Annotated in this window: 50 protein-coding genes, 1 tRNA gene and 1 pseudogene (2 of these 52 running past the window's edge); 47 read left to right on the top strand and 5 right to left on the bottom strand. The window is 71.6% G+C overall.

Going from position 1 to position 57,671, the window contains the following annotated elements:
* From rpsD to MSA03_RS06545, 15 genes and pseudogenes are all read left to right on the top strand, one after another.
* Nucleotides 1-246, top strand: partial view of a 30S ribosomal protein S4 gene (gene rpsD / locus MSA03_RS06475; RefSeq protein ID WP_028495705.1) — the end only. Its footprint begins 384 nt before the window's first position; only the last 246 of its 630 coding nucleotides appear in the window; its start codon lies beyond the left edge, outside the window; the stop codon is at nucleotides 244-246.
* Nucleotides 247-371: 125 nt separating this feature from the next.
* Nucleotides 372-689, top strand: a complete 318-nt coding sequence (locus MSA03_RS06480) for a hypothetical protein (protein ID WP_036272293.1) — start codon at nucleotides 372-374, stop codon at nucleotides 687-689.
* Between the two features lie 66 nt (nucleotides 690-755).
* Nucleotides 756-3,422, top strand: coding sequence for an alanine--tRNA ligase (gene alaS, locus MSA03_RS06485; RefSeq protein ID WP_147050070.1), 2,667 nt, complete (start codon nucleotides 756-758; stop codon nucleotides 3,420-3,422).
* On the top strand, nucleotides 3,419-3,892 hold the full coding sequence (gene ruvX / locus MSA03_RS06490; RefSeq protein ID WP_028495707.1) for a Holliday junction resolvase RuvX: 474 nt from the start codon (nucleotides 3,419-3,421) through the stop codon (nucleotides 3,890-3,892). The genes alaS and ruvX overlap by 4 nt, the downstream gene beginning before the upstream one ends.
* Nucleotides 3,892-5,373: an endolytic transglycosylase MltG gene (mltG, locus tag MSA03_RS06495; protein ID WP_147050071.1), complete on the top strand. Its 1,482-nt coding sequence runs from the start codon at nucleotides 3,892-3,894 to the stop codon at nucleotides 5,371-5,373. The genes ruvX and mltG overlap by 1 nt, the downstream gene beginning before the upstream one ends.
* 3 nt (nucleotides 5,374-5,376) lie before the next feature.
* Entirely contained in the window at nucleotides 5,377-6,210 is an 834-nt protein-coding gene (locus MSA03_RS06500) for a shikimate dehydrogenase family protein (protein WP_147050072.1), read from the top strand.
* Nucleotides 6,211-6,214: 4 nt separating this feature from the next.
* Nucleotides 6,215-7,426 carry a chorismate synthase gene (gene aroC / locus MSA03_RS06505; RefSeq protein WP_147050073.1) on the top strand — a complete coding sequence of 404 codons (1,212 nt, stop codon included), beginning with the start codon at nucleotides 6,215-6,217 and terminating at the stop codon, nucleotides 7,424-7,426.
* Nucleotides 7,423-7,929, top strand: coding sequence for a shikimate kinase (locus MSA03_RS06510; RefSeq protein WP_147050074.1), 507 nt, complete (start codon nucleotides 7,423-7,425; stop codon nucleotides 7,927-7,929). The genes aroC and MSA03_RS06510 overlap by 4 nt, the downstream gene beginning before the upstream one ends.
* The gene (aroB, locus tag MSA03_RS06515; RefSeq protein WP_147050075.1) at nucleotides 7,926-9,002 is read left to right on the top strand and encodes a 3-dehydroquinate synthase; all 1,077 of its coding nucleotides are present in this window, start codon (nucleotides 7,926-7,928) and stop codon (nucleotides 9,000-9,002) included. Before MSA03_RS06510 ends, aroB begins: the two co-directional genes overlap by 4 nt.
* 94 nt (nucleotides 9,003-9,096) lie before the next feature.
* A pseudogene (locus tag MSA03_RS06520) lies at nucleotides 9,097-10,080 on the top strand (IS481 family transposase).
* A gap of 188 nt (nucleotides 10,081-10,268) precedes the next feature.
* A complete protein-coding gene (locus tag MSA03_RS06525) occupies nucleotides 10,269-10,727 on the top strand; it encodes a type II 3-dehydroquinate dehydratase (protein ID WP_147050076.1) in 459 nt (152 codons plus the stop codon).
* Between the two features lie 91 nt (nucleotides 10,728-10,818).
* On the top strand, nucleotides 10,819-11,379 hold the full coding sequence (efp, locus tag MSA03_RS06530) for an elongation factor P (RefSeq protein WP_028495714.1): 561 nt from the start codon (nucleotides 10,819-10,821) through the stop codon (nucleotides 11,377-11,379).
* Between the two features lie 3 nt (nucleotides 11,380-11,382).
* The gene (gene nusB / locus MSA03_RS06535; protein WP_147050077.1) at nucleotides 11,383-11,793 is read left to right on the top strand and encodes a transcription antitermination factor NusB; all 411 of its coding nucleotides are present in this window, start codon (nucleotides 11,383-11,385) and stop codon (nucleotides 11,791-11,793) included.
* A gap of 23 nt (nucleotides 11,794-11,816) precedes the next feature.
* The gene (locus MSA03_RS06540; RefSeq protein WP_147050078.1) at nucleotides 11,817-14,756 is read left to right on the top strand and encodes a DEAD/DEAH box helicase; all 2,940 of its coding nucleotides are present in this window, start codon (nucleotides 11,817-11,819) and stop codon (nucleotides 14,754-14,756) included.
* 81 nt (nucleotides 14,757-14,837) lie between these two features.
* Complete coding sequence (locus MSA03_RS06545; RefSeq protein WP_147050079.1) at nucleotides 14,838-16,418, top strand: Rieske 2Fe-2S domain-containing protein; 1,581 nt, start codon at nucleotides 14,838-14,840, stop codon at nucleotides 16,416-16,418.
* Nucleotides 16,419-16,472: 54 nt separating this feature from the next.
* On the opposite strand, the gene MSA03_RS06550 is transcribed toward MSA03_RS06545, so the two are convergent.
* Both MSA03_RS06550 and MSA03_RS06555 read right to left on the bottom strand, forming a co-directional pair.
* Nucleotides 16,473-17,288: a permease prefix domain 1-containing protein gene (locus MSA03_RS06550; RefSeq protein ID WP_147050080.1), complete on the bottom strand. Its 816-nt coding sequence runs from the start codon at nucleotides 17,286-17,288 to the stop codon at nucleotides 16,473-16,475.
* A complete protein-coding gene (locus MSA03_RS06555; RefSeq protein ID WP_147050081.1) occupies nucleotides 17,270-17,608 on the bottom strand; it encodes a PadR family transcriptional regulator in 339 nt (112 codons plus the stop codon). The genes MSA03_RS06550 and MSA03_RS06555 overlap by 19 nt, the downstream gene beginning before the upstream one ends.
* A gap of 106 nt (nucleotides 17,609-17,714) precedes the next feature.
* Here MSA03_RS06555 and pyrR point away from each other — a divergent pair, with 106 nt between their 5' ends.
* The 27 genes from pyrR to pyk all read left to right on the top strand — a co-directional run bounded on the left by pyrR (nucleotide 17,715) and on the right by pyk (nucleotide 48,931).
* Complete coding sequence (pyrR, locus tag MSA03_RS06560; RefSeq protein WP_028495719.1) at nucleotides 17,715-18,260, top strand: bifunctional pyr operon transcriptional regulator/uracil phosphoribosyltransferase PyrR; 546 nt, start codon at nucleotides 17,715-17,717, stop codon at nucleotides 18,258-18,260.
* Nucleotides 18,257-19,228: an aspartate carbamoyltransferase catalytic subunit gene (locus MSA03_RS06565; RefSeq protein WP_147050082.1), complete on the top strand. Its 972-nt coding sequence runs from the start codon at nucleotides 18,257-18,259 to the stop codon at nucleotides 19,226-19,228. Before pyrR ends, MSA03_RS06565 begins: the two co-directional genes overlap by 4 nt.
* Nucleotides 19,225-20,526 (top strand): dihydroorotase, encoded by a 1,302-nt coding sequence (locus MSA03_RS06570; protein WP_147050083.1) that lies wholly within the window; start codon nucleotides 19,225-19,227, stop codon nucleotides 20,524-20,526. The genes MSA03_RS06565 and MSA03_RS06570 overlap by 4 nt, the downstream gene beginning before the upstream one ends.
* A complete protein-coding gene (locus tag MSA03_RS06575) occupies nucleotides 20,523-21,056 on the top strand; it encodes a PH-like domain-containing protein (protein WP_147050084.1) in 534 nt (177 codons plus the stop codon). Before MSA03_RS06570 ends, MSA03_RS06575 begins: the two co-directional genes overlap by 4 nt.
* Complete coding sequence (gene carA, locus MSA03_RS06580; RefSeq protein WP_147050085.1) at nucleotides 21,053-22,198, top strand: glutamine-hydrolyzing carbamoyl-phosphate synthase small subunit; 1,146 nt, start codon at nucleotides 21,053-21,055, stop codon at nucleotides 22,196-22,198. The genes MSA03_RS06575 and carA overlap by 4 nt, the downstream gene beginning before the upstream one ends.
* Nucleotides 22,198-25,485, top strand: a complete 3,288-nt coding sequence (gene carB / locus MSA03_RS06585; RefSeq protein WP_147050086.1) for a carbamoyl-phosphate synthase large subunit — start codon at nucleotides 22,198-22,200, stop codon at nucleotides 25,483-25,485. The genes carA and carB overlap by 1 nt, the downstream gene beginning before the upstream one ends.
* Nucleotides 25,482-26,345 carry an orotidine-5'-phosphate decarboxylase gene (gene pyrF, locus MSA03_RS06590; protein WP_147050087.1) on the top strand — a complete coding sequence of 288 codons (864 nt, stop codon included), beginning with the start codon at nucleotides 25,482-25,484 and terminating at the stop codon, nucleotides 26,343-26,345. Before carB ends, pyrF begins: the two co-directional genes overlap by 4 nt.
* Nucleotides 26,338-27,234: a guanylate kinase gene (gene gmk / locus MSA03_RS06595; RefSeq protein ID WP_147050088.1), complete on the top strand. Its 897-nt coding sequence runs from the start codon at nucleotides 26,338-26,340 to the stop codon at nucleotides 27,232-27,234. The genes pyrF and gmk overlap by 8 nt, the downstream gene beginning before the upstream one ends.
* Nucleotides 27,235-27,321: 87 nt before the next feature.
* Nucleotides 27,322-27,576 carry a DNA-directed RNA polymerase subunit omega gene (rpoZ, locus tag MSA03_RS06600; RefSeq protein WP_028495727.1) on the top strand — a complete coding sequence of 85 codons (255 nt, stop codon included), beginning with the start codon at nucleotides 27,322-27,324 and terminating at the stop codon, nucleotides 27,574-27,576.
* A 105-nt stretch (nucleotides 27,577-27,681) separates the two neighbouring features.
* Complete coding sequence (gene metK, locus MSA03_RS06605; RefSeq protein WP_028495728.1) at nucleotides 27,682-28,875, top strand: methionine adenosyltransferase; 1,194 nt, start codon at nucleotides 27,682-27,684, stop codon at nucleotides 28,873-28,875.
* A 10-nt stretch (nucleotides 28,876-28,885) separates the two neighbouring features.
* A complete protein-coding gene (locus MSA03_RS06610) occupies nucleotides 28,886-30,838 on the top strand; it encodes a primosomal protein N' family DNA-binding protein (RefSeq protein WP_147050089.1) in 1,953 nt (650 codons plus the stop codon).
* Nucleotides 30,839-30,846: 8 nt separating this feature from the next.
* Nucleotides 30,847-31,776 (top strand): methionyl-tRNA formyltransferase, encoded by a 930-nt coding sequence (gene fmt / locus MSA03_RS06615; protein WP_147050090.1) that lies wholly within the window; start codon nucleotides 30,847-30,849, stop codon nucleotides 31,774-31,776.
* The gene (locus tag MSA03_RS06620) at nucleotides 31,773-33,128 is read left to right on the top strand and encodes an RsmB/NOP family class I SAM-dependent RNA methyltransferase (protein WP_147050091.1); all 1,356 of its coding nucleotides are present in this window, start codon (nucleotides 31,773-31,775) and stop codon (nucleotides 33,126-33,128) included. Before fmt ends, MSA03_RS06620 begins: the two co-directional genes overlap by 4 nt.
* Nucleotides 33,129-33,480: 352 nt before the next feature.
* Complete coding sequence (gene rpe / locus MSA03_RS06625) at nucleotides 33,481-34,218, top strand: ribulose-phosphate 3-epimerase (protein ID WP_276523620.1); 738 nt, start codon at nucleotides 33,481-33,483, stop codon at nucleotides 34,216-34,218.
* Between the two features lie 49 nt (nucleotides 34,219-34,267).
* Nucleotides 34,268-34,531 carry a phosphoribosyl-ATP diphosphatase gene (locus tag MSA03_RS06630; RefSeq protein ID WP_028495733.1) on the top strand — a complete coding sequence of 88 codons (264 nt, stop codon included), beginning with the start codon at nucleotides 34,268-34,270 and terminating at the stop codon, nucleotides 34,529-34,531.
* Between the two features lie 44 nt (nucleotides 34,532-34,575).
* Nucleotides 34,576-35,418 carry an ATP phosphoribosyltransferase gene (gene hisG / locus MSA03_RS06635; RefSeq protein WP_147050093.1) on the top strand — a complete coding sequence of 281 codons (843 nt, stop codon included), beginning with the start codon at nucleotides 34,576-34,578 and terminating at the stop codon, nucleotides 35,416-35,418.
* Nucleotide 35,419: 1 nt separating this feature from the next.
* Nucleotides 35,420-36,181: an imidazole glycerol phosphate synthase subunit HisF gene (gene hisF, locus MSA03_RS06640; RefSeq protein ID WP_028495735.1), complete on the top strand. Its 762-nt coding sequence runs from the start codon at nucleotides 35,420-35,422 to the stop codon at nucleotides 36,179-36,181.
* Nucleotides 36,181-36,537 carry a phosphoribosyl-AMP cyclohydrolase gene (gene hisI / locus MSA03_RS06645; protein ID WP_147050094.1) on the top strand — a complete coding sequence of 119 codons (357 nt, stop codon included), beginning with the start codon at nucleotides 36,181-36,183 and terminating at the stop codon, nucleotides 36,535-36,537. The genes hisF and hisI overlap by 1 nt, the downstream gene beginning before the upstream one ends.
* Nucleotides 36,534-37,154 carry a Trp biosynthesis-associated membrane protein gene (locus MSA03_RS06650; RefSeq protein ID WP_147050095.1) on the top strand — a complete coding sequence of 207 codons (621 nt, stop codon included), beginning with the start codon at nucleotides 36,534-36,536 and terminating at the stop codon, nucleotides 37,152-37,154. The genes hisI and MSA03_RS06650 overlap by 4 nt, the downstream gene beginning before the upstream one ends.
* Before the next feature lie 72 nt (nucleotides 37,155-37,226).
* Nucleotides 37,227-37,457 carry a DUF6704 family protein gene (locus MSA03_RS06655; protein ID WP_028495738.1) on the top strand — a complete coding sequence of 77 codons (231 nt, stop codon included), beginning with the start codon at nucleotides 37,227-37,229 and terminating at the stop codon, nucleotides 37,455-37,457.
* A 1-nt stretch (nucleotide 37,458) separates the two neighbouring features.
* Nucleotides 37,459-38,235 (top strand): indole-3-glycerol phosphate synthase TrpC, encoded by a 777-nt coding sequence (trpC, locus tag MSA03_RS06660; RefSeq protein WP_147050096.1) that lies wholly within the window; start codon nucleotides 37,459-37,461, stop codon nucleotides 38,233-38,235.
* The gene (gene trpB / locus MSA03_RS06665) at nucleotides 38,232-39,488 is read left to right on the top strand and encodes a tryptophan synthase subunit beta (RefSeq protein ID WP_147050097.1); all 1,257 of its coding nucleotides are present in this window, start codon (nucleotides 38,232-38,234) and stop codon (nucleotides 39,486-39,488) included. The genes trpC and trpB overlap by 4 nt, the downstream gene beginning before the upstream one ends.
* On the top strand, nucleotides 39,485-40,270 hold the full coding sequence (gene trpA / locus MSA03_RS06670; protein ID WP_147050098.1) for a tryptophan synthase subunit alpha: 786 nt from the start codon (nucleotides 39,485-39,487) through the stop codon (nucleotides 40,268-40,270). Before trpB ends, trpA begins: the two co-directional genes overlap by 4 nt.
* Nucleotides 40,271-40,359: 89 nt before the next feature.
* Nucleotides 40,360-41,328 (top strand): prolipoprotein diacylglyceryl transferase, encoded by a 969-nt coding sequence (lgt, locus tag MSA03_RS06675; RefSeq protein ID WP_147050099.1) that lies wholly within the window; start codon nucleotides 40,360-40,362, stop codon nucleotides 41,326-41,328.
* 55 nt (nucleotides 41,329-41,383) lie between these two features.
* Entirely contained in the window at nucleotides 41,384-45,973 is a 4,590-nt protein-coding gene (gene gltB, locus MSA03_RS06680; protein WP_147050100.1) for a glutamate synthase large subunit, read from the top strand.
* Nucleotides 45,966-47,432, top strand: coding sequence for a glutamate synthase subunit beta (locus tag MSA03_RS06685; RefSeq protein ID WP_147050101.1), 1,467 nt, complete (start codon nucleotides 45,966-45,968; stop codon nucleotides 47,430-47,432). Before gltB ends, MSA03_RS06685 begins: the two co-directional genes overlap by 8 nt.
* A 50-nt stretch (nucleotides 47,433-47,482) precedes the next feature.
* The gene (gene pyk, locus MSA03_RS06690; protein ID WP_028495745.1) at nucleotides 47,483-48,931 is read left to right on the top strand and encodes a pyruvate kinase; all 1,449 of its coding nucleotides are present in this window, start codon (nucleotides 47,483-47,485) and stop codon (nucleotides 48,929-48,931) included.
* Nucleotides 48,932-48,991: 60 nt separating this feature from the next.
* Here the strand turns inward: pyk and MSA03_RS06695 are convergent.
* Nucleotides 48,992-49,072 (bottom strand) — tRNA-Leu (locus tag MSA03_RS06695).
* A 59-nt stretch (nucleotides 49,073-49,131) separates the two neighbouring features.
* Between MSA03_RS06695 and MSA03_RS06700 the strand changes: the two genes are divergently transcribed.
* Nucleotides 49,132-49,752 (top strand): ANTAR domain-containing response regulator, encoded by a 621-nt coding sequence (locus MSA03_RS06700; RefSeq protein ID WP_028495747.1) that lies wholly within the window; start codon nucleotides 49,132-49,134, stop codon nucleotides 49,750-49,752.
* A 19-nt stretch (nucleotides 49,753-49,771) separates the two neighbouring features.
* On the opposite strand, the gene MSA03_RS06705 is transcribed toward MSA03_RS06700, so the two are convergent.
* Nucleotides 49,772-50,206: a hotdog fold thioesterase gene (locus MSA03_RS06705; RefSeq protein ID WP_147050102.1), complete on the bottom strand. Its 435-nt coding sequence runs from the start codon at nucleotides 50,204-50,206 to the stop codon at nucleotides 49,772-49,774.
* Nucleotides 50,207-50,263: 57 nt separating this feature from the next.
* On the opposite strand from MSA03_RS06705, the gene polA reads away from it, so the two are divergent.
* Complete coding sequence (gene polA, locus MSA03_RS06710) at nucleotides 50,264-52,897, top strand: DNA polymerase I (RefSeq protein WP_147050103.1); 2,634 nt, start codon at nucleotides 50,264-50,266, stop codon at nucleotides 52,895-52,897.
* 32 nt (nucleotides 52,898-52,929) lie between these two features.
* Nucleotides 52,930-54,606: a DUF885 domain-containing protein gene (locus MSA03_RS06715; RefSeq protein ID WP_147050104.1), complete on the top strand. Its 1,677-nt coding sequence runs from the start codon at nucleotides 52,930-52,932 to the stop codon at nucleotides 54,604-54,606.
* Between the two features lie 13 nt (nucleotides 54,607-54,619).
* Here the strand turns inward: MSA03_RS06715 and MSA03_RS06720 are convergent, their stop codons facing one another.
* On the bottom strand, nucleotides 54,620-55,246 hold the full coding sequence (locus MSA03_RS06720; protein WP_147050105.1) for a phosphoribosyltransferase: 627 nt from the start codon (nucleotides 55,244-55,246) through the stop codon (nucleotides 54,620-54,622).
* Between the two features lie 108 nt (nucleotides 55,247-55,354).
* Between MSA03_RS06720 and MSA03_RS06725 the strand changes: the two genes are divergently transcribed.
* Together MSA03_RS06725 and MSA03_RS06730 are read left to right on the top strand one after the other, a co-directional pair.
* On the top strand, nucleotides 55,355-56,386 hold the full coding sequence (locus MSA03_RS06725) for an LLM class flavin-dependent oxidoreductase (protein ID WP_028495752.1): 1,032 nt from the start codon (nucleotides 55,355-55,357) through the stop codon (nucleotides 56,384-56,386).
* A 32-nt stretch (nucleotides 56,387-56,418) separates the two neighbouring features.
* Nucleotides 56,419-57,671: the 5' portion of an MFS transporter gene (locus tag MSA03_RS06730; protein ID WP_147050106.1), read on the top strand. It continues 109 nt past the right edge of the window; 1,253 of the gene's 1,362 nt are visible here — the first part of the coding sequence; its start codon is at nucleotides 56,419-56,421; its stop codon lies beyond the right edge, outside the window.

Here is a 57,671-nt window from a genome sequence, read left to right on the forward strand (position 1 = left end):
GTCGACCGCCCGTCCTTCCGCGTGAAGCCGGGCCAGCTCGTCCACGTCAAGGAGAAGAGCGAGTCGCTCGAGCCCTTCCAGGTCGCAGCCGCCGGCGGTCACGCCGACGTCCTGCCCCCGGTTCCGGCCTACCTCGAGGTCGAGCTCGACAAGCTGCAGGCGCGCCTCGTGCGTCGCCCCAAGCGCGCCGAGGTGCCCGTCACGTGTGACGTGCAGCTCGTCGTCGAGTACTACGCCGCGCGCTGAGCGGGGCGTAGTACAGCCGCGCAGCGGCCGACAGCACAACTACGCCGCGCGCTGATCCATCAGCGAGCATCGAAGGGCGTCGGGGTCACCCGGCGCCCTTCGTCGTTTGCGCCTAACATGGACGCATGAAGAACGCGCTGTGGTTCCTGCTGGGCATCGCCGGCGGCTTCGTCGCCGCCCACCTGGTCAACAAGGACCCGCGTGGTCACGAGGTCCTCGCCGAGGTCGACGCCCGCATCTCCGAGTTCACGGACCGCATCGGCGACGCCTACCGCGCGCAGGAGGCCAAGATCGAAGGTCTCGTCGCCGACGCGAAGGGCGCTGCCTCGCACGTCGTCGACGCCGCCCAGAACGCCGCGTCCGCGACCGCCGACGACCTCGCGGATGCTGCGGCCGAGGCCGTCGAGGCGTCCAAGGACGCCGCCGCCAAGCTCACCGACTGACCCGCGTCACCGCGGCGCACCGTACCGGTGCGTCGCATCCGCATGCTCGCCCGAGGGACCCATTCCATGAAGACCGCTGAGATCGCCCAGCGCTACCTGTCGTACTTCGAGAAGAACGACCACGTCATCGTGCCGTCGGCATCCCTCGTGAGCCCCGACCCGTCCGTCCTCTTCACGATCGCGGGCATGGTCCCGTTCATCCCCTACCTCAACGGGACCGTCCCGCCGCCATACCCCCGCGCCGCGGACAACCAGAAGTGCATCCGCACGAACGACATCGAGGAGGTCGGCAAGACCGCCCGTCACGGCACGTTCTTCCAGATGCTCGGCAACTGGTCGTTCGGCGACTACTTCAAGGAGCAGGCGATCGGCTACGCCTGGGAGCTGCTGACCTCCTCGCGCGCCGACGGCGGTCTCGGCTTCGCCGAGCGCGACCTGTGGGTCACCGTGTACCAGGATGACGACGAGGCCGCCGCGCTGTGGCAGAAGGTCGCGGGGCTGCCCGAGCACCGCATCCAGCGCCTCGGCCGTGAGGACAACTACTGGTCCACCGGCCAGCCCGGCCCCGCCGGCCCCTGCTCGGAGATCTACTTCGACCGGGGTCCCGCCTACGGGCAGGACGGCGGCCCCGCCGTGGACGACAACCGGTTCACCGAGATCTGGAACCTCGTCTTCATGCAGGACGCGATCGCGAACGTCCGCTCCAAGGTCGACTTCGACATCGTGGGGGAGCTCCCCAACAAGAACATCGACACCGGCATGGGCCTGGAGCGCGTCGCGTTCATCACGCAGGGCGTGGACAACATGTACGAGACCGACCAGGTCCGTCCCGTGCTCGACCGCGCCGTCGAGCTGTCCGGCCGCCGCTACGGCGCCGACCACGGCGACGACGTGCGCTTCCGCGTCATCGCGGACCACATCCGCTCGTCGCTCATGCTCCTGTCCGACGGCGTCACACCGTCCAACGAGGGCCGCGGCTACATCCTCCGCCGCCTCATGCGCCGCTCGGTGCGCGCCATGCGCCTGCTCGGGGTCGACGGCCCCACCTTCCCGGAGCTGTTCGCCGCCTCGCGCGACGCGATGAAGGCGGCCTACCCGGAGGTCGAGACGGACTGGCAGCGCATCTCGCAGTACGCCGTCGCCGAGGAGGAGACGTTCCTGCGGACCCTCGCGGCCGGCTCGACGATCCTCGACCTCGCCGTCGAGGACACCAAGCGCTCCGGCGGCGCGTCGCTGGCGGGCTCCGAGGCGTTCCTCCTGCACGACACCTACGGCTTCCCCATCGACCTCACCCTCGAGGTCGCCGAGGAGGCCGGCCTCTCCGTCGACCGTGCGGCGTTCGACGCGCTCATGCTCGAGCAGCGCACGCGGGCGAAGGCGGATGCCAAGTCGCGCCGCCGCGCCCTCGCCGACCTCAGCGTCTACAGCAGCCTCCGCGCCCAGGGCGAGACCGTCTTCACCGGCTACAGCGATCTGGAGACCGAGTCCACCGTGCTCGGTCTGCTCGTCGACGGCCAGCCGGTCGACCGCGCGACGCAGGGGCAGATCGCCGAGGTCATCCTCGCGGAGACCGCGCTGTACGCCGAGTCCGGCGGCCAGGTCGCCGACAAGGGCGTCATCGTCGGCCCCGGGTACGAGCTCGACGTCATCGACGTGCAGAAGCCGGTGCCGGGCCTCGTGAGCCACACCGTCGAGGTCACGACGGGCGAGGTCGGCGTCGGCCAGCCGGCGACGACCGTCGTGGATGCCGTGAACCGCCGCGCCGCCCGTCAGGCGCACTCCGCGACCCACCTCGTGCACGCGGCGCTGCGCGACACCCTCGGCAAGACCGCGACGCAGGCGGGGTCGCTCAACCGCGCCGGCTACATGCGCTTCGACTTCACGTGGGGTCAGGCGCTCTCCGAGGCGACCCGGACGGAGATCGAGGAGATCGCCAACAACGCCGTCCGCGACAACCTCGAGGTCACGACGCGTGTCCTCCCGCTCGCGGAGGCCAAGGAGCTCGGCGCGATGGCGCTGTTCGGCGAGAAGTACGGCCAGACCGTGCGCATGGTCGACATCGGCGGCCCCTGGTCGCGCGAGCTGTGCGCCGGCACGCACGTGTCCACGAGCGCCGAGGTCGGTCTCATCAACCTCGTGGGGGAGTCGTCGGTCGGCGCCTCCAACCGCCGCGTCGAAGCCCTCGTCGGGCTCGACGCGTTCCGCGAGCTCGCGGCCGAGCGTGCCATCGTGTCGCAGCTTACCTCTGCGCTGAAGACGCCGCGCGACCAGATCCCCGCGCGCATCGCGGAGCTGACCGCGAACCTCAAGGCGGCGGAGAAGAAGATCGCGCAGTTCGAGGCGAAGGCCCTCGGCGAACGGCTGCCCGCCCTGCTGGAGACGGCGCAGCGCGCGGGCGCGCACCGCGTCGTCGCGCAGTCCCTGGGCGCCGTGGCGTCCGCGGACGACGTGCGCGGACTCGCGCTGCAGCTGCGGGAGCGGCTCGGCTCGGACGCGGCCGTCGTCGCGCTCGGCGCGGATGTCGGCGGACGCCCCGTCGTGATCGTCGCGACCAACGACGCGGCTCGCACCGCCGGGGCCAAGGCGGGTGCCCTCGCGAAGGCGGCGTCCGCGACGCTCGGCGGAGGCGGGGGCGGGCGCGACGACCTCGCGCAGGGCGGCGGCACCGACGCATCGGCGCTGCCTGCGGCCCTCGCGGCGATCGTCACGGCGCTGGAGTCGGCGACCGCGTGAGCGGGTTCCGGCGCGGAGTCCGGCTCGGCGTCGACGTCGGGACGGCCCGCGTCGGCGTGGCCCGCTGCGACCGCGACGGCCTCCTCGCCGTCCCGGTCGAGACGGTGCCGCGCACCGACGCCGCCGCGGCGCGCGTCGCGGAGCTCGCCGCGGAGCACGAGGCGTTCGAGATCCTCGTGGGCCTGCCCATCAGCCTCAGCGGCAACGAGACGTCGTCCACCGCCGATGCGCGCACCTTCGCGGTCGCCGTGGCGGCGGCATCCGGCCTGCCCATCCGGCTCGTCGACGAACGACTCAGCACCGTCTCGGCGCACGCGGCACTGCGGAACTCTGGGCGAACACAGAAGTCGTCTCGTAGGATTGTCGACCAAGTCGCCGCCGTCGTCCTGCTCCAGCAGGCGATCGACGTCGAGAAGAGCACCGGCAACCCGGCCGGCACGCCTCTGCCCGATCCGCAGGAGATCGTCTGATGCCCGACACCCCGTCGAACGACGATCAGTTCGCGGACCTCTTCAGCAAGCTGCCGACGCCGAGCGCGGGTAGCGGCGTGCATCCCGAATCCGACCAGCCCGCTCCCGCCGCCGCGCCGCTCAGCCGTCGCGCGGCGCGTCTGGCCGCCACCGGGACGACCCCCACCGTGACCGATGTCCCGGCTCCGGACGCCCCGGCTTCGGACGCCCCGGCTCCGGACGCCCCGGCACCCGAGGAGCAGACCGCGCCGCCGGCGATGAGCACGCCCGCCGACGAGCACGAACCCGCCCCCACGACCGACGTGCCGCGATCCACGACACCCATCGACGCCCTCTTCGCCGAGGAGCACCCCGCGGACAAGCGCCTCGTCGAAGAGCGCCACGAGCGCGACCGGCGCAAGGGCCGCATCGCGGGCTGGGTGATCCTCCTCGTCGTGCTCGCGATCATCGGCGGCATCGTCGCCGGCGGCCTGTGGGTCTGGAACACCTATGAAGAGCCCATCCGCGATCTGTTCGGGTGGAGCGAGCCGAAGGATTACGAGTCGGGCATGGCCGAGGGGGAGGCGCTCGTCACGATCGTCTCCGGCGACACCGGCGCGACGATCTCCGAGCGCCTGTACGACGCCGGGGTCACGAAGACCTCCGGCGCGTTCTACGACTACCTCATCTCCTCCGGCCAGAACCCGACGTTCGTGCCGGGCGTCTTCACGCTGCAGCAGAAGATGACCTCCGCGGCCGCCCTCGAAGCCCTCCTGGACCCGGCGAACAAGCAGGAGAACACCGCGCAGCTGCGCGAGGGGCTCACGGTCGAGGCCACGCTTCCGCTCCTCGCCGACGGCATCGGCCTGCCGATCGAGGACTTCCAGGCCGCCGTCGCCGACCCGTCCGTCTACGGCGTGGATGCCGGCAGCCTGGAGGGCTGGCTCTTCCCGGCGACCTACACCTTCGACCCGGGCGTCACGGCGCAGCAGGTCATCCAGACGCTCGTCGACAAGACCGTCAGCGTCCTGGACACGGTGGGCGTCCCGGCGGAGCGGCGCGGCGAGATCCTCACGATCGCATCGATCATCGAGCGGGAAGCACGATTCGAGGACGACTTCTACAAGGTCTCGCGCGTCATCCAGAACCGCCTCGATGCCGGCAACGAGGAGACCTTCGGCAAGCTGCAGATGGACTCCACGGCCCAGTACGGCTACGGCGAGATGCACGACGGCACCGTGAGCTCCTCCAAGGAGGCTCTCGAGGACGACAACCCGTGGAACACGTACGTGCACCCGGGTCTCCCGGTCGGCCCCATCGCCAACCCCGGCCAGCTCGCGATCGATGCGGCCATGAACCCCGTCGAGGGCCCGTGGCTGTACTTCGTGACCGTGAACCTCGACACCGGCGAGACAGAGTTCACCGAGACCTACGCGCAGCACCAGCAGGCCATCGAGAAGTGGACCGCCTGGTGCGAGGCCAACCCGGACTCGGGCTGCTGAGCGGTGCCGGACGCCGCACTGGAGGTCTGGGGCGACCCGATCGAGCACAGCCTGTCGCCGGCGCTGCATTCCGCGGCGTACCGGCAGCTCGGCTGGGACTGGACGTACGGCCGGCGCCGCGTCACGGAGGCCGGCTTCGCGGGCGAGCTCGCCGCGGCCGCGCCGACGCTCCGCGGCCTGTCGCTCACGATGCCGCTGAAGACCGCCGCGTTCGCGGCCGCCGCGACGCGTGACGACCGCGCGGAGCTGACCGGCGCCGTCAACACGCTGCTTCTCAGGGACTCCGCGCCCCGCGGGTTCAACACCGACGTCGGGGGCATCGTGCGCTCCCTCGCCGAGGAGGGCATCGCCGGCTTCGAGGAGGTCCGCATCGTCGGGGCCGGCGCCACCGCGACCTCCGCGCTCGTCGCCCTCGCCGAACTCGGCGCCCGCTACGTCGAGGTGGCCGCGCGCCGCCCCCTCGCCATCGCACCGCTGCAGGACCTGGGGGACCGGCTCGGGATGACGGTGCGGCCCGTTCCGCTGACCGCCGACGCCTTCGCCCCGGTGCCGCTCACGATCGCGACGCTCCCCGGCGGCGCCCGGCTCGACCCCCTCGCCGCCGACGCCCTCGCCGGTGCCGGCGGCCTCCTGCTGGACGTCGTCTACGGCCACTGGCCCACCGCGCTCTCCGCCGCGTGGGACCGGGCCGGCGGCCGCGCCGTCAGCGGGGCGGGGATGCTGCTGCACCAGGCGGTGCTGCAGATCCGGATCTTCCGCACCGGCGACCCCGCCGAGCCGCTGCCGGACGAGGCCGCCGTCGTGGCCGTCATGCGCCGCGCGCTCATGGGAGGATAGAACAATGCTCCGCGTGCTCACGGCCGGCGAATCGCACGGCCCCGAACTCGTCGCCGTCATGGAGGGCCTGCCCGCGGGCGTCCCCGTCTCGCGCGCCGCCATCCAGGCCGACCTCGCTCGCCGCAAGCTCGGCTACGGCCGCGGCTCCCGGATGAAGTTCGAGGAGGACGAGCTCACGATCTCCTCCGGCGTCGTGCACGGCACGAGCATCGGCAGCCCCATCGCGCTGCGCATCGGCAACACCGAATGGCCCAAGTGGGTCGAGGTCATGAGCCCCGAGCCCGTCGAGCTGACGGAGAAGTCCCGCGGCCGCGGCGCCGCCCTGACGCGCCCCCGCCCCGGCCATGCCGACCTCGTCGGCATGCAGAAGTACGGCTTCGACGAGGCCCGGCCCATCCTCGAGCGCGCCAGCGCCCGCGAGACCGCCGCGCGCGTCGCGCTCGGCGCGATCGCCCGCGGCTTCCTCGGCGAACTCGGCATCCGTCTCGTCAGCCACACGCTCTCCATCGGCCCCGTCCGCGTACCGGAGGGCACGGCGCTCCCGGCGCCGGACGACGTCGCGGCCCTCGACGCCGATCCGCTGCGCTGCTTCGACGCCGCCACGAGCGCGGCCATGGTCGAGGAGGTCGACGCCGCCCGCAAGGACGGCGACACCCTCGGCGGCATCGTCGAGGTGCTCGCGTACGGCCTGCCGCCGGGGCTCGGCTCGCACGTGCAGTGGGACCGCCGCCTCGACGCGAAGCTCGCGCAGGCGCTCATGAGCATCCAGGCGATCAAGGGCGTCGAGGTCGGCGACGGCTTCGAGACCACGCGGCGCCGAGGCTCCGCGGCGCACGACGAGCTCTTCGCCACGGACGGCGGCATCACGCGCGCCACCGACAAGGCCGGCGGCACGGAGGGCGGCATGTCCACCGGCACCGTCCTGCGGGTCCGCGCCGGCATGAAGCCCATCGCCACGGTCCCGCACGCGCTCCGCACGATCGACGTCACGACGGGCGAGGCGGCGACGGCGCACCACCAGCGCTCCGACGTGTGCGCCGTCCCGGCCGCGGGCGTCGTCGCCGAGGCCATGGTCGCGATCGTGCTCGCCGAGGTCGTCCTGGAGAAGTTCGGGGGCGACAGCGTCGCCGAGACCCGCCGGAACCTCGACGGCTACCTCGCCGCCATCCCGGAGAGCCTGCACACGGCACCGGGCAGCGACGACACGCTCGGATGACGAACCCCGCGGTCGTCCTCATCGGTCCGATGGGCGCGGGCAAGACCAGCATCGGCAAGCGCGTCGCGAAGCGGCTCGGCGTGACGTTCTACGACAGCGACGTCGCCGTGTCCCGCGCGCACGGCCCCATCGAGAAGATCTTCGCCGACCACGGCGAGGAGCACTTCCGCGCCCTCGAGCGGGATGCCGTGCACGCCGGCCTCGACCAGGGCGGCATCGTCGCACTCGGCGGCGGGGCGGTGCTGCACCCCGACACGCAGGCCGAGCTCGCCGGCCACCGTGTCGTGCTGCTCACCGTGTCGCCGCACACCGTCGGCTCCCGCATCCGCGGCTCGAAGCGCCCCCTGCTGCAGGGCGAGGACCCCGTCGCCCGCTGGCGCGAGGTGTACGAGACGCGGCGCGGCCTGTACGAGCAGCTCGCCGACGTCACCTTCGACACGTCCACCGGCCCCCTCCAGGACATCGTCGACGCCATCACCGAGTGGGTTCAGGAGAACACATGAGCGAGACCACCGTCATCACCGTCGCAGGCGACCAGCCCTACGACATCACGATCGGTCGCGGCATCCTGCCCATGATCGGCGACGTCCTGCCCGCCGCCGCGCGCCGCGTGCTCATCGTGCACCCGCCGACCCTGTCCGCGCAGGCGGAGCAGCTCCGGGCGCTCCTGGGGGAGGAGCGGCAGGTGCTCCTCGCCGAGATCCCGGATGCCGAGCAGGGCAAGCGGGTCGAGGTCGCCGCGTTCTGCTGGCAGGTCATGGGGCAGGCCGACTTCACCCGCACCGACGTCGTGATCGGCTTCGGCGGCGGGGCCGTGACCGACCTCGCCGGGTTCGTCGCGGCCACCTGGCTGCGCGGCGTCACGCTCGTGCAGGTGCCGACCACGGTCCTCGGCATGGTGGATGCCGCCGTGGGCGGCAAGACCGGTATCAACACCGCGGAGGGGAAGAACCTCGTCGGCGCCTTCTGGCCGCCCCGCGCCGTCGTGTGCGATCTGGAGATGCTCGACTCGCTGAGCGACAACGAGCGGGTCGCCGGGTTCGCCGAGGTCGTCAAGGCCGGTTTCATCTGGTACCCGGAGATCCTCGACCTCATCGAGGCCGACCCGAAAGCCGCCGTCGACCCGCACAGCCCGGCCTTCCGGCGCTGCGTCGAGCTCGCGATCGACATGAAGGCGCGCGTCGTGGGGGAGGACCTCCGCGAGGCGGGCCTCCGCGAAGTCCTCAACTACGGCCACACCCTCGGTCACGCCATCGAGCACTCCGAGCGGTACCGCTGGCGCCACGGCGCCGCGATCTCGGTCGGCATGGTCTTCGCCGCCGAGCTCTCCCGCCTCGCGGGACGCCTGCCGGATGCCGCCGCGCAGCGGCACCGCGACATCCTCGAACTCCTCGGGCTGCCGACGACGTACCGCGCGGGCGCGTGGCCGTCGCTGCTGGCGACGATGCAGCGCGACAAGAAGTCCCGCGGCTCGATGCTCCGCTTCATCGTCCTCGACGACATCGCCAAGCCCACCGTGCTGCAGGCGCCGGATGAGTCCCTGCTCTTCGCCGCGTACCAGGAGGTCGCGGGCTAGCTGTACTGACCCGGATCGTTGTTGACGTAGGAGAGGCCTCCGGGGTCGAGTTGGAGCTGTCTAGTTCTTCAGCTCGAACCCACGGAGGTCTCTCTTGTCTCACGCTAATGCCCGGCTGACTCCGGCCGGCAGGCTGATTATGGTCCAGCGCATCGAGTCGGGGCGCGCTGTCGCGCATGTCGCGGCAGAGATGGGGATCTCGCGTACGACCGCGTGGCGGTGGTGGCGGCGGTTTCAGGAACACGGACGGGCGGGGCTGGTCGATCGGTCCAGCGTTGCTCGCTCGCACCCGCGCCGCACGACGGCGTGCGTGGAGACGCGAGTGCAGATCATGCGGCACTTCGCTCGCCGCGGACCCGTGTTCATCGCCGACAAGCTCGACATGCACGCCTCGACAGTGGGGCGAGTGCTACGGCGACGACGGATGCCGTTGCTGCGCGAGATGGACCCGATCACGGGGAAGATGATTCGCGCGACACGAGCAACCGCAGCCCGGTACGAGCACGACCACCCGGGCTCCCTGATCCACATCGATGTGAAGAAACTCGGCCGTATCCCAGACGGCGGCGGGTGGAGAGCAGATCCCAGGCAAACCGTCGCCGTCCATCGAACATCGCATCTCAAAGTCGGCTAGGACTACGTCCATACAGCGATCGATGACCGCTCTCGGGTCGCTTACGTGGAGATCCACGATGACGAGAAGGGCACGACGGCGGCAGGCTTCCTCGAGCGAGCCATCGGGTTCTACGCGACCCTGGGCGTCAAGGTCGAACGCGTCATCAGCGACAACGCGTTCGCCTACCGCCACTCCACCGCGTTCCGCGGCGTGATCGACGCGCGCGGCATCAAGCAGAAGTTCATCAAACCGCATTGTCCCTGGACCAACGGGAAGGTGGAGCGCCTGAACCGCACCCTCGCGACCGAGTGGGCATACGCCCGAGCCTGGACATCGAACACCGATCGCGCAACAGCCTTGCCCGCCTGGCTCGACTACTACAACCTAGACAGAGCCCACCTCGGCATCGGAGGCAAAACTCCCATCGACCGAATCAACAACGGTCGAGGTCAGTACAGCTAGCGTCCGCGGCCGCCGCGCGCGGCATCCGCGCCGCCGGCATCCGCACCGCCGGCATCCGTACCCCTCCGGAGGAGATGACGCGCCGGGAGGTCATATCCGCGGAATCCGCCCTCCCGAGGCGCCCTCTCCTCCCGCGGCGTACGGCCGAGCAGACCGGGCCGCCGGCCCACGGCCGCTAGGGTGCTGACGTGACCACCTCGCGCCGCCTCCTGCTCGTCAACGGGCCGAACCTCAACCTCCTCGGCACCCGCGAGCCGGAGATCTACGGGCGGGAGACCCTCGCCGACGTCGAGCGGCTCGTCACCGAGACCGCGACCGCGCGCGGCTTCGAGGTCCGCGCCGTGCAGAGCAACCACGAGGGCGTCCTGATCGACGCGATCCACGCCGCCCGCGCGGACTGCGCCGGCATCGTCATCAACCCCGGCGGGCTCACGCACACCTCCGTCGTCCTCCGCGACGCGCTCTCCGGCGTCGCGCTGCCGGTCGCGGAGGTGCACATCTCCAACGTCTACGAGCGCGAAGCGTTCCGCCACCACTCGTTCGTGGCCGACGTCGCCGCCGTCCACGTCATCGGCGAGGGAGTCCCCGGCTACGCTCGCGCCACCGCCCTGCTCCTCGACGTGATCACGGGCCAGTCGGACCTCTGAGCCGTCTTCCCGTAGAATCGACTGTCGGCCCGCGCTTCGACCTCTTCAGCGCCGCGGCCCCGGACCCCACACGAACGGAAACTTCACACTCATGGCATCCACCGCAGACATCAGGAACGGCGTCGTCCTCAAGATCGACGGACAGCTCTGGAGCGTCGTGGAGTTCCAGCATGTCAAGCCCGGCAAGGGCGGCGCGTTCGTCCGCACGAAGCTGAAGAACGTCGTCTCGGGCAAGACCGTGGACCGCACGTACAACGCGGGCACGAAGATCGAGATCGAGAACGTCGACCGCCGCGACTACACGTACCTGTACAACGACGGCGACAGCTTCGTGTTCATGGATGTCGCCGACTACGACCAGCTGACCGTCCCGGCGGCGACCGTGGGCGACGCGAAGAACTTCCTGCTGGAGAACCAGCAGGTCCAGATCGCGCTCAACAACGACAACCCCCTGTACGTCGAACTCCCGGCATCCGTCGTGCTCGAGATCACGTACACCGAGCCCGGCCTGCAGGGCGACCGCTCCTCGGCGGGCACGAAGCCCGCGACCGTCGAGACGGGCTACGAGATCCAGGTGCCGCTGTTCCTGGAGACCGGCACGAAGGTCAAGGTCGACACGCGCACGGGTGACTACCTCGGTCGCGTGAACTGAGCGTTGAGCGCCCGCAGCAAGGCGCGCAAGCGCGCCCTGGACATCCTGTACCAGTCCGACGTCCGCGGTGACGACCTCGCCGTGACGCTCGCCGCCGAGGCGCAGCGCGCGGCCAGCGAACCGTCCCGCGAGGCGTCGTGGCTGTACGCGCGCGAGATCGTCGACGGCGTCATCGACAACCGTGACGACATCGACGAGCAGATCGTCACGCACGCCCGGGACTGGAAGCTCGAGCGGATGCCGGCCGTCGACCGCGCGATCCTCCGCATGGGCGTGTGGGAGCTGGTCTACAACGACGAGGTGCCCACCGCCGTCGTGATCGACGAAGCCGTGGAACTCGCCAAGGAGTTCTCCACCGACGACTCCAGTTCGTTCGTGCACGGCGTCCTGGCGCGCATCGCTCGCTCCCACTGACATCGGCACGCGAAGCCGCCGCCATGGATGCCGCTCGCCGCACCCCGGGTGAGGCGGCGCCGTCCTGGCGCACCCTCCTCTCCGCTCCACCGGCGGAGTTCGAGCCGCTCGCCCTCGGCGTCGAGCTGCGCCAGCGCGAGACCTCCGGGGAGGCCCACTGGGCGCCGCGCCGCGTGCAGGCCGTCACCCCCCGCCGCTTCGCGCACGATCCGTTCGACCTCCTCGTGGGCCTCCGCCCGCTCATGCGCGGCGCCGCGGGCTGGATCAAGGGGGACGTGACCTGGGAGTCGCTGCGCCGCACCGGCCGCGGACGACGCTGGAGCCGGGCGCAGGTGCGCTGGTTCACCGAACTGCACGCCCTCGCCCGCGACGACCGGATCCTCGGCGGCTTCGCCGACACGTCCGAATGGCTCACCCTCGACACGATCGAGGCCACGCTGCTGTGGCCGCACCTGCGCACCGCCGCGGATCTCGGCATCCCGATCGTCCCCACCCGAAAGGACCTCGACGTGACCCTCGCGGCCGGCGCCGCCGTCGAGGTCGTCCTGAGCCGCGACGACGCGGGCCTGCACCTCGCCCCGCGGGTGGAGATCGACGGCGCTTCCGCCGACGCCCCGGCCGTGCGTCCCGTCGCCCGGAGCGGGGTGTACGCCGTCGCACTGGACGGCGCCCGTCTCCGCGTCACGCTCGCTCCCGTGCCGCTCAGCGAGACGGCCCGCGCCATCCTCCTCGCGCCGGCGCCCGTCCGCGTCCCGGCGGACGAGGTCGACGACTTCGTGCGCGAGGCGTATCCCGCGCTCGCCCGCCACGTCACGCCGGCGCCGGGGCTCGACCTGCCGACCCCGCGGCACACGACCCTCGTCGCGACGGTCGCCTTCCAGCCCGGCGACACGATCGACTACGCCCTGCGCTGGGAGCGCGCCGGCGCCGGCAGCGCCCCGTACGAGCCGCCCGCCGACGACGCCGAGGCCGCCACCGCCCAGGCGCTCGAACGCGCGTGGGACGACGCCGTCCCGCTGCCCTTCGCGCCGGTCGCGACGCTGCGCGGCGTCGACGCGGCCGAGTTCGGCGCGCACGCCCTGCCCCTGCTGGAGTCGCTCGACGGGGTCCGCGTCGTCGTGACGGGGACCCGCCGCCGCTACCGGGAGCTCACCGATGACCCGCGGATCACCGTCTCCACCGTCGAGTCCACCGACCCGGACTGGTTCGACCTCGGCATCATCGTCGAGATCGGCGGGCGACGCGTGCCGTTCACGCCGCTGTTCACGGCGCTGGCGCTGCGGCGGAAGAAGATCCTGCTCAGCGACGGCCGGTACTTCTCGCTCGCCCACCCGGCCCTGGACCGGCTCCGCGAGCTCATCGACGAGGCCGCCGAATTCGACGAATGGGAGACCGGTCCGCGCATCAGCCGCTACCAGGCCGCGCTCTGGTCGGACTTCGAGGACCTCGCCGACGTGTCCGAGCCCGCGGTGAGCTGGCGGGAGGCGGCGAGCGCGCTGCGGAACGTCGAGCCGGTCGACCACGCACCGCTTCCCGCACGGCTGCACGCCGAGCTGCGCCCCTACCAGCGGGACGGCTTCGACCGGCTCGCGTTCCTCTGGCGGCACCGGCTCGGCGGCATCCTCGCCGACGACATGGGCCTCGGCAAGACGCTGCAGGTGCTCGCGCTCCTCGCGCACGCCCGGGAGACGGGGGAGCGGCGCCCGTTCCTCGTGGTCGCGCCGACCTCGGTGCTGTCGGTCTGGCGGGAGGAGGCCGCCCGCTTCACGCCGGACCTGCGCGTCCGGGTCGTCGATGCCACGCGCGCCACGAGCGGGATGCCGCTGGCCGACGCGGCGGCGGGCGCCGACATCGTCGTGACCTCGTACACGCTGCTGCGCCTGGATGAGGGGGAGTTCACCGCTGCCGAGTGGGCTCTCGTCGTGCTGGACGAAGCCCAGTTCGTGAAGAACCGCCGCACGCGCGCCTACCGCGCGGCCGCGGCGCTCCGCGCGGACGTCACGCTCGCCGTCACCGGCACCCCGTTGGAGAACTCGCTCGAGGAAATCTGGACCCTCCTCTCCCTGACCTCCCCGGGCCTGTTCGCCTCCGCCCGCCGGTTCCGCGAGGAGTATGTGAAGCCGATCGAGAAGGGCAAGGTGCCGGAGAACGTCGAGGGCGGCCCCTACCGCGCGCGGCGCATCGAGCGCCTGCGCCACCGCATCCGTCCCTTCGTCCTGCGCCGCACGAAGGAGCTCGTCGCCGCCGAGCTCCCGCCCCGGCAGGAGCAGGAGCTGCGCATCGAGCTCAGCAGCGCGCACCGGACCGTCTACGACACCGTCCTGCAGCGGGAGCGGCAGAAGGTGCTCGGGCTCCTGGACGACCTCGACCGCAACCGGTTCATCGTGTTCCGCTCCCTGACGCTGCTGCGCATGCTCGCGCTCGCGCCGTCGCTCGTGGATGCCGGGAACATCCGCTCGAGCAAGCTCGATGCCCTGCTGGAGCGCCTCGACGAGGTCGTCGCGGAGGGTCACCGGGCTCTCGTCTTCAGCCAGTTCACGTCGTACCTGACCCTCGTCGCGGCGGCACTGGACGCGCACGGCATCCGCCACGTCTCCCTGGACGGGTCCACGCGCGACCGCGCCGGGACCGTCGAGGAGTTCCGCGGCGGCGACGCGCCGGTGTTCCTCATCAGCCTGAAGGCGGGCGGCTTCGGACTCACCCTCACCGAGGCGGACTACGTCTTCCTGCTCGACCCGTGGTGGAACCCCGCCGCCGAGGCGCAGGCGATCGACCGCACCCACCGGATCGGCCAGGATCGGCCGGTCAACGTGTACCGGCTCATCGCGGACGGGACGATCGAGGAGAAGGTGCTCGCGCTGCAGGAGCGGAAGGCCCGGCTGTTCCACGCCGTCCTGGACGAGGACGAGCTGCTCTCCCGCGCGCTCACCGCCGACGACATCCGCGGCCTGTTCGAGGACTGACCCGACCCGCCTCGTTTTGCACGGCACCGCTGCCCGGACGCGCGGACCACCTCCCGTAAACTCTCGGCAGGAGGATTCAGCATGCGCATCACCGGTCTCGGCCACGCAGGAATGTTCATCGAGACCACGGGCGGCAGCATCCTGTGCGACCCCGTGGTCGGCTCGTCGTTCTACGGCTCGTGGTTCGTGTTCCCGGACAACCGGGCGCTCGACTGGGAGCGCTTCGGGGCGGCGGACTTCCTGTACATCTCGCACCGCCATCGCGACCACTTCGATCCCCGGGCGCTGCAGCAGTACGTGTCGAAGGACATCGAGGTGCTGCTGCCGGACTACCCGACGGACGACCTCGAGCAGGATCTCCGCGCGCTCGGGTACGACAACATCACCTACACGCGCGCCGGCGAGGTCATCGAGCGCGGCTCGCTGAAGATCATGATCACGCCGCTGCGCGCACCCAGCGACGGCCCCATCGGCGACTCCAGCCTCTCCGTCGACGACGGCACGGCGTCGATCCTCAACCAGAACGACTCGCACCCGCTGGACCTGGAGAAGCTGCTGTCGTTCGGCAAGCCGGAGGCGTACTTCACCCAGTTCTCCGGCGCGATCTGGTGGCCGATGGTCTACGACCTGCCGCAGGAGGCGAAGCGCAACTTCGCCCACCTCAAGCGTGAGGCCCAGCACAAGCGCGCCATGTTCTACATCGAGAAGGTCGACGCGCCGCACGTCTTCCCGATGGCGGGGCCCCCGATGTTCCTCCGCGATGAACTGTTCCGCTACAACGGCCTCGGCCAGGAGGACGACTCGATCTTCACCGACCAGGCGCAGTTCCTGGCGCGGATGAAGGAGGAGGCGCCGCAGTACGACGGTCACTACTTCCTCCCGGGCACCGTCGTCACCCTCGAGGGGGGCGAGGTGAGCGTCGAGCAGAGCCTGTACACGGATGCCGAGATCGAGCGCATCTTCACCGACAAGTGGGCCTATCTGGAGGAGCAGCGCGCCTCGCGTCAGCAGGAGATCGCCGACGAGGTCGCCTCGCGCTCGCCCATCCTGCCGCCCGCCGAGATGCTCGCCGCGCTCCAGGAGTGGTGGGAGCCGCTGCTGCGCCGCGCACGCACGATCCGCACCGGCGTCGGCGGCCCCGTGCGCTTCACGATCGGCGACCTCGACATGGTCGTGGACTTCCCGAAGGCGAAGCTCCGCGAATACGCGGGGGAGGAGACCGGGTACTGGTTCACGATCCCCGCCGATCTCGTCTCCACGAACCTCGCCGAGCGCGAGATCGACTGGTCGAACTCCATCTTCCTGTCGATGCAGTTCCAGGCCGGACGCGTCGGGAAGTTCAACGAGTTCATCTACACCTTCCTGAAGTGCCTGTCCCGCGACCGCATCGAGTACGTGGAGAACTGGTACGCCGAGCAGGCCGACGTGTCCGAGGACATCGAGCTGGCCGACTGGACCGTGCAGCGCCGCTGCCCGCACCTGCGCGCCGACCTGTCGAAGACCGGCAAGATCGAGGACGGCGTCCTCACCTGCTCGCTGCACGACTGGAAGTGGGACCTCGCGACCGGCAAGTGCCTCACCACCCACGGACACCCGGTGCGCGCGTCCCGCAGCGTCGACGGCGAGATCACCGAGGCCGCGACGCTGCCCGCCGCGGTCTGACGACGCGGAGAAGGGGGCCGATCGCGCACCGCGATCGGCCCCCTTCTCGTGACGTCAGGCGGGAACGGCGTACCCGCGGGAGACCCGGCGCGCGAGGCGCACCGCGAGATCGGCGAGCGCGGCGATGAGCACGGCGCCCATGCCGGCCACGAGCGCCCAGCCGGCGAACTCGAGGTTCGCCTCGGCGAACTGACCGAGCAGCGTCACCGCGATCGACGCGATCCCGATGAGCGGGGCGGCGACCAGCAGCACGAGGACGAAGGTCCGTGAGCCGGCGTGCGCCCGCCGGGCGCGCGCCATGGTCCAGGTCACGGCCGCCGCCAGCAGCGGCAGCCAGAAGATGATCGCCCACGCGAGCACGAGCGCCGCGGCAGCGAAGAGCACTCCGAGCGCCGCGATCGCGATCGTCGAGCCGTCGAACGCCCCGGTTGCGCGGAGGTTCATCCCGACGAGCACAGCCGTCGTGACGAGGCAGGCGGCGGAGATGAGCATCGCCGAGAGCAGGTAGCGGTCGGAGGTCCATGCGCCGTCGACGTCCGTGAAGCCATACAGAGCGGCCACCGACGCGACGGCCCAGAGGACGGCGGCCAGAGCGGCGGTTGCGCCGAGATGGCGCGAGAAGAACAGGGTCACGAGGTTTCCTTTCGATGGGACGGAGGTGAGGAGGCCTGCCACCAGGCGCGGCTCGCCGAAACGGGCCAGGGCGCGGCGCTGGGCGGTCTCCGGGTCGACGCCGACGGCTTCGAGCCGCTCGGCGGCGGAGTGCAGGTGGTCGGCGACCTCGTCGAGCAGGTCGGCGCGGTCGCGCCGCCCGTGCATGCCCGTGCCGAGGACCTGGAGGTACTCGTCGATCAGGCTGTCTGCGGCCACGGGTTCCTCCTCAGGACCGAGTCGACGGCGTCGACGAACTCGCGCCACCCCTGGCGCTGTTCGACGAGTCGGGTCTGGCCCTGCGCCGTCAGGGCGTAGAGCTTCCGGCGGCGGCCCGAGGTGTCGGACCATTCGTGCTGGAGAAGGCCCGCCCGCTCCAGACGGTGCAGCACGGGGTAGACCGTGCCTTCGGCCAGGTCGAACGATCCGCCGCTGCGATCGCGCAGTCGCTCGATGACCCCGTAGCCGTGCAACGGTCCCCCCGAGACGATCGCGAGGACCAGCAGGTCGAGATGACCTTTGAGTGCTTCGCTATTCATACCTAGGGACACTAGGCCTAGCGTCACTAGGTGTCAAGAGGCGGACTATCATCGAGGGAAGCAGCCACCTTTAACACCGTCCAGAGAGGCGGAGAAGGGAGCGCGGATGAGCACGCCCACCGTGCACCCCCGCACCGTGATGTCCACCGCTGACATCGCCCGGGCCCTGACTCGGATCTCCCACGAGATCCTCGAGTCCAACAAGGGGCCCGACGACCTCGTCATCCTCGGCATCCCCACCCGCGGCGTAGCCCTCGCCGACCGCATCGCGGCGCTCGTCTCCGAGTTCGGGGGAGCGGCCGTGCCCCGCGGCGCCCTGGACATCACGATGTACCGCGACGACCTGCACCGGAACCCGACGCGGACGCCCCAGCCCACCCAGATCCCCGCCGGCGGCATCGACGGCAAGACCGTCATCCTCGTCGACGACGTGCTCTTCTCCGGACGCTCAATCCGCGCCGCCCTCGACGCCCTGCAGGACATCGGGCGCCCCGCCGCGGTGCGCCTCGCGATCCTCGTCGACCGCGGCCACCGGGAGCTCCCCATCCGGCCCGACTTCGTCGGCAAGAACCTGCCCAGTGCCCGCCAGGAGCGCGTCAACGTCCTCCTCGCCGAGGTCGACGGCGCCGAGGAGGTGACGATCGCCTCATGAGGCACCTGCTGGACACCAAGACCCTCTCCCGCCACGACGCCCTGCGCATCCTGGACGTCGCCGAGGACATGCGCGACACGCAGACCCGTGAGATCAAGAAGCTCCCGACGCTGCGCGGCAAGACCGTCGTGAACCTCTTCTTCGAGGACTCCACGCGCACCCGCATCTCCTTCGAAGCCGCCGCCAAGCGCCTCTCCGCCGACGTCATCAACTTCTCCGCGAAGGGATCGTCGGTGTCGAAGGGGGAGTCGCTGCAGGACACCGCGCAGACGCTGCAGGCCATGGGCGCGGATGCCGTCGTCATCCGCCACGGCGCCTCCGGCGCCCCGCAGACCCTCGCCACGAGCGGCTGGATCTCCGCGGGCGTCGTCAACGCGGGCGACGGCACGCACGAGCACCCCACGCAGGCGCTGCTCGACGCCTTCACGATCCGCAAGCGGCGCTTCGGCGCGGACAGCCGCGGCCGCGACCTCACGGGCGTCGCCGTCACGATCGTCGGCGACATCCTGCACTCCCGGGTCGCCCGCTCCAACGTGTGGCTGCTGTCGACGCTCGGCGCCGACGTGACCCTCGTCGCCCCGCCGACCCTCGTGCCGCAGGACGTCTCGGCGTGGCCGGCCCGCATCCGCTACGACCTCGACGACGCCCTCGCCGCCGGCCCGGACGCGGTCATGATGCTCCGCATCCAGCTGGAACGCATGAACGCCGCCTATTTCCCCACTGAACGGGAGTATTCCCGCCGCTGGGGTCTGGACGCGCGGCGCGTGGCATCCCTTCCGGCGGATAGCATTGTCATGCACCCCGGTCCCATGAACCGGGGCCTGGAGATCTCCGCCGACGCCGCCGATTCCCCGCGCTCGACCGTGCTCGAACAGGTCGCGAACGGCGTCTCGGTGCGCATGGCGGCGCTGTACCTGCTGCTGGCGGGCGAGCGGGACACGACGAACGCAGAGGAGGCCGCACGGTGACCGAGACCATCCTGATCCGCGGAGCCCGCATCGACGGGGCGGCATCCGACCTCGTGATCGCCGACGGACGCATCGACGAGATCGGCACCGGCCTCAGCCGCGCCGGCGCGCGGGTCGTGGATGCCGACGGGCTCCTCGCCCTGCCCGGTCTCGTCGACATGCACACGCATCTCCGCGAGCCCGGCTACGAGGCGTCCGAGACGATCCTCAGCGGCTCCCGCGCCGCCGCCGCCGGCGGCTACACGACGGTGTTCGCGATGCCGAACACGTCGCCGGTGGCCGACACGGCCGGTGTCGTCGAGCAGGAGCTCGCCCTCGGCGAGGCCGCCGGCTACGTCCACGTGCAGCCGATCGGCGCCGTCACGGTCGGGCAGAAGGGGGAGCGGCTCGCCGAACTCGGCGCCATGGCCTCCTCCCGCGCCCGCGTCCGCGTGTTCAGCGACGACGGATTCTGCGTCTTCGACCCGCTCATCATGCGGCGGGCCCTGGAATACGTGAAGGCCTTCGACGGCGTCGTCGCCCAGCACGCGCAGGACCCGCGGCTCACCGAGGGCGCCCAGATGAACGAGGGCACCGTCTCGGCCGAGCTGGGTCTCGCCGGCTGGCCGGCCGTCGCCGAGGAGTCGATCATCGCCCGCGACGTGCTCCTCGCCGAGCACGTCGGCTCCCGCCTGCATGTCTGCCACCTCTCCACCGCGGGCTCCGTCGACATCATCCGCTGGGCCAAGAAGCGCGGCGTCAACGTCACCGCCGAGGCGACCCCGCACCACCTGCTCCTGACCGAGGATCTCGTCCGCGGCTACGACGCCCGCTTCAAGGTCAACCCGCCGCTGCGCCGCGACGAGGACGTGCAGGCCGTCCGGGAAGGGCTCGCCGACGGGACGATCGACATCGTCGCGACCGACCACGCCCCGCACCCCGCCGAGGCGAAGTCCTGCGAATGGCAGGCCGCCGCGAACGGCATGGTGGGTCTCGAGTCCGCGCTCCGCGTCGTGCAGCAGGCCGTCGTGGACACCGGCCTGCTCGACTGGTCGGACGTCGCCCGCGTCATGTCCGCGGCGCCGGCGCGCATCGGCCGTCTCGACGGCGCCGGCACCCCGCTCGTCGCCGGCGCCCCGGCATCCCTCACCCTGTACGACCCCACGCCGGTGCGCGCGTTCACGCGCGAGGACCTGCACGGGCGCAGCACCAACTCGCCCTACGTCGGCCGCGACCTGCCCGGGCAGGTGCTGTGGACGTTCTTCCGGGGCACCCCCACCGTCGAACGCGGCATCGTCCGCGAGGAAGCACGCGCATGACCCGCGAAACCGCCGTCCTGATCTTCATCGCCCTCGCCGTCGTCCTGCTCGGGCTCGGCGTCTGGGCGTGGATCCGACGAACGCGGCGGGACAGCGCGCTGGCGGCGCCGCTCGGCGAGATCCCGGCGGGCGCGGCGACCCGCGCGGTCTTCCACGGCCTCTACGTGGCCACCACGCGACACGACGAGCCGCTCGAGCGCCTCGCCATCCGCGGGCTCGGCTTCCGCTCCCGCGTCACGGTGACGGTCACCGACCTCGGCGTCGCGCTGGACCTCACCGGCCAGCCGCGTCTGTTCCTCTCCCTGGAGCGCATCGCATCGGTCGGGCAGGCGACGGTCGCGATCGACCGCGTCGTGGAGAAGGACGGACTCGTCCGCCTCGCCTGGCACGCCGCGGCCGACACCCCGGACCGGACGCTCGTCGACACGTACCTGCGGGCGCAGGACGCGTCCTCGCGCGCCGTCGTCGACGCCATCGCCGGCATCCTGCCCGCACCGACTTCCACCACCCCGACGGGAACCGACGCATGAGCTTCACCACCGACCCCGCCGTCCTCGTCCTCGAGGACGGCACCCGCCACACCGGCCGCGCGTACGGCGCGCGCGGCGTGACCCTCGGCGAGGTCGTCTTCTCCACCGGCATGACCGGCTACCAGGAGACCCTCACCGACCCGTCCTACGCCGGCCAGATCGTGCTGCAGACCGCGCCGCACATCGGCAACACGGGCATGAACGACGACGACCCCGAGTCGCGGCGCATCTGGGTCGCCGGCTACATCGTCCGCGACCCCTCGCGCGTCGTGTCGAACTGGCGCGCCCAGGAGTCCCTCGACGATGCCCTCGAGCGCGACGGGATCGTCGGCATCAGCGGCATCGACACCCGCGCCGTCACTCGGCACATCCGCTCCGCCGGGTCGATGCGCGGCGGCGTGTTCTCCGGCGCGTCCGCAGACCTGGCGGCCGACGAGCAGCTGCGCATGGTGCGCGAGGCGCCGCAGATGGCCGGCCAGAACCTGTCCGCCGCCGTCTCGGTCTCCGAGGCGCAGGTGACCCCCGCCGTCGGCGAGCGCCTCGGCAATCTCGCCGTCCTGGACCTCGGCGTCAAGCAGTCCACCGTCACGAACCTCGCGGCGCGCGGGTTCGACGTGCACGTGCTCCCGCAGAGCGTCACGATCGACGAGATCCGCGCGATCGACCCGGTCGCCGTGTTCTACTCCAACGGCCCCGGCGACCCGGCCGCCTCCGACGACCATGTGAACCTGCTGCGCGCCGTCCTGGACGAGCGGCTGCCGTTCTTCGGCATCTGCTTCGGCAACCAGCTGCTCGGACGCGCGCTCGGCTTCGGGACCTACAAGCTGCCCTTCGGGCACCGCGGCATCAACCAGCCGGTGCTGGACAAGCAGACCGGGCGCGTCGAGATCACGGCGCACAACCACGGCTTCGCCGTCGACGCGCCGATCGAGGGCGTCACGGACAGCCCGAACGGCTACGGGCGTGTCGAGGTCAGCCACGTGGACCTCAACGACAACGTCGTGGAGGGCCTGCGCGCCCTCGACATCCCGGCGTTCTCGGTGCAGTACCACCCCGAGTCGGCGGCCGGACCCCACGACGCCAACTACCTGTTCGACCGCTTCCGCGACCTCGTCGTGTCGACCCTGAAGGACAAGAACTAGTGCCCAAGCGCGACGACATCCGCTCCGTCCTCGTCATCGGCTCCGGCCCCATCGTCATCGGCCAGGCCTGCGAGTTCGACTACTCCGGCACCCAGGCGTGCCGCGTGCTGCGCGAGGAGGGCGTCCGCGTCATCCTCGTCAACTCCAACCCGGCGACGATCATGACCGATCCCGACTTCGCCGACGCGACCTACATCGAGCCGATCACCTGGCAGGTGATCGAGACGATCATCGCGAAGGAGCGCCCGGACGCGATCCTGCCGACCCTCGGCGGCCAGACGGCCCTGAACGCCGCGATCGACCTGCACAACCACGGGGTCCTCGAGAAGTACGACATCGAGCTCATCGGCGCGAACTTCGAGGCCATCAACAAGGGCGAGGACCGGCAGATCTTCAAGCAGCTCGTGCTGGACGCCGGCGCCGACGTCGCCGACAGCCGCATCTGCCACACGATGGACGAGGTGCTCGCCGGTGCCGCCGAGCTCGGCTACCCGCTCGTCGTCCGGCCGTCCTTCACGATGGGCGGCCTCGGCTCCGGCTTCGCCTACGACGAGAACGACCTCCGCCGGATCGCCGGCGCGGGCCTGCGCGACTCCCCGACGACCGAGGTGCTCCTGGAGGAGTCGATCCTCGGCTGGAAGGAGTACGAGCTCGAGCTCATGCGCGACACGGCCGACAACACCGTCGTCGTCTGCTCCATCGAGAACGTCGACCCCGTCGGCGTGCACACCGGCGACTCCATCACCGTCGCCCCGGCCCTCACCCTCACCGACCGCGAGTACCAGAAGCTCCGCGACATCGGGATCGACATCATCCGCGCCGTCGGCGTCGACACCGGCGGGTGCAACATCCAGTTCGCCGTCGACCCGGCCACCGGCCGCATCATCGTCATCGAGATGAACCCCCGCGTCTCGCGCTCCTCGGCGCTCGCGTCCAAGGCCACCGGCTTCCCGATCGCGAAGATCGCCGCGAAGCTCGCGATCGGCTACCGCCTCGACGAGATCCCCAACGACATCACGAAGGTGACGCCGGCGAGCTTCGAGCCGACGCTGGACTACGTCGTCGTCAAGGTGCCGCGGTTCAACTTCGAGAAGTTCCCGAACGCCGACACGACGCTCACCACCACGATGAAGTCCGTCGGCGAGGCCATGGCCATCGGCCGCAACTACGCCACGGCGCTGCAGAAGGCGCTGCGCTCGCTCGAGAAGCGCGGCTCCAGTTTCCACTGGGGCGACGAGCCGCGGTCGATGGAGGAGCTGCTGGAGGTCGCGAGGAAGCCCACCGACGGTCGCATCGTCGTGCTCCAGCAGGCGCTCCGCAAGGGCGCGACCCTGGAACAGGCCTTCGAGGCCACGAAGATCGACGCCTGGTTCCTCGACCAGATGATCCTCATCAACGAGGTCGCCGAGTTCATCGCCGCGGCCGCAGAGCTGGATGCCGCGACGATCCGCATCGCGAAGGATCACGGCTTCAGCGACGCGCAGATCGCGCAGCTGCGGGGCCTGGACGAGGCCGAGGTGCGCGGGATCCGGCACGGGCTCGGCATCCGCCCGGTCTACAAGACCGTCGACACCTGCGCGGGGGAGTTCCCGGCCCAGACGCCGTACCACTACTCCTCCTACGACGCCGAGACCGAGGTGACGCCGTCGGAGCGCCGGAAGATCGTGATCATCGGCTCCGGACCCAACCGGATCGGCCAGGGCGTCGAGTTCGACTACTCGTGCGTGCACGCCTCGTTCGCGCTGTCCGACGCGGGGTACGAGACCGTCATGGTCAACTGCAACCCCGAGACGGTGTCCACCGACTACGACACCTCCGACCGGCTGTACTTCGAGCCGCTGACCCTCGAGGACGTCCTCGAGGTGCTGCACGCGGAGGCCCGCTCCGGTGAGATCCTCGGCGTCATCTGCCAGCTCGGCGGGCAGACACCGCTGGGCCTCGCGAAGGGCATCGAGGCCGCCGGCTACCCGATCCTCGGCACCCAGCCGGCCGCCATCGACATGGCGGAGGAGCGGAGCCTGTTCTCCGGGCTCCTCGCCGAGGCCGGGCTCGTCGCCCCGCGGCACGGCACCGCCACCGACGAGGCCGGCGCGATCGTCATCGCCGAGGAGATCGGCTACCCCGTGCTCGTGCGCCCGAGCTTCGTGCTCGGCGGCCGCGGCATGGAGATCGTGTACGACACCGACAGCCTCCGCGACTACTTCGTCCGCGTCGCCGACCAGGCGATCATCGGCGAAGGTGCGCCGCTGCTCGTGGACCGGTTCCTCGACGACGCCGTGGAGATCGACGTCGACGCGCTGTACGACGGCGAGGAGCTGTACATCGGCGGTGTCATGGAGCACCTCGAGGAGGCCGGCATCCACTCCGGCGACTCCAGCTGCACCCTTCCGCCGATGTCGCTCGGCCGCAACGAGATCGACCGCGTCCGCATCGCGACCCTCGCGATCGCGAAGGGCGTGGGCGTCCGCGGCCTCCTCAATGTGCAGTTCGCGGTGTCGGCCGGCGTGCTCTACGTCATCGAGGCCAACCCGCGCGCGTCGCGCACCGTCCCGTTCGTCTCCAAGGCGCTCGGCATCCCGCTCGCGAAGGCCGCCGCCCGCATCATGGCCGGCGCCACGATCGCCGAGCTGAAGGACGAGGGGCTGCTGCCCGCGCAGGACGGCTCCCGGGTGCCGCTGGACGCCCCGGTCGCCGTCAAGGAGGCCGTGCTGCCGTTCAAGCGGTTCCGCACCGCCGACGGGCACACGGTGGACTCCGTGCTCGGCCCGGAGATGCGCTCCACGGGCGAGGTCATGGGCATCGACCGCGACTTCCCGACGGCGTTCGCGAAGAGCCAGGCCGCCGCATACGGCGGGATGCCGACCTCCGGCACCGTGTTCCTCTCGGTGGCCGACGACGACAAGCGCGCCGTGATCCTGCCCGCGCACCGGCTGCAGGAGCTCGGCTTCCGCCTCGTCGCGACCGAGGGCACGGCGGAGATCCTGGCGCGCAACGGCATCCGCGTGGAGGTCGTGAACAAGTACTCCGCGACCCACGACTCCGGCGAGGTGAACGTCGTCGACCTCATCAACGCGGGCGAGATCGACATCATCGTCAACACGCCCTCCGGCGGCATCGCACGCGCCGACGGCTACGAGATCCGGGCCGCGGCGGTCGCCGGCGACAAGGCGCTGTTCACGACCATGGCCGTGCTCGGCGCGGCCGTCAGCGCCCTCCCCGTCCTCCGCGAGGGGTTCCGCGTGCGGAGCCTCCAGGAGTACGCCGCCGACCGGGCGGCGTCGGCGTGAGCGGATTCGGCGGGCGCCTGCACGCCGCCATGACGGAGCGCGGCCGGCTGTGCGTCGGCATCGACCCGCACGCCGCGCTGCTCGAGGAGTGGGGGCTGGATGCCACGGCCGCCGGCGCGCGCGACTTCGGCCTGCGCGTGGTCGACGCGGCGGCGGGGCGCGTCGCCGTCGTGAAGCCGCAGGTGGCGTTCTTCGAGCAGTACGGCTCGGCGGGCTTCGCCGCCCTCGAGGACGTCCTGCGCGCGGCACGCGAGGCGGGCCTGCTCGTCATCGCCGACGCGAAACGCGGCGACATCGGCTCGACCATGGACGCGTACGCGCAGGCGTGGCTCGCCCCGGGGTCGCCGCTGGAGGCGGACGCCGTGACGGTGAGCCCGTACCTGGGCCCCGACTCGCTGCGCGGCACGATCGCGCACGCCGTCCGCGGCGGCAAGGGCGTCTTCGTCCTCGCCGCGACGAGCAACCCCGAGGCGCTCGGACTGCAGTCGGCCGAGGTCACGGTCGTCGACGCCGAGCGCGGGCAGACGGTCGCCGACTGGGTCGCCTCCCACGCCGGAGCGGCGAACCGCTTCGGCGTCGTGGAGGGCGACGCGCTCGGCCCGGTCGGCTTCGTCGTCGGCGCCACGATCGACCGCGACGAACTGGGCCTGCGGACCGAGACGCTCGGCGGTGCGCCGATCCTCGCGCCGGGCTTCGGCGCGCAGGGCGCGCGCCTGGCCGACCTCGACCGCCTCTTCGGCGCGCTCGCGCCGCAGGTGCTCGCCTCGGCGAGCCGCAGCATCCTCGGCGCGGGACCGGACGGTCTCGTCGCCGCGATCGACGCGCACAACGCAGAACTGCAGGAGAACCGCCGTGGCTGACGGACAGCGTCCCCCCGAGGTCGACCGGGCCGCGGCATCGCGGCGCGCCGTCGCCGCCCGCCGCGAGCGCGCGTCGCTCAAGCGCGACGTCTCGACCCGCGTCATCACGCCGCAGGAGCTGCTGCGGCGCGCCCTCGCCGACCCGGCGTCGCCGGCCGGTGCCATGCGGGTGCCGGAGTTCCTCACCGCGATCCCGGCGATCGGGGAGGGCAAGCGCGACCGCATCCTCGCCGAACTCGGCATCTCGCCCGTCAAGCGGCTCGGGGGTCTCGGCACCCGGCAGCGGGTCGCGCTGCAGGCCTTCCTCGACCGGCGCTGGCCGGAGCCCGCGCCGCGCGCCGGCCGCAGCCGTCTGCTCGTGCTCGCCGGCCCCACGGCCGTCGGGAAGGGCACCGTCGCCGCGCACATCAAGGCGCACCACCCCGGCATCCTGCTGTCCGTCTCCGCGACGACGCGGACGCCGCGGCCGGGGGAGGTCGAGGGGGAGCACTATTTCTTCGTCGACGATGCCGAGTTCGACCGTCTCATCGCCTCCGGCGCGCTCCTCGAGAACGCGACGGTGCACAACACGCACCGCTACGGCACGCCGAAGGCCCCGATCGACGCCGCCCTCGCGGAAGGACGCACCGTTCTGCTGGAGATCGACCTGCAGGGCGCTCGGCAGGTGCGTGCCGCTGCGCCGGACGCCACGCTGGTCTTCCTCCTGCCGCCGAGCTGGGACGAGCTGGTCCAGCGGCTCGTCGGCCGGGGCACGGAGGACGAGGAGGAGCGCGCCCGGCGCCTCCGCACCGCCCGCCGTGAGCTCGCCGCGCAGGGGGAGTTCGACTACCTCGTCGTCAACGACGAGGTCGCCCGTGCCGCCGAGGAGGTCGCCGCCCTCGCGCGGTGACGCCCGCCCGTCCGGTAGACTGGTGGGATGCCGCGGCGCCGCCGCGCCACGATCTTTCCCATGACATCCGATCCAGGAGGTTTCGCCATGGCCGGAACGAACCAGGGCATCATCGACCCGCCCATCGACGCACTGCTCGACAAGGTGGACTCGAAGTACCAGCTCGTCATCTACGCATCCAAGCGCGCGCGTCAGATCAACGACTACTACTCCGACCTGCACGAGGGGAACCTGTTCGACAACGTGGGCCCGCTCGTGGACTCCAGCGTCGAGGACAAGCCGCTCACGATCGCGATGCACGAGATCCACGAGGACAAGCTCCGCCTTCGCCCGGCCGAGTGACTCTGTGACGCCGCAAGGCGTCGCCATGCCCGTGTGCCCTGACATGTCAGGCCCCACGGGCATGATGGTTTCCGCACCCGTTCGCGTCCGTTTCCTGGAGAGCCGATGACCCCGCTGCGCCTGTTCACCTCCGAGTCCGTCACGGAGGGGCATCCGGACAAGATCTGCGACCAGATCTCCGACAGCATCCTCGATGCGATCCTCACCGACGACCCGGACGGCCGGGTCGCCGTCGAGACGCTCGTGACGACGGGTCTCGTCCACGTGGCCGGCGAGGTCTCCACGAGCGCGTACGTGGAGATCCCGGCGATCGTGCGCGACGTCGTCAACCGCATCGGCTACACATCCTCCGAGACCGGGTTCGACGGCGACTCGTGCGGCGTGAGCGTGTCCATCGGCGCCCAGTCCTCCGACATCGCCGCGGGCGTCGACAAGGCGTTCGAGCGTCGCGAAGACGGCTCGGAGGACCCGCACGACCTGCAGGGCGCCGGCGACCAGGGCATCATGTTCGGCTACGCGACCACCGAGACCCCGCAGCTCATGCCGATGGCGATCTGGACCGCGCACCGCATCGCCGAGCGGCTGTCCGAGGTGCGCCGCGACGGCAGCCTGCCGTTCCTCCGGCCCGACGGGAAGACGCAGGTGACCCTCGGCTACGACGGCACCGTCCCCAAGACGGTCGAGTCCGTCGTGCTCTCCACGCAGCACCACCCGGACATCTCGCAGAAGGCGCTGCGCGCCGCGATCCGCGCCGAGGTCATCGAGCCGGTCCTCGAGCAGACGGGCCTCGACATGCCCGATGTGAAGTACTTCATCAACCCGGCCGGGCCGTTCGTCATCGGCGGCCCGAAGGGCGACGCCGGTCTCACCGGGCGGAAGATCATCATCGACACCTACGGCGGCGCGTCGCGCCACGGCGGCGGCGCGTTCAGCGGGAAGGACCCCTCGAAGGTCGACCGCTCGGCCGCGTACGCCATGCGCTGGGTCGCCAAGAACGCCGTCGCTGCGGGCCTGGCCGACCGGCTCGAGGTGCAGGTCGCGTACGCCATCGGCAAGGCCAAGCCCGTCGGACTCTACGTGGAGAGCTTCGGCACCGGCCACGTCGCGGACGAGGTCATCACGGCCGCGATCCGCGAGGTGTTCGACCTGCGACCGCACGCGATCATCGAGCACCTCGACCTCCTGCGCCCCATCTACGCGCAGACCGCCGCGTACGGTCACTTCGGCCGGGAACTGCCCGACTTCACGTGGGAGCGCACGGACCGCGTCGAGGAGCTCCGCGCGGCCGCACGACTGTAGAGCCGCGGCCGTGACGAGCGTCGCCCGCGTCCTCATCGACTCCCCGCTGCCGCAGCTCGACCGGCTGTTCGACTACGCCGTGCCGGCGGAGCTGGATGCCGACGCGGTCCCGGGCGTGCGGGTGAAGGTGCCGCTGCGCACCGCCGGGCGGGTCGTCGAGGGGTACGTCGTCGAGCGCGGGGAGGCGGAGACCTCCGGCCGCCCCCTGTCCGACCTCGACAGCGTGGTCTCCACAGTGCCGGTGCTCACTCCGCCGCTGTACGCCCTGGCACGCCGCGCGGCCGACCGCGCCGCCGGCTCGGCGAGCGACATCCTGCGGCTCGCGATCCCGAAGCGCATGGTGCGCGCCGAGAAAGCGTGGCTCGCCGCCGAGACGCCGCCCGTCGCCGCCGTGCCCCCGGAGGCCGCCGCGTGGGCGTCCGGCCTGCTGGCCGGCTACCCGGGTCTCGCCGAAGCCCTCGCGGCCGGGGAGCGGCTGGCCCTGGACGCCCCGCCCCGCCCGTCGACGGAACGCGTCGTGGGGGCCTGGGCCGAGCTGCTCGCCGCGATCGCCGTGCACACGCTCGCCGCGGGCCGCAGCACGCTGCTCGTCGTCCCCGACCAGCGCGACGAGGATCAGGTGCTCGCGGCGCTGGAGGGACGCGCGCCCGAGGTGGTCCGCGACGACGCGCGCCGTTCGGGTCCCGAACGGTACGCGACGTACCTGCGCCTGCTCACCCCGGCCCCCTGCATCGTCGTCGGCAACCGGTCCACGGTGTACGCCCCGGCATCCCAGACGGGTGTCGTGGTCGTGTGGGACGACGGCGATCCGCTCCTGGCGGAGCCGCTGAGCCCGGGCGTGCACGCCCGCGACGCGGCGCTCATCCGGCAGGAGCTCGAGGGCAGCGCCCTCGTGTTCGCGGGGCACACCCGCACGACCGACGTCGAGCGTCTCGTGCAGATCGGGTGGGTCCGCGACCTGCCCGCCGCGCGCCGCGCGAGTCCCCGGGTCGTGCTGTCGGCCACCCGCGAGGGCGAGTCCCGGGGCGCGCGTGTGCCCTCGGCGGCCTTCGCGGCCGCGCGGGAGGCCATCGCGGGGGGTGGGCCCGTGCTCGTGCAGGTCGCGCGGCCGGGGTACGCGCCCGTGCTCGTGTGCGCCGACTGCCGCACGCCGGCGCGGTGCCGGCACTGCGGCGGGCCGATGCGGGCCCGGCGGGCCGGCGCGGCGCCGGAGTGCACGTGGTGCGGCCGGTCGGCGCCGAACTGGTCCTGCACCAACTGCGAGTCCACGAAGCTGCGGATGGCCTCGGCCGGCAGTGAGCGCACCGCCGACGAGCTCGGCCGGGCGTTCCCGAACACGCGGATCATCGTCGCGGACGGCGAGCACCCCGTCAGCCGCGTCGAGCACCGCCCCGCCCTCGTCGTCGCGACGCGCGGCGCGGAACCGGCCGCCGTGGGCGGCTACCGCGCCGTCATCCTCCTCGACGGCGACCGGATGCTGATGGCCGAGCAGCTGCGGATCGGGGAGTCGTGCCTGCGCTGGTGGTCGCACGCCGCGACGCTCGCGGCCCCCGGGGCGCCCGTGCACCTCGTGGGGGTGTCGGGGCCCGTCGCGCGGGCTCTGGCGACCTGGACGCAGCCCGCCTACGCGCGTGCCGAGCTCGCCGACCGCGTCCCGCTGCACATGCCGCCCGCCGTCCGCGTCGCCGCCCTGGAGGGCGCCGTGCCGGTCGTGGAGGCGACGCTCGCGGAGCTGCGGACCGCCGTGCCCTCGCTCGGGCCCGAGGCGGTGCTGGGACCGGTGCCGCAGGCGGAGGGCGGTGTCCGGGCCCTCGTGCGCTTCGACTACGGGCACGGCAAGGCCGTCGCCGAGCACCTCCGGGCGGCCGTCGTCGCGGAGGCGCTGCGCGCCCGCCGGGCGAGGGAGCGCGGCACGCGCAATACACTCAGAGTGCGGCTCGACGTGCCCGAGCTGGATCTGTGAGGAGTCCCATGCGCATCGTCTTCGCCGGGACACCGCACCCGGCGGTCCCCTCGCTGCACGCCGTCGCGGCGTCCGCGCACGACCTGGTCGGCGTCGTCACGCGCGGCGACGCGCCGCTCGGCCGCAAGCGCGTCCTCACGCCGTCTCCGGTCGCCGCCGCAGCCGAGGCGCTCGGCGCACCGGTCGTCAAGGCCGACCGGCTCGACGCCGACGCGACGGCCGCGATCGAGGCGCTCCGCCCCGACCTCGGGGTCATCGTCGCGTACGGCGGACTGGTCCGCGAGCCCCTCCTGTCGCTGCCGCGGCACGGCTGGATCAATCTGCACTTCTCGCTCCTGCCGGCCTGGCGCGGCGCCGCGCCGGTGCAGCGCTCGCTCATGGCGGGGGAGACCGTCACGGGTGCGAGCGTCTTCCAGCTCGTCCCGGCGCTCGACGCGGGCGACGTCTTCGGGGAGATCCGCTACGACGTCCCGGCCGAAGCGACCGCCGGCGACGTACTCGCAGCCCTCGCCGAGCGCGGAGCGGCCCTGCTCGTCGACGTCGTCGACGCGATCGCGGCGGGCACCGCGCGCGCCGTGCCGCAGAGCGGGGAGCCGACCCTCGCCCCCAAGCTCACGATCGCCGACGGCGCCCTGGACTTCACGGCATCCGCCGACGCCGTCCTCGCCCGGTTCCGCGGCACGACCCCCGAGCCGGGCGCGCACACCTCCGTCGGCGGTCAGCGCCTGAAGGTGCTCTCCGCCGTCCGCGGCCCCGACACCGGCCTGGATGCCGGGCGCCTCGCCCTCGTCGACGGCGCCGTCCTCGTCGGCGCTCGGGAGGGCACCGTGGCCCTGCGCACCGTGCAGCCGGCCGGCAAGGGACCGATGGCCGCCGCCGACTGGTGGCGGGGCCTCAGAACCGACGACCCGCGGGTGGATGCGGCGGTGGCCCCGTGAACCTCGCCCGCCGCGTCGCATACGAGACGCTCCGCGCCGTGCACGAGTCCGACGCGTACGCCAACCTGCTGCTGCCGCGGGAGATCACGCTCGCCGGCCTCGACACGGCCGACGCGGGGCTCGCCACCGAGCTCACCTACGGGACGCTGCGCCTGCAGGGGACGTACGACGCCATCATCGCGGATGCTGCGGGCCGGGCGACCGAGGACATCGATGCGGATGTCCTGGACGCGCTGCGACTCGGCGCGCATCAGCTCCTGTCGATGCGGGTCGCGACGCACGCCGCCGTCAACGAGACTGTCGACCTCGTGCGGGACACCGCGGGGAAGAAGGCCACCGGGTTCGCCAACGCCGTCCTGCGGCGGATCTCGGAGCGGCCGCTGGCGGAGTGGCTGGACCGCGTCGAGAGCGCGGCCCGCTCCGACGACGAGCGCCTCGGCCTCCGCTACGCGCATCCCGTGTGGGTCATCCGCGCGTTCCGGCGTGCGCTGACCGCCGAGGGCCGGGCCGATGAGCTCGAAGACCTGCTGGCCGCCGACAACGCCGCACCGGGTGTCACGATGACGGCGCTCCCCGGCCTGGTCGACGCACCGGCGGACGCCGAGGCGACGCCGTACTCGCCCATCGGGTTCCGCCTGGCCGGGGGAGACCCCGAGCGGCTCGTCCGCCAGGCGTCCGGCCGCGTGCGCGTGCAGGACGAGGGGTCGCAGCTCGCGGCCCTCGCCCTCACCCGCGCCGCGCCGATCCGCGGCGGCGAGCGCTGGCTCGACCTGTGCGCCGCGCCGGGCGGGAAGACCGCCGTCCTCGCCGCCGAGGCGCTCGCGGGCGGCGCAGCCCTGGAGGCCAACGAGCTCTCGCCCATCCGCGCGCGCCTGGTCCGCCACTCCGTGTCGGGGGTGCCCCTGGATGTGCCGGTCTCGGAGGAGGACGGCCGCGACCGTGCGGGCCGTGGCCGCTACGACCGCATCCTGGTCGACGCCCCGTGCACGGGGCTCGGTGCGCTGCGCCGACGTCCGGAGGCGCGCTGGCGGAAGAGCCCCGCCGACGTCCCCGCGCTCGTCGATCTGCAGCGGGAGCTCCTCACGGCGGCCGTCGACGCCCTGGCGCCGGGCGGCATCGTCGCCTACGTCACGTGCTCGCCGCACCTCGCCGAGACCGCCGCGGTCGTCGCGGACGTCCGCCGCTCGCGCGGCGACGCGCTGGAGGAACTCGACGCGCGGGCGGTGCTGGCATCCATCTCGCCGCGCGAGATCGACCTGCCGGAACCCGCGGACGGGTCGGGCCGGGCCCAGCTCTGGCCGCACCGGCACGGCACGGACGCCATGTCGATCACGCTGCTGCGCCGCCGCTGAGCCGGGCCGCGCCCGGGCACCCGGCATCCCGGGCAAAAGGGGGACGCTTCGCGCCGCCTCACGCCCGCCCATGCGGCACGAACTGCCCCCGATCGGCGCGAGAGCGGGCGCGCCCCGGCATCCCGGGCGAAAGGGGGACGCTTCGCGCCGCCTCACGCCCGCCCATGCGGCGCGAACTGCCACCGATCGGCGCGAGAGCCGCCCCGCCCCGGCATCCTGGCCGAAAGGGTGGCGCTTCACGCCGCCTCGCGCCCGCCCATGCGGCACGAACTACCACCAATCGGCGCGAGAGCCAGCCCGCCCCGGCATCCTGGCCGAAAGGGTGGCGCTTCACGCCGCCTCGCGCCCGCCCATGCGGCACGAACTGCCCCCGATCGGCGCGAGAGCCGGCCCGCCCCGGGATAATGGGGCCGTGCCCTCCGCCGACGCCATCCGCATCAACCCGAGCATCCTCGCCGCCGACTTCGTGAACATGCAGGCCGACCTCGCGCGCATCGCGACGGCCGACTTCGTCCACGTCGACGTCATGGACAACCACTTCGTGCCGAACCTGACGTTCGGGCCGCAGATGGTCGAGCGGATCCAGGCGACGAGCCCCGTGCCGCTGGACGTGCACCTCATGATCGCCGACCCCGACCGGTGGGCACCCGGCTACGCCGAGCTCGGCGCGGCATCCGTCACCTTCCATCTCGAGGCCGCCACCGACCCCGTCCGGCTCGCGCGTCGGCTGCGGGAGATCGGGGCGCGTGCCGGTGTCGCCGTCAAGCCCGCGACCCCCGTCGAATCGCTCTTCGACGTGCTCGACGAGTTCGACCAGATCCTCGTGATGACCGTCGAGCCGGGATTCGGCGGCCAGAGCTTCATGGCCGACCAGATGCCCAAGCTCGCCTCACTCGCCGACGAGGCGCGGGCCCGCGGCTCGCAGGTGTGGCTGCAGGTCGACGGAGGCATCAGCGCCTCGACGATCGCGCAGGCCGCGGAGGCCGGCGCCGACACGTTCGTCGCGGGGTCGGCGGTGTTCGGCGCGGACGATCCCGGCCAGGCGATCGCGGCGCTGCGGGCCCAGGCATCCGCGCATCACCGGCACTGACCGCGGCCGGCGGCAACCGGGGCCTCCCTCGGCCCGGTAACCTGTCAGGGTGAAGACGTTCGACGATCTGTTCGCGGAGCTGACCGCGACCGCGGCGGCACGTCCCGAGGGATCGGGCACGGTCGCCCAGCTCGACCGCGGTGTGCACGCCATCGGCAAGAAGATCGTCGAGGAGGCCGCCGAGGTGTGGATGGCGGCGGAGTTCCAGTCGCAGGACGAGGCGGCCGAGGAGATCTCCCAGCTGCTGTACCACCTCCAGGTGATGATGCTCGCGAAGGGCCTCAGCCTCGAGGATGTCTACCGACATCTCTGAGCGACGCCGCCGACTCCACACCACGAACCGAAAGCCCCCGCAACATGCTGCGTATCGCTGTGCCGAACAAGGGATCGCTCGCCGAGACCGCCGCCGAGATGCTCGGAGAGGCCGGCTACATCGGCCGCCGCGACCCCAAGGACCTGCACGTCATCGATCCCGTCAACGAAGTCGAGTTCTTCTACCTGCGCCCCAAGGACATCGCGACGTACGTCGGCTCCGGCGCCCTCGACGTCGGGATCACCGGCCGTGACCTGCTGCTGGATGCCCGGATGCCCGGTGCCCGGGAGATCGAGAAGCTCGGCTTCGGCGCCTCCACGTTCCGTTTCGCGGGCCCTCCCGGAGCCTTCTCCGAGCTGAGCGACCTCGACGGCGTGCGCGTCGCGACGGCGTACCCCGGCCTCGTGGACGCCTACCTCGACGAACACGGCGTGGCCGTCGACCTCGTGCCGCTGGACGGCGCCGTGGAATCGGCCGTGCAGCTGGGCGTCGCCGACGCCGTCGCCGACGTCGTCTCCACCGGCACGACCCTGAAGCAGGCGGGCCTGGAGATCTTCGGCCCCGTGCTGCTGGAGTCCGAGGCCGTCCTCATCGGCGCTCCGACCGAGGCCGAGGGCACCGACACGCTGCTGCGGCGCCTCCGCGGCGTCATGGTCGCCCGCCAGTACGTCCTCATCGACTACGACCTGCCGGCGAACCTCGTCGACGACGCCGTGGCCATCGCGCCGGGGATCGAGTCGCCCACCATCTCACCGCTGCGCGACCCGGAGTGGGTGGCCGTGCGCGTCATGAGCCCCCGCAAGAGCGTCAACCAGGTGATGGATGCGCTGTACGCGATCGGCGCACGCGCGATCCTCGTCACCCCGATCCACAACGCGCGGCTCTGACATGTCGCCGGCCTGCCGCGTCATCCCCTGCCTCGACGTCGCCGACGGGCGCGTCGTGAAGGGGGTGAACTTCGAGAACCTGCGCGAGATGGGCGACCCCGTCGAGCTGGCCCGCCGCTACTACGAGCAGGGCGCCGACGAGCTGACCTTCCTCGACGTCACCGCGACGGTCGACGACCGCTCGACGACCTACGACGTCGTGCGACGCACCGCGGAAGAGGTCTTCATCCCGCTCACCGTCGGCGGCGGCGTGCGGACGACCGACGACGTCGCCCGGCTGCTCGGCGTCGGCGCCGACAAGGTCGGCGTGAACTCCGCGGCCATCGCCCGCCCCGAGCTCATCGACGAGATCGCCGACCGCTTCGGCGCGCAGGTGCTCGTGCTGTCGCTGGACGTCAAGCGCGCGCCCGGCACGACCTCCGGATTCGTCGTCACGACGCACGGCGGGCGCACCCTCACGACCCTCGACGCCGTCGCCTGGGCCCGGGAGGCCATCGACCGGGGGGCCGGGGAACTGCTCGTCAACTCCATCGACGCCGACGGCACGAAGGACGGCTTCGACCTGGAGCTCGTCCGGCTCATGCGCGAGGTCTCCAGCGTGCCCGTCATCGCGTCCGGGGGAGCGGGCACCGCCGCGCACTTCGCCCCCGCCGTGCACGCGGGCGCGGATGCGGTGCTCGCGGCGTCGGTGTTCCACTCCGGGCAGCTCACGATCGGCGACGTGAAAGACGCCCTCGCCGCAGACGGAATCGAGGTGCGGTGATGACCGAGGACATCGAGACGCGGATCTCCCGCGTCGCGTTCGACGACGACGGGCTGGCACCGGCCATCATCCAGCAGTTCGACACCGGTGAGGTGCTCATGCTGGGGTGGATGGATGCCGAAGCCCTCCGCCGCACGCTCACCTCGGGCCGGGTGACCTTCTGGTCGCGCTCACGGCAGGAGTACTGGCGCAAGGGCGACACATCGGGGCACGCGCAATACGTCAAGGGCGCACGCCTGGACTGCGACGGCGACGCCCTGCTCATCACGGTCGACCAGGTGGGGGCCGCCTGCCACACCGGCGACCGCACGTGCTTCGACGCCGACGACCTGACCCCCGCCGTGGGGGAGCGGTGACGGCACCCGCCGCCGGGCACCGCGCGCGGCGCGCACGCCTCGGGAGCGTGCTCGCCGTCGTCGTCGGCGGTGCGCTCGCCCTCATCTCCTCGACGCAGACGTGGATCGACGTGACCCTCCGCGACGGGGCGCGCGAGACGCTGCACGTCGCCGGCGCGGACGCCCTGCCGCTCCTGGCCCCGCTGAGCCTCGCGGCCCTCGCCCTGGGGCTCGCGCTCACGATCGCGGGTCGCGTGACCCGCTACGTGTTCGGCGTCATCGCCGTCGCGATCGGCGCCGGGCTGCTCGCCGGCGCCTGGCGGGTCGCGGCCGAGCATCCCATCGACGCGGTCACCTCGACCGTGGCCGAGGCGACCGGCCTGACCGGGACGGAGACGGTCGGCGCGCTCGTGGCATCCCTCGTGACGACGCCGTGGCCGTACGTCGCGATCGTGACGGCGCTGCTCGTCGCGGCCGGCGGGATCCTGACGCTCGTGACGGCCCGCACGTGGAGCGGCGCCGGGCGGCGCTACCGCACGGCGGCCGAGCCCGCCGCCGGCGGCCCGGCCTCGTCCCGCCCGCACGACGCGATCGATTCCTGGGACGACCTCAGCCGCGGCGACGACCCGACGCGCTGATGCCCAGCGGCCCCGCGCGGCCCCGCTAGACTTGCCGAGCGGGCACGCCCGCCACGCACGCGAAGGAGAACAATGAGCAACAACATCGGCGATCCCGGCCACGGACACTCCCCGGCTGCCTGGACGGCCGTCGTCATCATGCTCCTCGCGGTCACGCTGGGCACGCTCTTCTTCTTCCTCGACCTGCCCGTGCTCGTCTGGGCCTCGTTCGGCCTGCTGCTCGTCGGTCTCCTCGTCGGCTGGGGCATGGCCAAGGCCGGCTACGGCGTCGGCGGAGACAAGTACGTCGCGAAAGAGCACTGACGTGCTCGCCGACCTCACGGCCGGCGCGGTGGAGGATGCCGAAGAGCGCAGGCTCTCTCGGCCGCTCGACGTCGTCGAGAAGAGCGCCCTCGCCCAGCCGCCCGCGCGCGACGCCCTCGCAGCCCTCGCCCCCGCGGACCGAGTCAAGATCATCGCCGAGGTCAAGCGCGCGAGCCCCTCACGCGGCGACCTCGCCGCCATCCCCGACCCGGCGCACCAGGCGTCGCTGTACGAGCAGGGCGGCGCGTCGGCGATCTCGGTCCTGACCGAGGGTCGTCGCTTCAAGGGATCGCTCGCGGACCTGGAGGCCGTGAAGGCCGCCGTGTCGCTGCCCGTCCTCCGCAAGGACTTCATCGCGACGCCGTACCAGGTGCTGGAGGCCCGCGCCGCGGGCGCCGACCTCGTGCTGCTCATCGTCGCGGCGCTCGAGCAGCCGCTCCTCGCCGAGCTGCACGGCCTGGTCCGCGAGCTCGGCATGACGCCGCTCGTCGAGACGCACTCGCTCGAAGAGGTGCAGCGCGCCGCCGACATCGGCGCGAACCTCATCGGCGTGAATGCCCGGAACCTCTCCAGCTTCGAGCTGGACCGCGACCTCTTCGGCCGTCTCGCCGAGCATCTCCCGGCCGACGCGGTGAAGATCGCCGAGTCCGCGGTGCTGACGCCCGCCGACGTCGCGCACTACCGCGCCGCCGGGGCGGATGTCGTCCTCATCGGCGAGGCGCTCGTCACGAACGACCCCGTCACGACCCTGCACGCGTTCCTGGAGGCTGGATCATGAGTCTGCGAGAAGCCGCAGGGCCCTTCTTCGGCGAGTTCGGCGGGCGCTTCATGCCCGAATCCCTCATCGCCGCCATCGACGAGCTCACCGCCGAATACGAGTCCGCGAAAGCCGACCCCGCGTTCGACGCCGAGTTCCGTCACCTGCTGCACAGCTACGCGGGCCGCCCCTCCGCCCTCACCGAGGTGCCACGGTTCGCCGAGCACGCCGGCGGGGCGCGCATCTTCCTCAAGCGCGAAGACCTCAACCACACCGGATCCCACAAGATCAACAACGTGCTGGGGCAGGCGCTCCTGACGAAGCGCCTCGGCAAGACCCGCGTCATCGCCGAGACCGGCGCCGGCCAGCACGGTGTCGCGACCGCGACGGCCGCGGCGCTGTTCGGGTTCGAGTGCACGATCTATATGGGCGAGGTCGACACCGAGCGCCAGGCGCTGAACGTCGCCCGCATGCGGCTGCTGGGCGCCGAGGTCATCCCGGTCACGACGGGTTCGCGGACGCTCAAGGACGCCATCAACGAGGCGTACCGCGACTGGGTGGCATCCGTGGAGACCACCAACTACATCTTCGGCACCGCGGCCGGTCCGCATCCGTTCCCCGCCATGGTCCGCGACTTCCAGAAGATCATCAGCGAGGAGGCGCGCCAGCAGCTCCTCGACGAGACCGGGCGGCTGCCGGATGTCGTCGTCGCGTGTGTTGGCGGCGGCTCCAACGCCATCGGCATGTTCGACGCGTTCCTCGACGACGAGGGCGTCAAGCTCTACGGCGTCGAGGCGGCCGGCGACGGCGTGGACACGCCCCGCCACGCGGCCTCCATCGAGCGCGGCCGTCCCGGCGTGCTGCACGGTGCGAAGACCTACGTCCTGCAGGACGAGGACGGCCAGACCGTCGAGTCGCACTCCATCTCCGCCGGCCTGGACTATCCCGGCGTCGGACCCGAGCATGCCTGGCTCGCCGACATCGGCCGCGCCACCTACATCCCGGCGACCGACACCGAGGCCATGGACGCCCTGCGGCTCCTGTCGCTGACCGAGGGCATCATCCCGGCGATCGAGTCGGCGCACGCCCTCGCCGGCGCGCTGCGGCTGGGCCGCGAGCTCGGCCCCGACGCGATCATCGCGGTGAGCCTGTCCGGCCGCGGCGACAAGGACATGGACACCGCGGCGAAGTGGTTCGGCCTGTACGACGGCGCCGACCCCGTGCAGACGCCGCCGGATGCCGACGAGGCCAAGGGCGAGGGGACGGAGCTGTGACCTCCCGCGTCGCCGCCGCCATCGACGCGGCCCACGCCGAGGGGCGCGGCGCGTTCATCGGCTACCTGCCGCTGGGATTCCCCGACCTGCAGACGAGCATCGACGCGGCCGTGACCCTCGCGGACAACGGCGCCGACATCCTCGAGCTCGGCCCGCCGTACTCCGACCCGGTCATGGACGGCACCGTCATCCAGGAGGCCACCCAGGCGGCCCTGGCGGGCGGATTCCGCCTGCGCGACACGTTCACCGCGGTGCGCGCGATCGCCGACCGCGTCGACGTGCCCGTGCTCGTCATGACGTACTGGAACCCCGTGCTGCAGTACGGCGTGGACCGCTACGCCGACGAGCTGCTCGCCGCCGGCGGCGCGGGGCTCATCACGCCCGACATCACGCCGGACGCCGCCACCGAGTGGATCGCCGCATCGGAGCGCACGGGCCTGGACCGCATCTTCCTCGCCGCGCCGACCTCGACGGACGAGCGCCTCGAGATGATCGTCGGCGCGTCGACGGGGTTCGTGTACACCGTCTCGACGATGGGCATCACGGGCGAGCGCGCCGAATTGGATGCCGCGGCCCGCGGCCTCGTGTCGCGCCTCCGCGCGCACGGCGCGGAGCACGCCTGCGTCGGCATCGGCATCTCCACGCCCGTCCAGGTCACGGGGGTCCTCGAGTACGCCGACGGCGCGATCGTGGGCACCGCCCTTGTCCGGGCGCTGCGCGACGGGGGCCTCGAGGAGCTGGCATCCACCGCCCGCGCCCTCACCTCCGGCACCGCCCGCTGACCGTCCTCTCCTCGCACCGCGCCCCCGGCGGCGCGGCGTGACGACCCGGGCCGCGAGGGGGAGGGCGCGGGGCGAAGTAGACTCGCGGCGTGACTTTCTCCGCGCTCTCCGTCGTCGCCAGCATCCCGAGCCCGCCGATCAGCAGCTTCCAGGTCGGCCCGCTGACGATCCACTTCTACGCGCTGTGCATCCTCGCGGGGATCATCGTCGCGGCGTTCCTCACGAACCACCGCCTGACCAAGCGCGGCGGTGAGCCCTGGGTCGTCATCGACATCTGCCTGCTCGCCGTGCCGCTGGCCATCATCGGCGCGCGCATCTTCCACGTGCTCACCCACCCGGGCTTCTACTTCGGCGAGGACAAGAACCCCTGGGCGGTGTTCTTCATCTGGGAGGGCGGCATCGCCATCTTCGGCGCGCTCCTCGGCGGCGCCGTCGGCGCGTGGCTCGGATGCCGGTGGACCGGCATCCGGTTCTGGAGCTTCGCCGATGCCCTCGCCCCGGGCCTCCTCCTCGCCCAGGCGATGGGCCGGTTCGGCAACTGGTTCAACCAGGAGCTGTTCGGCCTCCCCACCGATCTGCCGTGGGGGCTCGAGATCAGCCCCGACAACCCCGCCTTCCCGGCAGGGCTCGCCGACGACACCCTCTTCCACCCGACATTCCTCTACGAAGTCATCTGGAACGTCGCCGGCGTCGTCGTGCTGCTGTGGCTCGGCAGACGCCTGAGCATGCAGTGGGGACGCCTGTTCGCCGTCTACCTCATCTGGTACAGCGCCGGTCGCATCGTGTGGGAGTCGATCCGCATCGACCCGAGCGAGGTCTTCTTCGGGCTCCGCACCAACGTGTGGGCCGCTGTGCTCGGCGTCCTCGTCGGCATCGTGATCCTCGCGGTGCAGCGGCGCCGCCACCCGGGCCTCGAACCGTCCGTGTACGTCCCGGGTCGCGAGTGGACGCCCGAGGGGGTTGTACAATCGGGGAACACCGATGACTTCGTGGACGTCAGCGCACCCACCACGCCCGAAGATGTCGAAGACGCAGCCACAAGCAGAGTCACCACGTAAGGAATACCGCGGGCCGACGTCGTCCCAGTTGAGCATCAATGTGAGGACGGTAGCGATGCCTTCGAGCCTTAATCGCGACGTCGACCGACCCGGCGCACTGCCGGGACCGCCCCCGACGCAGGGTATGTACAACCCCGCGTTCGAGAAGGACGCGTGCGGCCTGGCGATGGTCGCCACACTCCGCGGCGAGCCGGGCCACGACATCGTCGAGCTCGCGCTGACGGCGCTGCGCAACCTCGAGCACCGCGGCGCCATCGGCTCCGACGCGGGCACCGGTGACGGCGCCGGCATCCTCACGCAGATGCCCGACGCCTTCCTCCGCGCGGTCGTCGACTTCGACCTGCCGCCGGTGGGGGAGTACGCCGCCGGCATGGCCTTCCTCCCGCTCGAGGAGGCGGCCCGCTCCGCCGTCAAGGCCGGCGTGGAGAAGATCGCCGCCGCGGAGGGCCTCACGGTCCTCGGCTGGCGCGTCGTCCCGACGGAGCAGGAGAACCTCGGCAAGCTCGCGCACGCGGCGCGCCCGGCGTTCGAGCAGCTCTTCGTCTCGCACCCCGCGTCCGGCGACCAGCCCGCCCTGTCGGGTATCGACCTGGACCGCCGCGTGTACCGGCTCCGCAAACGCGCCCGCCGCGAGTACGACGCGTACTTCGTGTCGCTGTCCTCGCGCACCCTCGGCTACAAGGGCATGGTCACGACCCTGCAGCTGGAGCCCTTCTACCCCGACCTGCAGGATGAGCGGTTCGCCAGCGAGCTCGCCGTCGTGCACTCGCGCTACTCCACGAACACCTTCCCGTCCTGGCCGCTCGCGCAGCCGCTGCGGATGCTGGCGCACAACGGGGAGATCAACACCGTCAACGGCAACCGCAACTGGATGCGGGCGCGCCAGTCGCAGCTGGAATCCCAGCTCATCGGCGACATCCGCCCGCTGCTGCCGATCTGCACGGAGGGCGCCAGCGACTCGGCATCCTTCGACGAGGTCCTCGAGCTCCTGACCCTCACGGGCCGGAGCCTCCCGCACGCGATCATGATGATGGTGCCGGAGGCGTACGAGAAGCAGTCGGACATCGACCCGCAGCTGCGCGCCTTCTACGACTACCACTCCATGCAGATGGAGCCGTGGGACGGCCCCGCCGCCCTCATCTTCACCGACGGCACCCTCGTCGGCGCGACCCTCGACCGCAACGGCCTCCGCCCCGGCCGCTGGACCGAGACGACCGACGGCCTCGTCGTCATCGGCAGCGAGACCGGCGTCCTGGACTTCGCCCCGGAGCGCATCAAGCGCCGCGGTCGCCTGCGTCCCGGCCGCATGTTCCTCGTCGACACGGCCGAACGGCGCATCGTCGAGGACGAGGAGATCAAGGCGCAGCTGGCTTCCGCGGAGCCGTGGCAGGAATGGCTCGACGCCGGGCGGGTGCGCCTGAAGGACCTGCCCGAGCGGGAGCACATCGTGCACCCCATCGCGTCGATCACGCGCCGCCAGCGGACCTTCGGCTACACGGAGGAGGAGGTGCGGATCCTGCTGACCCCGATGGGGCAGACCGGCGCCGAGCCCCTCGGCGCCATGGGGTCGGACACGCCCATCGCGGTGCTCAGCGAGCGCCCCCGTCTGCTCTTCGACTACTTCACGCAGCAGTTCGCGCAGGTCACGAACCCGCCCCTGGACTCCATCCGCGAAGAGGTCGTCACCTCGCTCTCGCACGGCATCGGCCCGGAGCGGAATCTGCTGTCCTGGGGACCGGAGCACACCCGCGTCATCACGCTGGACTTCCCGGTCATCGACAACGACGAGCTCGCGAAGCTCCAGAACATCGACAAGGCCCTCCCCGGGCGCCGGTCGGTGACGATCCGCGGGCTTTACCACTTCGACCAGGGCCCCGGCGCCATGGAGGCGCGCCTGGAGGCCATGTGCGCCGAAGTGGATGCCGCGATCGACGACGGCGTCGAGTTCATCATCCTGAGCGACCGCGACTCGAACAAGGACCTCGTCCCCATCCCGTCGCTGCTCATGCTCTCCGCCATCCACCACCACCTCATCCGGCAGGAGAACCGGATGAAGGTCGGTCTCGTGGTCGAGGCGGGCGATGTCCGCGAGGTGCATCACGTCGCGACGCTCATCGGCTACGGCGCCTCCGCGGTGAACCCGTACCTCGCGATGGAGACCGTCGAATACCTCGTCCGCGCCGGTTTCATCACGAACGTCACCCCCGAGAAGGCGGTGCGGAACCTCATCTACGCCCTGGGCAAGGGCGTGCTGAAGATCATGTCGAAGATGGGCATCTCCACGGTGTCCTCGTACGCCGGCGCCCAGGTCTTCGAGGCCGTGGGCCTGTCGCACGAGTTCGTCGACAAGTACTTCACCGGCACCGAGACCAAGCTGGGGGGCGTGGGGATCACCGAGATCTCCGCGGAGAACCAGGCCCGGCACGACTACGCGTACCCGGAGGACGAGGCGGCCCGCGCCCACGAGCGCCTCTGGACCGGCGGCGAGTACCAGTGGCGCCGCGACGGCTCCCCGCACCTGTTCAACCCCGACACCGTGTTCCGGCTGCAGCACTCCACCCGCACGCGCCGGTACGACATCTTCCGCGAGTACACGAAGCTCGTCGACGACCAGGCGAAGGAGCTGAAGACCCTCCGCGGGATGTTCGCCCTCCGCACCGGTCAGCGCCCGCCCGTGCCGATCGACGAGGTCGAGCCGGTCTCCTCGATCGTGAAGCGGTTCTCCACCGGCGCGATGAGCTACGGCTCCATCTCGAAGGAAGCCCACGAGACGCTCGCGATCGCGATGAACAGCATCGGCGCGAAGTCGAACACGGGAGAGGGCGGCGAGGACACCGACCGCCTGCTCGACCCGCAGCGCCGCAGTGCGATCAAGCAGGTGGCGTCCGGCCGGTTCGGCGTCACGAGCATGTACCTCACGCACGCCGACGACATCCAGATCAAGCTCGCGCAGGGCGCCAAGCCCGGCGAGGGCGGTCAGCTGCCGCCCGCGAAGGTGTACCCGTGGATCGCGCGCACCCGCGGCGGCACGCCCGGCGTCGGACTCATCTCCCCGCCGCCGCACCACGACATCTACTCGATCGAAGACCTCAAGCAGCTGATCTTCGACCTCAAGCGCGCCAACCCCGGCGCGCGGGTGCACGTCAAGCTCGTCAGCCAGTCCGGCATCGGCGCGGTCGCCGCGGGTACCGCGAAGGCCCTCGCCGACGTCATCCTGGTCTCCGGCCACGACGGCGGCACGGGGGCGAGCCCGCTGAACTCCCTCAAGCACGCCGGCACGCCGTGGGAGCTGGGCCTCGCCGAGACGCAGCAGACGCTCATGCTCAACGACATGCGCGACCGCGTCGTGGTGCAGGCCGACGGCCAGCTCAAGACCGGCCGCGACGTCATCATCGCGGCGCTGCTGGGCGCCGAGGAGTTCGGCTTCGCGACGACGGCGCTCGTCGTCGAAGGCTGCATCATGATGCGCGTCTGCCACCTGGACACCTGCCCCGTGGGCGTCGCGACCCAGAACCCCGTGCTGCGGGAGCGCTTCTCCGGCAAGCCCGAGTTCGTCGTGAACTTCATGGAGTTCATCGCCCAGGAGGTGCGCGAGTACCTCGCCGAGCTGGGCTTCCGCTCCCTCGACGAGGCCGTCGGCCACAACGAGCTGCTGGATGTCAACGGCGCGGTCGAGCACTGGAAGGCCAACGGCCTGGACCTGACCCCCATCCTCGAAGGCCCCGCCTTCGCGGCGGACGTGCCGCGGCGCAACGCCCGGCCGCAGGATCACGAGCTCGAGGACCACTTCGACGTGCAGCTCATCGAGCGCGCGCAGGACGTCCTCGCCCACGGCGGTCACATCTCCATCGACCTGCCGGTCCGCAACACCGCCCGCGCCGTCGGGACGATGCTCGGACACCACGTCACCCGCGCGCACGGCGCGAACGGCCTGCCGTCCGGGTCGATCGAGATCAACCTCACGGGTTCGGCCGGGCAGTCCTTCGGCGCGTTCCTCCCGGCCGGCATCACGCTGCGTCTGGAGGGCGACTCCAACGACTACGTCGGCAAGGGCCTCTCCGGCGGGCAGATCGTCGTCCGCCCGCCGCGCGCCGCGACCTTCGACGCGTCGCAGAACGTCATCGCCGGCAACGTCATCGGCTACGGCGCGACGCAGGGCACGATGTTCCTCCGCGGCGTCGTGGGGGAGCGGTTCTTCGTCCGCAACTCGGGTGCGACCGCGGTCGTCGAGGGGGTCGGCGACCACGCCCTGGAGTACATGACCGGGGGCCTCGCCGTCATCCTCGGCGCCACGGGACGCAACCTCGGCGCCGGCATGTCCGGCGGCTCGGCGTACGTCTACAAGCTCGACCGGGCGCTGGTGAACCGCGAGGCGATCGCGAACGGCGAGCTGGAGCTGCTCGACCTGGGCGCGGGCGACGCGGAGATCCTCCGTGACCTGCTCGTGCAGCACGTGGCCGAGACGGATTCCGCTCTCGCCGCCGCGCTCCTGGACGACTTCGACGCCGAGGTGTCGAACTTCGTCCGCATCCTGCCGCGCGACTACGCCGCGGTTCTGCAGACCCGCCAGGAGGCGGCCGCCGAGGGGCTGGACCCCGACGGCGACGTCGTCTGGACCCGCATCCTGGAGGTGACCGGTGGCTGACCCCAAAGGTTTTCTGAAAGTCACCGAGCGCGAGCTGCCCGCGCGTCGGCCCATCCCTGTCCGCATCATGGACTGGAAAGAGGTCTACGAGCCCGGCGACTCCGCCGTGCTGCGCCGCCAGGCGGGCCGCTGCATGGACTGCGGCATCCCGTTCTGCCACAAGGGATGCCCGCTGGGCAACCTCATCCCGGAGTGGAACGACCTGATGTGGCGGGGCGAGGGCCGTTCGGCCATCGAGCGCCTGCACGCGACGAACAACTTCCCGGAGTTCACGGGACGGCTGTGCCCCGCGCCGTGCGAGAGCTCGTGCGTCCTGGGCATCAACCAGCCCGCCGTCACCATCAAGCAGGTCGAGGTCTCGATCATCGACGATGCGTTCGCGAACGGCTGGGTCGAACCCGAGCCGCCCGCACGCCTCACCGGCAAGACCGTCGCCGTCGTGGGCTCCGGCCCCGCGGGGCTCGCCGCCGCCCAGCAGCTGACCCGCGCGGGCCACACCGTCGCGGTGTACGAGCGCGACGACCGCATCGGCGGGCTGCTGCGCTACGGCATCCCCGACTTCAAGATGGAGAAGCGCCACCTCGAGTCGCGCCTCCGGCAGATGCAGATGGAGGGCACCCGGTTCCGCGCCGGCGTCGAGATCGGCACCGACCTGTCCTGGAGCGACCTGCGCGCCCGGTACGACGCGGTCGTCGTCGCGACCGGTGCCACCGTGCCGCGCGACCTGCCCATCCCGGGCCGCGACCTCGCCGGCGTGCACTTCGCGATGGAGTACCTCGTCGAGTCCAACAAGGTCGTCGCCGGCGACCAGGTCGCCAACCAGATCCACGCCGAGGGCAAGCACGTCATCGTCATCGGCGGCGGCGACACCGGCGCCGACTGCATCGGCACGGCGCACCGCCAGGGCGCGCTGAGCGTCACGAACCTCGCGATCGGCAAGGAGCCGCCGGCCTCCCGCCCCGACCACCAGCCGTGGCCGATGACGCCGACGATCTTCGAGATGCAGTCCGCGCACGAGGAGGGCGGAGAGCGCACGTTCCTCGCCTCCACGGTCGAGTTCCTCGCGAACGACGCCGGCGAGGTCCGGGCGCTCCGGGTGGCCGAGACGGAGTACCGCGACGGCACACGCGTGCCCAAGAGCGGGACCGAGCGGGAGATCCCCGCCGACCTCGTCCTCATCGCCATGGGGTTCACCGGGCCGGAGCGCACCGCGCTCGAGCACCAGCTGGGCACCGTCTTCACGGGCCGCGGCAATGTGGAGCGCACCGACGACTACCAGACCACCGCTCCCGGCGTCTTCGTCGCCGGTGACGCGGGCCGCGGACAGTCCCTCATCGTCTGGGCGATCGCCGAGGGCCGCGCGGCGGCTGCGGCAGTGGACGAGTACCTTATGGGAGGAACGAATCTTCCCGCCCCCGTCCGACCGCGCGATGTCGCGATCGGGTTGCAGTCCGCCTGAAGCGTAGGCTGTAAGGAACGCTAACAAAACCCGAAGACCGGAGTCAGTACGTGAGACGCGCCAAGATCGTCGCCACCCTGGGACCCGCCACATCCTCGTATGAGAGCCTTCGCGCGATCATCGACGCCGGTGTGGACGTGACCCGATTCAACCTGAGCCACGGGGACTACAGCGAGCATGAGACCCGGCTCGCCAACGTCCGGAAGGCCGCGGACGACGCGGGCCGCACCGTCGCCATCCTGGTGGACCTGCAGGGCCCCAAGATCCGCCTCGGCAAGTTCAAGGACGGCCCCCACGACCTCGCCGTCGGCGACGTGTTCAAGATCACGACCGAGGACATCGAAGGCACCAAGGAGATCGTCTCGACGACCTTCAAGGGGCTTCCCGAAGACGTCACCCCGGGCGACTTCCTGCTGATCGACGACGGCAAGGTGCGCGTCCAGGTCACCGCCGTGGACGGCCCCGTCGTCACGACGGAGGTCATCGTCGCGGGCCCCGTGTCGAACAACAAGGGCATCAACCTGCCCGGCGTCGCGGTCAACGTCCCCGCCCTCTCCGACAAGGACGAGGCGGATCTGCGCTGGGGGCTCCGCGCCGGCGCGGACATCATCGCGCTGTCGTTCGTGCGCAACGCCGCCGACGTGCAGCGCGTGCACGAGATCATGGCGGAGGAGGGTCGCAAGATCCCCGTGATCGCCAAGATCGAGAAGCCGCAGGCCGTCGAGAACCTCGAGGAGATCATCGACGCGTTCGACGGCATCATGGTCGCCCGCGGCGACCTCGGCGTGGAGCTGCCCCTCGAGGCCGTCCCGATCGTGCAGAAGCGGGCCGTCGAGCTCTGCCGGCGCATGGCCAAGCCCGTCATCGTCGCGACGCAGATGCTCGAGTCGATGATCGAGAACCCCGTCCCCACCCGCGCCGAGACGAGCGACGTCGCCAACGCCGTCCTCGACGGCGCGGACGCCGTGATGCTCTCCGGCGAGACGAGCGTCGGCAAGTACCCCGTCGTCGTCGTCGAGACGATGGCGCGCATCATCGCCTCGACCGAGGACCACGGTCTGGAGCGCATCGCGCCGTTCACGACCAAGCCCCGCACGCAGGGCGGCATCATCACGCTCGCCGCGGAGGAGGTCGCCAAGTTCGTCGAGGCGAAGTACATCTGCATCTTCACCGAGTCCGGCGACACCGCGCGGCGCATGTCGCGTCTGCGTCCCATGATCCCGATGATGGCGTTCGCCGCCGACCCCGCGATCCGCCGCCGCATGGCGCTGACGTGGGGCGTGCAGTCGACCCTCGTCGAGCACGTCGCCCACACCGACCTGATGTTCCTGCAGGTGGACGACTTCTTCCTGAAGAACGGCCTGGCCACGGAAGGCGACGTCGTCGTGGTGATCTCCGGTTCGCCTCCCGGAATCATCGGCTCCACCAACGACATCCGCATCCACCGGATCGGCGACGCCGTGCACGGCAAGGCCCCGATCTACCAGGCCGGCAAGTAACCCGGACCGCGGACACGAAGAGCGGATGCCGCACGGCATCCGCTCTTCGTCGTTCCCGCGTGCCGGTGGTGGGAGTCGAACCCACACGTCCGAAGACAACCGAGTTTGAGTCGGTCGCGTCTGCCATTCCGCCACACCGGCGCACGCCGGAATCGACCATACCGCAGGAACGAGTGCGCGCTGGGCTCTAAGATGGACGAGTGAGTGAGCAGGAACAGACCACGGCGTCCACGTCATCCGCCCCCCGACGCGTCGTCGTCGCCGAGGACGAATCGCTGATCCGACTCGATATCGTCGAGATCCTCCGCGACAACGGCTTCGACGTCGTCGGCGAGGCCGGAGACGGCGAGACGGCCGTCCAGCTCGCGACCGAGCTGCGCCCCGACCTCGTCATCATGGACGTGAAGATGCCGGTCCTCGACGGCATCAGCGCCGCCGAGAAGCTCAGCAAGAGCCACATCGCGCCCGTCGTGCTGCTGACCGCGTTCAGCCAGAAGGAGCTCGTCGAGCGCGCCACGGAAGCCGGCGCCCTCGCGTACGTCGTGAAGCCGTTCACGCCCAACGACCTGCTCCCCGCGATCGAGATCGCGCTGGCCCGCTACGAGCAGATCATCACGCTCGAGGCCGAGGTCGCCGACATGGTCGAGCGCTTCGAGACCCGCAAGCTCGTCGACCGCGCGAAGGGCCTCCTGAACGAGAAGATGGGCCTGTCGGAGCCGGAGGCGTTCCGCTGGATCCAGAAGGCGTCGATGGACCGCCGCCTCACGATGCAGGACGTCGCGAAGGCCATCATCGAGCAGCTCTCGCCCAAGAAGGCCTGACCGCCGCCGGATGCGCGGCTCAGCCGGCCGGCTGATCCTTGATCATGTTCGTGATCCGGATCGTCGAGCAGCGCCGGCCCTGATCGTCGGTCACGACGATCTCGTGCACCGTGATGCTGCGGCCCAGGTGGATCGGCGTGCAGACGCCCGTGACGACGCCGCTCGTGGCCGACCGGGTGTGCGTCGCGTTGATGTCGACGCCGACCGCGAGGCGGCCGGGACCGGCGTGCAGGTTCGCCGCCATGGATCCGAGGGACTCGCCGAGCACCACGTAGGCGCCGCCGTGCATGAGCCCCACGGGCTGGGTGTTCCCCTCGACCGGCATGGTCGCGGCGCAGCGCTCCACCGTGAACTCGGTGATCCGCATCCCCATCTTGTCGGCGAGGGCTCCGAGCCCGCGGCGCTGCGCCCACTCGAGTCCGTCGACGGATGCAGGGGTGGTGTCAGAGGTCATCGTTCGCCTTCGCACGGGGCCGGATCGGGTGTCGCCGCCGCTGGCTAGGCTTGCAGGGTGACGGACTCCGCAAAGCCTACCCTTCTCGTCGTCGACGGCCATTCGCTGGCCTACCGTGCGTTCTTCGCCCTCCCGGTCGACAACTTCTCCACGAAGGACGGGCAGCACACCAACGGCATCTACGGCTTCCTGTCGATGTTCGTGAACCTCGTGAAGGCCGAGAAGCCCACCCATCTCGCCGTCGCGTTCGACACGTCGCGGCAGTCGTTCCGCACCCGCGAGTACGCGGAGTACAAGGCGAACCGGTCCGAGTCGCCGGCGGAGTTCAAGGGGCAGATCCCGCTCCTGCAGGAGTGCCTGCAGGCCATGAACGTGCGCGTCCTGACGAAGGAGGACGTCGAGGCCGACGACATCCTCGCGACCCTCGCGACCCAGGGCGCCGCGCTCGGCTATGACGTCCTGGTGTGCTCCGGCGACCGCGACACCATCCAGCTCGTCACCGACGACGTGACGCTGCTGTACCCCAACGTGCAGGGCGTCTCGCAGCTCAAGCGCTACACGCCCGACGCCGTCGTGGAGAAGTACGGACTGCCGCCGGAGAAGTACCCCGACATCGCCGCGCTCGTGGGGGAGACCAGCGACAACCTGCCGGGCGTGCCGAAGGTCGGCGAGAAGACCGCCGTGAAGTGGCTCACCCAGTACGGGTCGCTCGACGAGCTCCTCACGCGTGCCGACGAGATCAAGGGCGTCGTGGGCGGCAACCTCCGCGAGCACATCGACGGGGTGCGCCGCAACCGCGCGCTGAACACCCTCCTGCGCGACGTCGAGCTGGAGGTGGGGCCCGCCGACCTCGAGGTGCAGCCGATCGACCCGGAGGCCGTGCGCGACATCTTCTCGCGCCTGGAGTTCCGCACCCTCCTGCCGCGCGTCTTCGACGCGATGGGCGCCGACCCGGCGGAGACCCCCGCCCGCCCGGGGGCCACGGCGCCCACCGCGACGGAGCCCGACCCCGCCCAGCTCGCCGCCTGGGTCGCCGCCGCCGGCGGGGAGGTGGGCGTGACGCTCGTCCTGCAGGGCGGCCTCCCCGTCCGGATCGGCCTGGCGACCGCCGACGCCGCCGTCGAGACCGCCTGGACCGAGGAGGCCGCCGCCGCCCTCCGCCCCTGGCTGGAGGGGGACGCCCCCAAGGTCCTCACCGACGCGAAGCCGCAGGTGAAGGCGCTGCGCCGCGCCGGGGCCCACCTGGGCGGGCTCGCCTTCGACACCCTGCTGGCGGGCTGGCTCCTGCGTCCGAGCCTCCCGGACAAGAACCTCGCCGACCTCGTGGGTCGCTACCTCGACGAGACGCTGCCCGAGGCCGATCCGACGCAGCTCGTGCCCGAGACCGAGGGTGCGACCCCCGGGCAGCTGTCGTGGTACACCCTGCGCGTCGCCGCGGCGCTGCGGGCCGAGCTGCCGGAGAGCGTGGCCGGTGTCCTCGCCGACATCGAGCTGCCGACCCTCGACACCCTCGCCGACATGGAGCTCGCCGGCGTCGCCGTGTCGCACGAGAAGCTCTCGACCTTCTCCGCCGAGCTCGCCGCGCGCGCCGACGCGATCGCCCAGCAGGCCTACGCGACGATCGAGCGGGAGGTGAACCTCGGCTCGCCCAAGCAGCTGCAGGAGGTGCTCTTCGACCAGCTCCAGCTGCCGAAGACCCGCAAGACGAAGACGGGGTACTCCACGGATGCCGCCGTCCTCGCCGATCTGCAGGAGACGAACCCGCACCCGTTCCTCGACCTCCTCCTGCAGCACCGCGAGGCGATGAAGCTGCGGCAGATCATCGAATCCCTCGACGTCGCGATCGCCGCCGACGGGCGCATCCGCACGACCTACCTGCAGACCGGGAGCCAGACCGGACGGCTGTCGAGCACCGACCCCAATCTGCAGAACATCCCGATCCGCAACGAGGAGTCCAGCCGCATCCGCGCCGCCTTCGAGGTCGGCGCGGGCTACGAGACGCTGCTGACCGCCGACTACTCGCAGATCGAGATGCGCATCATGGCGCACCTGTCCGGCGACCCGGGGCTCGTCGAGGCGTTCAACTCCGGCGAGGACCTGCACCGCTTCGTCGGCGCCCGCGTGTTCGGCGTCGAGCCGGCCGATGTCACCCCCGCGATGCGCACGAAGGTGAAGGCCATGTCGTACGGCCTCGTGTACGGGCTGTCCGCGTTCGGACTCTCCAAGCAGCTGCGCATCGAGCAGACCGAGGCCAAGCAGCTCATGATGGAGTACTTCGCCCGCTTCGGCGCGGTGCGCGACTACCTGCGCTCCTCCGTCGAGCAGGCTCGCATCGACGGTTTCACGGAGACGATCTTCGGCCGCCGCCGCCCGTTCCCCGACCTGTCCAGCCCCAACCGCGTCCTCCGCGAGAACGCCGAGCGCGCCGCGCTCAACGCCCCGATCCAGGGCAGTGCCGCCGACATCATGAAGATCGCGCTGTTCCGCATCCACGGGGAGTTCGCCGCGGAGCAGCTCGCATCGCGCGTGCTGCTGCAGATCCACGACGAGCTCGTCGTCGAGGTCGCCCCGGGGGAGTGGGATGCCGTGGAGCGCATCGTCCGCTCCCGCATGGGCGACGCCGCCGAGCTGACGGTGCCGCTGGACGTGCAGATCGGACGCGGCGCCGACTGGAACGAAGCCGGTCACTGATCCGGCGGCCCGCGTCGGTTTAGGCTCGGAGGATGACTGACGCACAGCGCACCCCCACGCCGATCGACCAGATCGCCGACGGCTGGGTCGACACCCTCGCCGAACTCTCCCCGGGCCTTGCGACCTACATCGGCCGGTCCGAGTACAACGATCGTCTCGACGACCTGTCCCCGGCCGGGACGGAACGCGCGCACGCCGCGGCGAAGGCGGCGCTCGCGGCGCTGGAGGCGGCCGAGCCCGTCGACCAGGTCGACGCCGTCACGAAGGCCGACCTCTGCGGCGACCTGTCGCTGCACCTCGAGCTGCACGACGCCGGCGCGCACCTGCGCGACCTGAACGTCATCGCCTCGCCGGCTCAGGAGCTGCGGAACGTCTTCGATCTCATGCCCACGAGCACCGTGGAGGACTGGTCGGTCGTGGCCACCCGCCTCGCGGCGGTCCCCGCCGCGATCGAGGGGTACGTGGAGACCCTCCGCCAGGGGATCGCACAGGGCATCGTTCCCGCGCGCCGTCAGGTGTCCGAGGTCGTGACCCAGATCGGCCGGTACACCGCCGACCAGGGCTTCTTCGCCACCTTCGCCGCCGAGGCGGCACCCGAGGAGGGATCCCTCCCCGCATCCCTCGTCCACGACCTGTCCGGCAACGCCGATGCGGCGCGCATCGCCTACAACGGTCTCGCCTCGTTCCTCTCCGAGGAGCTCGCCCCCGCCGCCGGGGAGCAGGATGCCGTGGGTCGCGAGCTGTACGCCCTGCACTCCCGCCGGTTCCTCGGCGCCACGATCGACCTCGACGAGACCTACGAGTGGGGGATCGAGGAGCTGTCGCGCATGGTCGCGGAGCAGGAGGCGATCGCGAAGGAGATCAAGCCCGGCGCGAGCGTCGAGGAGGCCGTCGCCTTCCTCGAGGCCGACGAGTCCCGCAAGCTCCGGGGCACCGACGCGCTGCAGAAGTGGATGCAGGAGACGAGCGACCGCGCCGTCGCCGAACTCGGCCGCACGCACTTCGACATCCCCGAGCCCATCAAGAAGCTCGAGTGCATGATCGCGCCCACGAACGAGGGCGGCATCTACTACACGGGGCCCACCGACGACTTCTCCCGTCCGGGCCGGATGTGGTGGTCGGTGCCGGAGGGCGTCGACACGTTCGACACCTGGCGTGAGCTCACGACCGTCTACCACGAGGGCGTTCCGGGTCACCACCTGCAGATCGCTCAGGCGGTGTACAACCGCGCGGAGCTCAACTCGTGGCGCCGGCTCCTCGCCGGCTCGAGCGGGCACGCGGAGGGCTGGGCGCTGTACGCGGAACGGCTCATGGAGCAGCTCGGCTACCTCGACGACCCCGCCGACCGCCTCGGCATGCTCGACGGCCAGCGCATGCGCGCCGCGCGCGTCGTGCTGGACATCGGCGTGCACCTGCAGAAGCCGAAGCTCGACGGTGACGGCGTGTGGGATGCCGACTACGCGCTCGCCTTCATGCGCCGGAACGTCAACATGTCGGACGAGTTCATCCAGTTCGAGGTGAACCGCTACCTCGGCTGGCCGGGACAGGCGCCGTCGTACAAGGTGGGCCAGCGCATCTGGGAGCAGATCCGCGACGAGGCGCAGCAGCGCGCCGGCGACGCGTTCGACATCAAGAAGTTCCACATGCGCGCCCTGACCCTCGGCGGGGTGGGCCTGGACACCCTGCGGATGGCACTCGCGCAGGACTGAGCCCCCGGCACCGTCAGTCGGCGCGGAGGTCGCGGGCCAGCAGCGCCACGACCTCCGCGTCGCGGGCCTGACGGAAATCGTCGTAGTACTGGCCGACGGCCCAGAGGTGCTGCTGCGGATGCGGGCACACGTAGTCGTCGGCGAGCCCGGGCTCCGGGCGCCACGCGGCGGGTGCGACCGGCACCGCCAGGACGATCCGCGCGGCGCCGTGTGCGCGCAGCGAGCGGCAGGCGGATGTCGCCGTGGCCCCCGTCGCGACTCCGTCGTCCACGACGATCACGGTCCGTCCCGCGGGGTCGCGCCCCGGCACGGTGTACAGCGCTTGACGGCGCCGCAGCTCGGCCCGCTCCTCCTGCTCGACGGCGGCGAGCTGCGCAGGCGTCGCCCAGTCGTCGGCATCCGGATGGACGACGCGGACGCCGTCGGCGATCGCCCCCACGGCGAACTCCGCGTGTCGCGGTGCGCCGAGCTTGCGGACCGCGACGGCCGTGAGCGGGAGACCGAGCACCCGCGCCACCTCCGCCGCCACGACCACGCCGCCGCGCGGCAGGCCGACGACGAGAGCGTCGTCGGCCCGCCAGGCGTCCAGTGCACGGGCGAGGTCGCGGCCCGCCGCGGCGCGATCCTCGAAGAGGGCCATGAGCCCACCGTACGCTGGGGACGGCGCAGGTGGAATGCCCCGGATCTCCGCGGGGAATGCCCGCCCGACGCGCCGAGTTCCATTCATCAGTATGGAAAGGGACGGATCATGACGGTACAGCTGGGCCTTGACACTTTCGGCGACATCACCCTGGACGCGGAGGGTCGGCGCGTCAGCGACGCGCAGACGATCCGGCACGTCGTGGAGCAGGCGGTCCTCGCCGACGAGGTCGGCGTGCACTTCTTCGGCGTGGGGGAGCACCACCGGCCGGACTTCGCGATCTCGAGCCCCGAGATCGTCCTCGCCGCCGCCGCGGCGCGCACCTCCCGCATCCGGCTCGGCACGGCCGTCACGGTCCTCTCCAGCGACGACCCGGTGCGCGTGTTCGAGCGGTTCGCGACGCTGGATGCCGTCTCGCACGGGCGCGCGGAGGTCATCCTCGGCCGGGGGTCGTTCATCGAGTCGTTCCCGCTCTTCGGCTACGACCTGCACGACTACGAGACGCTCTTCGAGGAGAAGCTCGACCTCTTCTCGCAGCTGCTCACCGAGAAGCCCGTCACGTGGCAGGGAACCATGCGCCCCTCGCTCGATGCGGCGGACGTGTACCCCAAGACCGAGCACGGTCTGACGGCCTGGGTCGGCGTCGGCGGAAGCCCGGAGTCCGTCGTCCGCACCGCGCGGTACGGGTACGGACTGATGCTCGCCATCATCGGCGGCCCCGCGGCGCGGTTCCGGCCGTTCGTCGACCTGTACCACCGCTCCCTCGCCGGCTTCGGCCGGGGGACACTCCCCATCGGCATCCACTCGCCCGGGCACATCGCCGACACCGACCAGCAGGCGTGGGAGGAGGCGTATCCCGGTGTGCAGGCCATGAACGACACGATCGGGCGCGAGCGCGGCTGGCCGCCGTACAACCGGCTGCGCTTCCAGCACGACGTCGGGCCGGAGGGCGCGCTGTACGTCGGTTCGCCGGAGACCGTCGCCCGGAAGATCGCCGACACCGTCCGGACGCTCGGCGCGGACCGGTTCGACATGAAGTTCTCGACCGGCACGCTGGGGCACGAGCAGATGATGCGCTCCATCGAGCTCTACGGCACCCGGGTGGCCCCGCTCGTGCAGGACATGCTCGCGTCGCGGTGACGGCGGAGCCCCGGCATCCGTAGCATTCAAGGATGACCGATGTGACGACACCGACGGTGGCGGCGCGCCTGGACGCCCTGCCGTTCACGCGCGGGCACGCCCGCATCCTCGGCGGCTCCGGCCTCGGGTGGGCGCTGGATGCCATGGATGTGGGCCTCATCTCCTTCATCATCACCGTGCTCGTCAGCGAGTGGTCGCTGACGGGGGAGCAGGCCTCCTGGATCGCCTCGGCGGGCTTCGTCGGCATGGCGGTGGGCGCGACCCTCGGCGGGCTCCTCGCCGACCGTCTCGGCCGCCGCTCGGTGTTCGCGATCACGCTGCTCGTCTACGGCGTCGCGACCGGGGCGAGCGCCCTGGTCGGAGGCCTCACGCTGCTGCTCGTCCTCCGATTCTTCGTGGGCCTCGGGCTCGGCGCCGAACTGCCGGTGGCGAGCACGTACGTCAGCGAGTTCGCCCCGGCGCGCATGCGCGGCCGCCTCATCGTCATCCTGGAGGCGTTCTGGGCCGTCGGCTGGACGGCTGCCTCGCTCATCGGCTTCTTCGTCATCCCGAACGTCGCGGAGGGCTGGCGGTGGGCGTTCGCGATCGGGGCGATCCCCGCCGTCTATGCGCTCGTCATCCGGTGGGGGCTGCCGGAGTCGGCGCGCTGGCTGGAGCGGCAGGGCCGCCACAGCGAGGCGGAGGCCATCGTCGCCCGCCTCGAGGCGTCGCCCGCGCTCGCCTCGTCGCAGCGGCGCCGCGGCGAACCGGTCCTCGTGCCCACCCCCCTCGCGGGCCCGGCCGCCACGACGGCGGGGGAGCGCCTGCGGGCCCTGTGGGCCGCGGAGTTCTCCGTCCGCACGGCGTGCCTCTGGCTCGTCTGGTTCTGCGTCAACTTCGCCTACTACGGCGCGTTCATCTGGATCCCCACCTTGCTGTTCTCGCAGGGCTACGACCTCGTGAAGTCGTTCGGCTTCACCCTCATCATCACCCTCGCCCAGCTGCCCGGGTACGCCGTCGCCGCCTGGCTCATCGAGGTGTGGGGGCGGCGCCTCACGCTGTCGGTGTTCCTCGCCGGATCGGCCGTCTCGGCGGTGCTGTTCGGACAGGCCGGCACCGAGGGGCTCATCATCGCGACGGGGATGGCGCTGTCGTTCTTCAACCTCGGCGCGTGGGGCGCGCTCTACGCCGTCACCCCGGAGATGTACCCGACCTCGCTGCGCGGCACGGGCTCGGGCTGGGCGGCGGGCGTCGGACGGATCGCGTCGATCCTCGCGCCGCTGAGCGTCCCGCCGCTCCTCGCCCT

Origin of the sequence: Microbacterium saccharophilum (assembly GCF_007992455.1) — a bacterium.
In the GTDB taxonomy this organism is placed as follows: Bacteria; Actinomycetota; Actinomycetes; order Actinomycetales; family Microbacteriaceae; genus Microbacterium; species Microbacterium saccharophilum.

Excerpts from the sequence above, each read along its gene's own strand:
- MSA03_RS06480 (WP_036272293.1), top strand. The coding sequence starts at position 372 with ATGAAGAACGCGCTGTGGTTCCTGCTGGGCATCGCCGGCGGCTTCGTC.
- alaS (WP_147050070.1), top strand. The coding sequence starts at position 756 with ATGAAGACCGCTGAGATCGCCCAGCGCTACCTGTCGTACTTCGAGAAG.
- mltG (WP_147050071.1), top strand. The coding sequence starts at position 3,892 with ATGCCCGACACCCCGTCGAACGACGATCAGTTCGCGGACCTCTTCAGC.
- aroC (WP_147050073.1), top strand. The coding sequence starts at position 6,215 with ATGCTCCGCGTGCTCACGGCCGGCGAATCGCACGGCCCCGAACTCGTC.
- MSA03_RS06510 (WP_147050074.1), top strand. The coding sequence starts at position 7,423 with ATGACGAACCCCGCGGTCGTCCTCATCGGTCCGATGGGCGCGGGCAAG.
- aroB (WP_147050075.1), top strand. The coding sequence starts at position 7,926 with ATGAGCGAGACCACCGTCATCACCGTCGCAGGCGACCAGCCCTACGAC.
- efp (WP_028495714.1), top strand. The coding sequence starts at position 10,819 with ATGGCATCCACCGCAGACATCAGGAACGGCGTCGTCCTCAAGATCGAC.
- MSA03_RS06540 (WP_147050078.1), top strand. The coding sequence starts at position 11,817 with ATGGATGCCGCTCGCCGCACCCCGGGTGAGGCGGCGCCGTCCTGGCGC.
- MSA03_RS06545 (WP_147050079.1), top strand. The coding sequence starts at position 14,838 with ATGCGCATCACCGGTCTCGGCCACGCAGGAATGTTCATCGAGACCACG.
- MSA03_RS06555 (WP_147050081.1), bottom strand. The coding sequence starts at position 17,608 with ATGAATAGCGAAGCACTCAAAGGTCATCTCGACCTGCTGGTCCTCGCG.
- pyrR (WP_028495719.1), top strand. The coding sequence starts at position 17,715 with ATGAGCACGCCCACCGTGCACCCCCGCACCGTGATGTCCACCGCTGAC.
- MSA03_RS06565 (WP_147050082.1), top strand. The coding sequence starts at position 18,257 with ATGAGGCACCTGCTGGACACCAAGACCCTCTCCCGCCACGACGCCCTG.
- MSA03_RS06575 (WP_147050084.1), top strand. The coding sequence starts at position 20,523 with ATGACCCGCGAAACCGCCGTCCTGATCTTCATCGCCCTCGCCGTCGTC.
- carA (WP_147050085.1), top strand. The coding sequence starts at position 21,053 with ATGAGCTTCACCACCGACCCCGCCGTCCTCGTCCTCGAGGACGGCACC.
- rpoZ (WP_028495727.1), top strand. The coding sequence starts at position 27,322 with ATGGCCGGAACGAACCAGGGCATCATCGACCCGCCCATCGACGCACTG.
- metK (WP_028495728.1), top strand. The coding sequence starts at position 27,682 with ATGACCCCGCTGCGCCTGTTCACCTCCGAGTCCGTCACGGAGGGGCAT.
- fmt (WP_147050090.1), top strand. The coding sequence starts at position 30,847 with ATGCGCATCGTCTTCGCCGGGACACCGCACCCGGCGGTCCCCTCGCTG.
- rpe (WP_276523620.1), top strand. The coding sequence starts at position 33,481 with ATGCGGCACGAACTGCCCCCGATCGGCGCGAGAGCCGGCCCGCCCCGG.
- hisG (WP_147050093.1), top strand. The coding sequence starts at position 34,576 with ATGCTGCGTATCGCTGTGCCGAACAAGGGATCGCTCGCCGAGACCGCC.
- hisF (WP_028495735.1), top strand. The coding sequence starts at position 35,420 with ATGTCGCCGGCCTGCCGCGTCATCCCCTGCCTCGACGTCGCCGACGGG.
- hisI (WP_147050094.1), top strand. The coding sequence starts at position 36,181 with ATGACCGAGGACATCGAGACGCGGATCTCCCGCGTCGCGTTCGACGAC.
- MSA03_RS06655 (WP_028495738.1), top strand. The coding sequence starts at position 37,227 with ATGAGCAACAACATCGGCGATCCCGGCCACGGACACTCCCCGGCTGCC.
- trpB (WP_147050097.1), top strand. The coding sequence starts at position 38,232 with ATGAGTCTGCGAGAAGCCGCAGGGCCCTTCTTCGGCGAGTTCGGCGGG.
- gltB (WP_147050100.1), top strand. The coding sequence starts at position 41,384 with ATGCCTTCGAGCCTTAATCGCGACGTCGACCGACCCGGCGCACTGCCG.
- MSA03_RS06705 (WP_147050102.1), bottom strand. The coding sequence starts at position 50,206 with ATGACCTCTGACACCACCCCTGCATCCGTCGACGGACTCGAGTGGGCG.
- MSA03_RS06715 (WP_147050104.1), top strand. The coding sequence starts at position 52,930 with ATGACTGACGCACAGCGCACCCCCACGCCGATCGACCAGATCGCCGAC.
- MSA03_RS06720 (WP_147050105.1), bottom strand. The coding sequence starts at position 55,246 with ATGGCCCTCTTCGAGGATCGCGCCGCGGCGGGCCGCGACCTCGCCCGT.
- MSA03_RS06725 (WP_028495752.1), top strand. The coding sequence starts at position 55,355 with ATGACGGTACAGCTGGGCCTTGACACTTTCGGCGACATCACCCTGGAC.